Here is a 57,327-nt window from a genome sequence, read left to right on the forward strand (position 1 = left end):
CGAAGCCGCCTTCGACAAGATGCACCACGGCGAAGTCCTGCGCTCGGTGGTGATCCTGTGAAGTGGTCGGCACCCCGTAACAGGGCATGACCTGGGTGGGCGCCTGCGGCGATCGCGGCGCGGGGGACCTATCGATCTGCCCTGTGGAGGCAAGCCGTGCAGCTCGACAGCCTCGACCTGAACCTGCTCATGGCGCTGCACGCGCTGCTGGAGGAGCGCAACGTGACCCGCGCGGGTCGCCGCCTCGGCGTCACCCAGCCGGCCATGAGCGCGAACCTCGCCCGCCTGCGCCGGCACTTCGCCGACGATCTCCTCGTCAGGGTCGGGAACGGCTACGACCTGACGCCCCTGGCCGCCGCGCTCGTCGACTCCACGACGCTCGCCGTCAACGTGGTCGACCGGGTCTTCTCCGCCCGGCCCACGTTCGACCCGGAGACGAGCGACCGCGAGTTCACCCTCGTCACCTCCGACTACGTCATCAGCGTGCTCGGAGAGGCGTTCACCCGGGCCGTGCGGGAGCGGGCGCCGCACGTCAGGCTGCGGTTCCTCCAGATCAACCCGGCGCGCATCGACGACATCGAGACCACCCTCCGCTCGACGGACGGCGTCGTCATGCCGCACGGCTACATCTCGGCCCACCCCTCGGTGGACGTCTACGCCGACCGCTGGGTGGTCCTCGCCGCCGCGGGCAATCCCGCGCTGGCGGGCGGCCTCACGATGGACCACCTGTCGACGCTGCCCTGGGTGGCGACCTTCCGCACCCCGACGGCGGTCGCCTCGGCAGCCCGACAGCTCACGATGCTCGGGGTGACACCGCGGGTCGAGGTCGTGGTGGAGAACTTCCTGTCCCTGCCGTTCCTGGTCGCCGGCACCGAGCGGATCGCGCTCATCCAGGAGCGGCTGGCCCGGAGGATCGCGGCCTGGTCGGGCTGCGAGGCGCACCCGGTGCCCTACGAGGCGGTGCCGGTCCTCGAGGCGCTCTGGTACCACCCGATGCAGCAGCCCGAGCCCGCCCACCGGTGGCTGCGCGGGCTCCTGGTCGAGGTCGGCGCGATGATCGGGTGAGGCGTCAGCCGGGCGCGGGCCCGGTCGAGCGGCGGGGGACCAGCGACGGCGAGATGAAGAACCGCACGGGGGTGGTGCGCCCCTCGATGCGCTCCAGCAGGAGTCCGCCGACGGTCCTGCCCAGGGTGACGCCGTCCTGGTCGACGCTCGTCAGGGAGACGTGGGTGAGGGCCGCCATGCGCGTGTTGTCGTAGCCGGCGACGGAGACGTCGCCCGGGACGGAAAGGCCCGCCTCGTGGACCGCCGCGAGCGCGCCGAACGCCGCGAGGTCGGCGCCGGCGAAGATCGCGGTGGGCCGCGGGCCCCGCGCGAGCAGTTCGCGGGCGCCGTCGTACCCGCCGCTCTCGGTGTAGGACGTGGTGGCGATGGCGATCTCGTCGGCCAGGCCGTGCTCGCGCATGACGCGGCGGTAGGTCTCGGCCCGGATGGTCTGCAGCGAGGTGCTCGCGCGGGCCAGGCCGATGTCGCCGTGCGCGATGTGCGCGATGCGCCGGTGGCCGAGCCCGATGAGGTGCTCCATCACGAGCTCCACGCCCGCCGCGTCGTCGTCGGCGACGGAGTCGTAGACGGCCGACTTGTCGTGGGGGCCGAGGACGACCGTCGGAAGGATCCGGGCCACCTCTTCCAGGCGCTTCCTGGTGTTGAGCGGCGCGACCATCAGCAGGCCGTCGACCTGCCGGTCCACGAGCGCGTCGATCGCGGCGCTCTCCGACTTCGCCGACGCGCCGCCGCGCACGATCACGACCTGGTACTCGGTCCCGGCGATGTGGGCGTCGATCCCGTCGAGGATGTCGGGGAAGAACGGGTTGCGCAGGTCGGGGAAGAGCACGCCGATCGTGTACGTCCGGCCGCGCATCGCGCGCGCGGCGGCGTGCGGGCGGTAGCCCAGCGCCTTGATCGACGCGGTGACCTTCTCGCGCATGGCGGGGCTGACGCCGTAGGCGCTGCGCAGCACCTTGGAGACCGCGGTGGTGGAGACCCCCGCGTGCTGTGCGACGTCGGCGATCGTCGCGCGGCGCGGACGCCCTGGCTGGGCCATGGCCCCCCTCTCCCTCGACCGGCTCCTCACCGGCGAGGACCCCGCCGCAGTGTACGGGAAACGCGTTCGGCGGGGCGGGCGAGGCATGGGTAACGATACCCATCACTGGTCTTGATACCAGGAATATCCCAGGTAGATGGCGATCTATAGGCGGAGAGCGAGTGTGTAACGTTTTCCAAATCAACGCTTGACTGGCCTGAGTGTGACGCCTACGTTAACGAGCGGTCGGGGGCCACCCTCTGTCTCTCACACCCCACTGGAGTAACCCATGAAGATCACCCATCGCCGCCTCACGGGCGCGGTGGCGGCCTTCGGCGTCGCCCTCACGGCGCTGACGGCCTGCGGCTCGGGCGGAGACTCCGCCGACGGCACGGTCGAACTGTCGTTCCTCGTCGACAACAGCGAGTCGACCCTGTCCCAGGCGAACGCCGTGGCCGACGCCTTCAACTCCTCCCAGACCGGCATCAAGGTCGAGGTCGAGACCCGTCCCCAGGGCACCGAAGGCGACAACGTCGTCAAGACCCGCCTGTCCACCGGCGACATGTCGGACGTGTTCTGGTACCCGTCCGGCTCGCTGCTCCAGGCGCTCAACCCGGCCCAGTCCATCGCGGACCTGACCGGCGACCCCGTGCTCAAGGACGTCGAGGAGGGCTTCCTCCCGGTCGTGTCCCAGCAGGACAAGGTCTACGGCGTGCCGATCGGCTCCTCCACCGGCGGCGGCGTCCTGTACAACCGCAAGGTCTACGCCGAGCTCGGCCTCCAGGTCCCCAAGACCTGGGCGGAGTTCATGGCCAACAACGAGAAGATCAAGGCCGCGGGCAAGACCGCGGTCATCTCGACCTTCAAGGACACCTGGAGCTCCCAGCTCCTCGTCCTGGCCGACTACAACAACGTCGCGAACGCCGCGCCGACCTTCGCCGACGACTTCACCGCGAACAAGGCCAAGTTCGCGACGACCCCGGCGGCGCTCAAGGGCTTCGAGCACCTCGCCGAGGTCAACGCCAAGGGCTACCAGAACAAGGGCTTCGGCTCGGCGACCGTCGACCAGGGCATGAAGCTGCTCCTGTCGGGCGAGGGCGTGCAGTTCCCGCTGCTCACCTTCACCCTTCCGCCGCTCCTGGCCACAGCCCCCGAGGCCGGCACCGACATCGGCTTCTTCGGCGTCCCCGGCGACGACCCCGCCAAGGCCGGCGCCACCATCTGGGAGCCCGCCGCCGTCTACGCCGCCAAGGACACCGAGCACCTCGCCGAGGCGAAGAAGTTCATGGCCTTCGTCGCCTCGCCCGCCGGCATCGACGCCATCAAGGACGTCTCCGCCCCGACCGGCCCGTACCGCGTCAAGGGCGCCAAGCTCCCGGACGACGCGATGCAGGCCGTCAAGGACATCCAGGCCTACATCGACGCGGGGCTGTCCTCGCCCGCGCTGGAGTACCTGTCCCCGGTCAAGGGCCCGTCCCTGGAGCAGATCACCGTCGCCGTCGGCAGCGGCCTGACCTCGCCCGCCGAAGGCGCCGGCCAGTACGACAAGGACGTCGAGAAGCAGGCCAAGCAGCTGGGCCTCGCCGGATGGTAGTCGCCGACCGGCCCGCCGGGTCCCGCGCGAAGAGCGCGGGGCCCGGCCCCTCCCGGCCCGCCCCGCGGCGGCGCAAGGGAGCGGCCCAGCCCTACACGCTCTACCTGCCCGCGGGCGTCGTCTACGTCGTGGTCTTCCTGGTCCCGACGGTGATGGCGTTCTACTTCTCCCTGACCCGCTGGACCCTCTTCGACAGCGAGTTCGTCGGCCTGGAGAACTACAAGGACTTCTTCGCCGATCAGAGCCTGCGGATCGGCCTCCAGAACACGCTGATCTACGCGGTCGCCACCAGCGCGCTCAAGGTCGTGTTCGGGCTCCTGCTCGGCGTCCTGCTCACGAGCAAGCTGCGCAGCAGCGGCTTCCTGCGCTCGGTCGTGTTCTTCCCCGTCCTGGTCAGCACCGTCGCCGTCGGCATCACGTTCAGCGTGCTGCTGCGGCCCGACACCGGCCTCGTCGACAAGGCGCTCGCACTGGTCGGCGTCTCCGGCCACGACTGGCTGGGCAGCGCGAACACCGCACTGCTGTCGGTGGCGGTGGTGGACGTCTGGAAGGGCGTCGGACTGGCCACCGTCATCTACATCGCGGGCATCCTGTCGATCCCGCAGACCTACTACGAGGCGGTCTCCGTCGACGGCGGCGGCGCGTGGCAGCGGTTCCGGTACGTCACGTTCCCGCTGAGCTGGCCCGCGACCTACTCGGTCGTCCTGCTGTCGCTCATCGGCGGCCTCAGGTCGTTCGACCTGATCTGGACCATGACGCGCGGCGGACCCGGCTTCAGCAGCGACGTCATCGCCTCGATCATCTACAAGCAGTACCAGGCGGGCTTCTACGGCCTGTCCACCGCGGGCAACGTCGTCCTGTTCGTCGTGGTCACCGCGCTGATCCTCCCGCTGTCGTGGTACCTGGGCAAGAAGGAGGTCGCCGCGTGAGAGTCCTCCGCAAGCTGGCGGGGGAGACCGCCGCGCTCGTCCTGGCGGGCGTCGTCTTCCTCGTGCCGTTCTCGTTCATGCTGCTGACCGCCGTCAAGGACGGTCCGCAGGCCGCCGACCTCGACTTCTCCTGGCCGGCGAGCTGGCCCGTCGTGGAGAACCTCCGCGCGGTCGTCGAAGCGCGCGACTACATCCTGCTGCGCGCCTACGTGAACAGCATCCTCGTCACCGTCGTGTCGGTCGGGCTCATCGTGGTGTTCGCCGCGATGGCCGGGTACGTCATCCAGCGCCGCCCCGGCAGGGTCGCCTCGATCGCGAACACCCTCGTGCTGAGCGGCCTGATCATCCCGCCCGCCATCGTCCCGACGATCTGGCTGCTCCAGACGTTCGGCCTGTTCAAGACCCTTCCCGGCCTGGTCCTCGTGGAGATCGCCTTCAACCTCTCCTACGCGGTCCTGCTGTTCCGCGCGTTCGTCGCGGGCATCCCCAGGGAACTCGACGAGGCCGCCATGATGGACGGCTGCACGGGCTGGAAGCTGTTCTTCCGCGTCATCTTCCCGCTGCTGCGGCCCGTCGTGATCACGGTCGCGCTCACCACCTCGGTGGCGATCTTCAACGACTTCGTCAACCCGCTGTACTTCCTGCCCGGCGACGACCACGCCACCGTGCAGACCACGCTGTACAGCTTCCAGAGCCAGTACTCCACCCAGTGGAACCTGCTGTTCATGGACATCGTGCTCATCACGATCCCGCCGCTGCTGGCCTTCGTCTTCTTCAACCGCAAGATCGTCGCCGGGATGACCGCCGGCGCCGTCAAGGGCTGACCACCGCCCTCAGCTAGGAGCTCTTCCCCGTGTCCGATCCCATCGCCCCGTCCGTCACGCCCCCGGCGTTCGAGCACCACCGCGCGCCCCTCGGCATCGGCGAATCCGCGCCGCGCCTCTCCTGGACCGTCGCCGGGACTCCCCCCGGGTGGCGGCAGCGCGGCTACGAACTCCAGGCCGGGGACGGCGGCGTCTTCCACGCCACCGACCTGATCGAGTCCGCGGACTCGGTCCTGGTCGCCTGGCCGTTCGCCCCGCTGGCGTCGCGCGAACGCCGCAGGGTGCGGGTCCGCGTGCACGGACAGGACGGCACGACGACACCGTGGAGCGACTACTCCCACGTCGAGGCGGGTCTCCTGGAACCGGGGGAGTGGCGGGCGCGGGCGGCGGCGCCCCCGGCGGCGCTGCTCGGCCCGCCCGACGGGCCCGCCCTTCTCCTGCGCAGGGAGTTCCGGCTGTCGGGGAAGGTCGCCTCGGCGCGCCTGTACGTGACGGCCCACGGGACGTTCGACCTGGAGGTCAACGGCAGGCGCGTCGGCGACGAGGTCCTCGCCCCCGGCTGGACCAGCTACTCCCACCGGCTGCGCTACCGCACCCACGACGTCACCGCGCTCCTCACCGAAGGCGGCAACGCCATCGGTGCGATGCTCGCCGACGGCTGGTACCGCGGCCGCGTCGGCTTCGAAGGCGGCAAGACCGACCTGTACGGCGACCGGACGGCGCTGATCGCGCAACTGGAGGTCCGCTACGCCGACGGGACGACCGAACACGTCGTCACCGACGGCTCGTGGCGGTGCGCGTCCGGCCCCGTCCTCGCCGCCAGCCTGTACGAGGGCGAGAAGTACGACGCCCGCCTTCTGCCGGCGGGATGGTCCGAGCCAGGCTTCGACGACGCGGGCTGGGCGGCCACCGACGCGCTCGACCACGACCCGGCGCTGCTCGTCGCGCCCACCGGCCCGCCCGTGCGGCGCGTCGAGGCGCTCCGCCCGGAGGCCGTGCTGACCGGGCCGTCCGGCGAGACGATCCTGGACTTCGGGCAGAACATGTCGGGGCGGCTGCGCATCCGCGTCCAGGGCCCGGCCGGGCACACGGTGACGCTGCGGCACGCGGAGGTGCTGGAGAAGGACGGCTCGCTCTCTCTGCGTCCGCTGCGCAGCGCCTACTCGATCGACACCTACACGCTGCGCGGCGGCGGTGTGGAGGAGTGGGAGCCGCGGTTCACCCTGCACGGCTTCCGCTACGCGGAGGTCGCCGACTGGCCGGGCGAACTCGCCGAGGACTCGGTCGAGGCCCTCGTCTGCCACACCGACCTGCGCCGCACCGGCTGGTTCGCGTGCTCCGACCCGCTGCTGAACCGGCTGCACGAGAACGTCCTGTGGAGCATGCGCGGCAACTTCGTCGACCTGCCGACGGACTGCCCGCAGCGCGACGAGCGGCTCGGCTGGACCGGCGACATCCAGGTCTTCGCGCCCACCGCGGCGTTCCTCTACGACTGCACAGGACCGCTCGCCTCCTGGCTGGCCGACCTCGCCGCGGAACAGGCCGAACTCGGCACGGTCCCGCACTACGTGCCCTGGATCGACATCCTCTTCCCCACCTCGCCCGCCGCGGCGTGGGGCGACGCGGCCGTCCTGGTCCCGTGGACGCTCTACCAGCGCTCGGGCGACCTGGGCCTGCTCGCCGCGCAGTATCCGAGCATGAAGGCCTGGGTCGACCAGGTCGCCTCCCGCGCCGACGCCGACCGGCTGTGGCGCGAGGAGTTCCAGTTCGGCGACTGGCTCGACCCTGCCGCGCCGCCCGAGCAGCCCGCCAAGTCCCGCACCGACCAGGTGCTCGTCGCCTCGGCCTACCACGCCTGGACCACCCAGGTCCTCGCCGAGACCGCGGGACTGCTCGGCCGCACCGAGGACGCCGCGCGGTACACGACCCTCGCAGCGGAGATCCGCGCCGCGTTCCGGACCGAGTTCGTCACGCCGACCGGGAGGCTCGCCGCCGACACCCAGACCGGCTACGCGCTCGCCCTGCACGCGGGCCTGTTCGAGACGGAGGACCAGCGCGCGCGGGCCGGCCGCAGGCTCGCCGAACTCGTCGCCTACGAAGGCCACGTCATCTCGACCGGCTTCGTGGGCACCCCGCTCGTGTGCGACGCCCTGGCCTCCACCGGCTCCGCAGACACCGCCTACCGCCTGCTCCTCCAGCGGGACTGCCCGTCGTGGCTCTACCCGGTGACGATGGGCGCCACCACCATCTGGGAACGCTGGGACAGCATGCTCCCCGACGGCTCGGTCAACCCCGGCGACATGACGTCCTTCAACCACTACGCCCTGGGGGCCGTCGCCGACTTCCTCCACCGCACCGTCGCCGGCCTGGCTCCCGCCGCCCCCGGCTACCGCCGCCTGCGCGTGGCGCCCCGCCCAGGCGGCGGCCTCACCCACGCCTCCGCCACCCACGACACCCCCTATGGCCGGGCCGCCGTGAGCTGGCGGATCGAAGAAGGCGTCCTCTCGGTCACCGCGACGATCCCGCCCGGCACCACCGCCGAGATCGACCTCCCCGACGAGGCCCCTTTCGAGTCCCCTTCCGGCACTCACACGTTCACGGTGCCGTTCGACCTCTGATCGGGCCGGGCAGACCGCTGACGCACGCGGACCCCGACCGCTCCGGCGCGGATCTCCGCCACGTCGAAGAGCGGGCCGGGGTCCCGGTGGCCCGGATCTCCTGATGTGAGATCCGGGCCGTCGTGCGGGGCAGGTCGGGTCAGCAGCTGGTGGCGGTGTCGCCGCCGTCTGTCGCGCAGGTGTCGCTGCCCAGGCCGCCGTTGGCGGTGTCCCCGCCGGCGCCGTCATGGACGTCGATGTCGTCGTTGCCGAGGTTGCCGCTCATGGTGTCCGTGCCGCTGGCGTCGGCGAGGGCGTCGTTGCCGTTGGTGCCGGTGATCGTGCAACCGAGGCCGTTGACGATGTGGTGTTCTCGGCGTCGCCGTCGTTGGCCGGGGTGGGGTCGGCCTCGGTGACGTCGGCGGTGGAGGTGTCGATCACGGGAGACGTTCCCGGACGCCTGGTTGGCGGTGTACAGGCGGGTCCCCGCCGGGTTGAGCGCGATGTCGTAGGGGTCGGTGCCGATACCGGTGATCGTCGCGCTGACGGTGAGGGAGGAGGCGTCCATGACCGTCACGTTGTCGGAGTCGACGTTGGCGACGTAGGCGACCGACTGTGGGGCCGCGTGCGCGGCGGTCGGTGCGGTGACGGCGGTGAGCGCGGAGGCGGCCAGCAGCACCGCGGCCGCCAGGGCACGCCACCTGCCCTTGCTCATCCGCCTGACGAACAGCGCCGGGGTGGTCTGGGACGCAGGGGGGCTCCTCGCCGTCCGCGCCCGCCCGGCGGCCCACATCGGACCGGCACCATAGGCGGGACGCTCAACGGCACCTGAGATTCCCGCCCCCGGATGATCACCACTAGAGACCGGAAGCGTACATACTGCTATCTACCAGAAGGACGCAATTGTCGTTTCCGTGACTCTGGCGCCTCTGCTCGCCACGTGAACTCCCGCCACTGCGGTGCACGCCCGCCGCGACACCGACCGGCGGTCGGCTCAACCGCTCGCCGCACGGCGGCTGAGCCGGCCGATGGGGTCCGGCGACCTTGACCGAGATCTCGGTCGAGCCACGGGTCGAGGCCCGTGAGCACCGCGTGTACTGCGATCGCGGTACGCGGGGTGGACGCGCATGGGTGACGTGGACGGACGGGACGGGTGCTTAACCTGGGAAGAGCACATGGCGGACGGTGAGGTAGCGAGCGTGAAGAGTGGTCAGGCGTGGTGGTGGCGCCATCCGGTCGGAGTCGACGCGGCGGTGGCGGCCGCGTCGTTCCTCCTGCTCGTCGGGATGATGCGGTTCGGCTCCCATGAGGCGCCGCCCCGGGCCCTGAACGCCGTGGACTGGGTCTTCGCCGTGTCGTCCTGCTCGATCCTGCTGGCGAGGCGGCACCGGCCCGTGGCGGTCTTCGCGCTGGTCACGGTGCTGGGCGGCCTGCACGGGTGGCTGTCCTCGGTCGACGCCCAGCAGATCCTGCCCTCGCTGGTGGCGCTGTACGCGGTGACGGCGCTGCGGGGCAGCCGGTGGGGGCTCGGCGCGGGAGCCTGCCTGGTGCTGCTCGCCGGAACGCACGCGGTGGTCGGCGAGGCGCACGGGCCACCGCTGGGGGCGGTCGGGCTGGTCGCCACGACGGGCTTCGCGATCGCCGCGGGGGCCGCCGTGCGGGCCCAGCGCGCTTACGTCGCCGCGCTGGAGGAGCGGGCGGAGCGGGCCGAGCGGCAGCGGCGCGAGGAGGCGGGGCGCCTGCTCGCCGAGGAGCGGATGCGGATCGCCGGAGAGTTGCACGACGTCATCGCCCACCAGCTGACCCTGATCAACGCGCAGGCCGGGGTAGCGCTCTACCTGGACGGCACGGGGCCATCGGATCCCGGTCGGCTGGCCGAGACGCTGGCGCACGTCAAGGACGACTCCAAGCAGGCGCTCACCGAACTGCGGGCCATCGTGGGGCTGCTCGGCAGCGGCCCCGCGGCGCGCGAGCCCCTCCCGGGCCTCGCCCAGGTGGACGACCTGGCGGCCTCCTTCGCCCTCGCGGGCCTGGAGGTCGAGATCCGCCGGGAGGGGGACGCCGTGAGCCTGCCATCGGCGATCGACCTCTCGGCGTACCGGATCATCCAGGAGGCGCTGACGAACGTGAGCAAGCACGCGAACACCGACGTCGCGTGGGTCCGCCTCGGCTACGGACCGCACGCCCTGTCCATCAGGATCGAGGACGAGGGCACCGGCGTCGGAGCGGGCGGTGGCACCGGCCGCGGGCTGATCGGCATGCGCGAGCGCGCCTGCGCGGCGGGCGGCCGGGTGCGGACCGGACGCCGACCGGGCGGCGGGTTCGTGGTCGAGGCGAAACTCCCCCTGGGATCGCGGTGAACAAGGTGCCGATGCCCCCGCTCAAGGCCGCGCTCGCCGCGGGATGTTCAGGGGGTCTTCAGGGGCGGGTCAGCTCGATGAGCTTGGTGACGGTGTTCCAGTTGCGGGTGGTGGAGGTGAGGCCCTTGAGGAGGGCGGGACGGTACAGGCGGCCGGCGAGGTCGGAGCGGCCCAGGCCATCGGGGGCGTAGAGGTAGAGGGCGCGGTCGCCGAGCCGGAAGTCCTCGGGGAGGTAGGCGGCCCGGTCGATGTCGGCGAAGCGCTCGGGCTCCGGGTCGGTCGCGAAGAAGGTGACGTGCAGTTGGCGTCCTTCCAGCTCCGCCGCGGGGAACGGACAGGCCTCGGCGATGGCGCTCAGGTAGGCGTGGTCGCGGACGATCACGTCGAAGGTGCGCCCGAAGTGCTCCTCCAGTACCCGGGCGATCCCGAGCGCGAGCACGTCCTCGTCTCCGTCCTCAGCGGTGAACACCGCCTGCCCGCTCTGCAGGTAGGTTCGCACGTCGCCGTGCCCGAGCCCCTCCATGAGGGTCCGCAGCTCGGCCATCGGCACCTTCCTGCCGCCGCCCGCGCCCACATTGACCCCGCGCAACAGCGCCGCGTACCTCGTCATCCGCCAGACCCTATGGTGTCGCGTTCTGTGCGGTCCACTGGACAGGAATGGACGCGGGCGGAAGTTGGTTCCGTGCACATGAGACATCCACTGCTCGTGCCCGGCGCGCTCATCGCCTGCTCCCTCCTGACCGGCTGTGCGGCTGAGGGGCCGTCCGCGCCCTCGTCGCCGCCGGAGACCACCGTCGCGCCTACTCCCTCCGGCAGCGGAGCCGCTGTCCCGTCCGCTGCGCCCTCGGCGTCCGCGCCGCCCGGCAGCGGCGCGGCGCCGTCGGACTCCGCCGCGCCGACGAGGGCGGAACGCTGCCACACCTCCGAACTCAAGGCGTCGATCGGGCCCAACAGCCCGGGAGCCGGCCAGTCGAACTTCGCCCTCGTGCTGACCAACGCCTCCGCCCGGACGTGCACGGTCCTCGGCTATCCCGGACTCGCGTTCGTCGACGACGCCGGCGCGCAGATCACGCCGGATCCCGAACGGGCCCCGAGCGACGGGCGGCAGGCCGTGACGCTCCCGCCCGGGGCGAGCGCCTGGTCGGCGCTGACCTACGGCAGCCCTGCGATCACCGGCGTCACCACGGTGACACCGGCGGCCCTGCTCATCACGCCGCCCGATGAGACCACCTCGATCCGCGTCCCCTGGACGGGCGGTGAGGTCTCCAACACGGGCAAGGCCTCGGTCCCCCGAGTGAGCCCGCTGCGCCCCGGCGACGGCCCCTGACCCCGGCGGCACGGTCCGGGCCGTCCGCGAGGCGTCGTTCTGCCGCGTCCGACGACGATCGTGGGAGTGCCGGGATGACACGACGCGACCGGTCGGGGCCGGGGTCCCCTTGAACTCGCGGACGGCCGACCGGTGGCGGTCCGTCGAGACGGGCGCGGACGTGGCCTCCGTTGCCGGGCTACAGGATGACCTCCTCGACGTGGCGGCGGACCGAGGTGAAGGCGGTCATCGAAGCGCCGAAGCGCAGCAGGATCTGCGGCTCCGCGGCGGGGGCCAGGGTCCGGCGGATGAGGGCGCGCAGTTCGGGGATCTCCAGCGGCTGGGTGTGCAGCGCGGCGGAAAGCCCCTGCGCGCTCAGGTGGAGGAGGACGTGCTGGAGGGCCCGGCCCGCGGCGATCCAGTCGGCGGGGGTGTCGCCCTCCGTCCCGATCACGCAGGTGGTGCCGGGGGCGCGGGGCGCCGGCAGGTCCTGCGGGGCGGGCAGGCCCCGCAGGATGCCGCGGGCGAAGCCGCGTTCGGCGAAGGAGCCTTCGATCCTCTCCTCGGCGAGCGGGTAGGCGGTCGGTTGGACGCCTTCGCTGTCGGACGGCCGGGTCCACTTGCGGATCTCGGCGCCGTAGCGGGGGTCGAGCCGTTCGATCTGTTCGGCGGCCTCGCTGAGCAGCGCCAGCGCGCTCACCGCGTGGGCTTCCCGCGGGACGTGGAAGCGGGCTCCCTCGGCCGCGGCGTGATCGGCGAGCGCCTGGACGAGCCCGGGATCGGCGGGCGCGGTGTCGAACGGGCCGCGGTGGCTGCGCCTGCGGTGGATCTGCGCGGCGAGCGTCCGGATCTCCGGGGCGGGCTCGGCGCGGCCGATGACGTCGACCTCCGCGAGCAGCGCGAGGTGGTGCGGGTCGGGGATCACCGTGGTCTCGGTGGCGTACCCCGAGTCCTGCAGCGCCAGGACGAGCGTCGCCAAGGCCGCCCCGCAGCTGATCGTCCGCTCCCGCCCCCGGGGGTCGGCGATCGCCAGGGTCCGGGACAGGTCGGCGTAAACGGTGATCATGGGCGTGCCGTCGCGCTCGCCGATGGCGAACCGCCAGGGCTGCGTGTTGTGGATCGACGGCGCCCAGATCGCCGCGCCCACGGCCCTGTGCAGCGCCCTTTCGACGTCCGCGTTGATGATGGTGCCCATCGCGGTCTCCCCCCGTCGCTTCCAGGCAACCACCGTCCTGTCCCAGGTCGAAGGGCCGGAGGTCCGTATGACGAGTAAAGGTTGCTTTACCGGATGTGCGGTGGCGAGGCGAGGGCACGGCCGAACTCGCGGCTCATCGGCGATGGGCGGGCTTCGGCCGGGGGAGCGCGGCGGCATAGAGGAGGAGCCCGGCGGCGGTGAGGGCGAAGCCGGCCCAGACCGTGGACAGCGGCCCCAGGCCGGCGGCGAGGGTGATCGCCCCGCCGACGGCGCCGAGGGAGTTGGCGAGGTTGAGCGCGGCAAGGTTGAGCGCGCCCATCAGGGTCGGGGCGTCCGGCGCGAGCGCGGTCAGGCGGACCTGGATCGTGGGGATCGCGAGCATCATGGTGAAGCCGACGCCGAACAGGCAGGGCAGCAGGACGCGCAGGTCGCCCCCGGCCGTGCCGATCAGCGCGAGGAGCACCAGGACCCCGCCGTAGCCCCAGGTCAGTCCGCGATGCTCGAAACGGTCGGCGAGACGGCCGCCGACCTGGTTGCCGACCGCCATGCCGACGCCGAAGACGGCGAGGGCGATGGGGACGAATACGGCATCGTGGTGCGCGGCCTCGGTGACGAAGGGGCCGATGAAGGTGTAGACGGCGAAGATGCTGGAGATGCCGAGCGCCGCGACGCCGACCATGAGCCAGACGCCGCCCCGGCGCAGCGCGTCCAGTTCGTCGCTGACCGAGCCGCCGCGCAGGTCGTCGGTGCGGGGGAGCCAGGCCAGAAGGGCGGCGCCGGCGAGCACGCCGAGACCCGACACCGTCCAGTACATGGCGCGCCATCCGGCGTGCTGGCCGATGAACGTCGCGAGCGGCGACCCGACGACCGTGGCGACGGTGAGGCCCGCCATCACCGTGGCGAAGGCCCTTCCGCCTTTGCCCGGACCGTACATGTAGGCGGCGACGACGGCCCCGGCGCCGAAGAACGCGCCCTGCACGCTCCCGGCGACGAAGCGGCAGACGACGAGGACGGCGAGGTTCGGCGCGAGCGCGGACAGCCCGTTGCCGACGAGGAAGAGCACGATGAGCCCGAGGAGAAGGGCGCGCCTGTCGGCGCGCGCGGCGAGCAGCGTGATCGCCGGGGAGCCGATGACGACGCCCAGCGCGTAGGCGGTGATCGCGTGCGTGGCGACCGGGATCGACACGGCAAGGTCGGCGGCGAACAACTGGATGACGCCGTTGCTGCCGAACTCGCCGGTGCCGATCGCGAAGGTGCCCAGGGCGAGCGCGAACAGGACGGGTCTCGGGTTCCGTGTGAACCGCCCGGCGGGGACGTGCCGCTCGGTCCCGCGGCGGTCTTCGGAGGCCTGCTGGTGCATCTGTCTTCCTTCGGTGGTCGGTGCGGAGGAGGGGGCGTCGAGGTGCCGCGACGCCCCCTCGTCCGCGGAACGGGCTCAGCGCGCGGCGCGCCGGATCAGGTCGGCGGTGGCCGCGGGCTGCGAGACCATCGCGACGTGCGAGGCGGTGACCTCCTGTACGTGTGATCCGGCCCGTTCAGCCATGAACCGCTGCGCCTCGGCGGGCAGCACCTGGTCGCGGCGCGCGACGAGGTAGTAGGACGGGATGGTCGTCCAGGCGGGCGTGCCGGACGGTTCACCGAGCGTGCGCACGTCGGCGGGACGCTGCGAGGCCCACATCAGGGCTGCGGTCGCCCGCGGGACGTCTCCGGCGAAGACGTCGGGGAAGGAGTCCCGTTTGATGTACCCGTCGACGAGCCCGTCGCCGTACGGGCGGAAGTCCAGCGCAGCCTCGTCGAGGCGGCTTCCGGGGAACTTCGTCTGCAGGCCGAGCAGCGTCTCGCCCTGGTCGGGGGCGAACGCGGCGACGTACACGAGCGCCTTCACGTTCGGGTTGCCGGCCGCGGCGTTCGTGGCGACGATGCCGCCGTAGGAGTGCGCCGCCACGACGATCGGACCGGTGAGGGTCCGCAGGACGTCCGCCAGGTAGGCGGAGTCGGAGGCCACGCCGCGCAGCGGGTTCGCCGGGGCGAGGACGGGATAGGAGTCGCGGACGAGCCGGGAGGCGACCTCGTTCCAGCCGGACGCGTCGGCGAACGCCCCGTGCACCAGCACCACCGTGGGCCTTGCCTCCGGCCGGGAGCGGGCCGCCGCCGCGTCCGCCCCGAGGAGGGCCCCGGTCGCGACCGCGGTGGAGCCGGCCAGTACCGCTCGGCGAGTCGTCATGATGTGCACCTTTCTTCGTGGTGTTCGATTCCGGGTGCCATCGTGCGGAGGTCCGGTGGACGTCCACTGAACGGCCGATTCAGTGGACGTCCAGTGCCGCCTCCTAGCGTTCGGGCCATGAGATCCACGAAGAGCGAGAACGCCGTGAAATGGGGCCTGCGGGCCCACGCCATCGCCTACGCCATCGGAATCCCCGCCCAGATCGTCGTGTGGTGGACCGTCACCCCGGAGCACTTCTTCTGGCCGCTGTGGCCGGCTCTCGGCTGGGGCGTCGGGCTGGCCTGCCACGCCTGGGCGGTGTCGTCGACCTCCCGCGCGGGGAACTGAGCCGTGCCGTTCCTCCGGGAGTTCGCGCACGACCCGAGGGCGGTGGGCGCGGTCGCGCCGAGCGGGCCCGCGCTGGCCCGCGCCGCGACGGCCGTGGTGCCCGGGACCGGTTCCCCCGTCGTGGTGGAACTCGGTCCGGGCACCGGCGCCTTCACCGGCCCCATCCAGCGGCGTCTCGCCGGACGGGGCCGGCACGTCGCCGTCGAGGTCAATCCGCGGTTCGCGCGGCGCCTCGCGGTGTCCCTGCCCGAGGTCGACGTCGTGAACGCCGACGCGTCCGACCTCGCCGAGGTGCTCGCGCGGCGCGGAATCGGCCACGCCGACGTGGTGGTCAGCGGCCTGCCTTGGGCGGCGTTCACCGAGGACCGGCAGCGTGCCGTGCTGGCCGCCGTCGTCGCGTCCCTGCCGCCGCACGGCGTCTTCACCACGTTCGCCTACGTGCACGCCCGCTGGACGCCGCCCGCCCGCCGGCTGCACGCGGCGCTGCGGTCGCGGTTCGACGAGGTCGTGGTCGGCCGCACGGTGTGGGCCAACCTTCCGCCCGCGCTGGTCTACTACTGCCGACGTCCGGTCCCCGAGCCCGGAGGGCAGGTCCGGGGCCTCGCCTCGGCGGGCCGCGGGAGCGGCGCCGCCGGGCCGTTGACGGGCCGGGGTCGTGCTTGGGACCCTGCGCCATGGACTCCGAAATGATCGCGGCGAGCCTGCCCTACGCGCTCGGCGTCGTCATGCTGGGCCTGGGGCTCGGGCTGACCGTGGACGACTTCCGGCGGGTGGGCCGGCATCGGAGGGTCGTCGCGGTCGCGTTGCTGTGCCAGGTGGTGCTGCTGCCGGTGCTCTGCTTCGGCCTGGTGCTGGCGTTCGGGCTGCCGCCCGAACCGGCGGTGGGGCTGATGCTGGTCGCGGCGTCGCCGGGCGGCCCCACCGCGAACCTGTACAGCCATCTGTTCGGCGGGCACGTGGCGCTGAACGTCACGCTCACCGCGGTCACCTCGGTCCTCGTCGTCCTCACCCTGCCGATCGTGGTGAATCTGTCGACGGCGTACCTCCTGGCCGACGGGGCCGAGGTCGGACTGCAGGCCGGGAAGGTGCTCCAGGTCCTCGCGATCGTGCTCCTGCCGGTCGCGGTCGGGATGCTCGTGCGCGCGAGGGCGCCCCTGGCGGCGCGCCGACTCGACCGGCCGGTCCGGGTGCTGTCGGTCGTGGTCCTGGTCGTGACGATCAGCGCGGTCCTGTTCGGTCAGTGGGAGAACCTCGCCGGCTACTTCGTCTCGGTCGGGCTCGCCGCGCTGGCCTTCAACGTGGTGTCCCTGCTGGTCGGGTACACCGCGCCGCGCCTCGCCGGAGCCGACCATCGCGAGGCCACCGCGGCAGGGTTCGAGATCGGCATCCACAACACCGCGTTCGCCATGACGGTGGCGCTCGGCCCGACGCTGCTGAACAACGCGGAGATGGCGGTTCCGGCGGTGGTCTACGGCATCGTCATGTTCTTCACGGCGGCGGGGTTCGGGCGGCTGATCACCCGCCGCGGATGGCGCATCCCGGACGGGCACGTTCCGGTGGCGGAACCCGGGTGATCCCGCCCGGGCGCGGGGGCTGAGCCCTCGTGCCCGCCGGGGACTCCGTCGCGGACGCCCGGGGGCCGCGACGGAGTCCGCTGGACCCCGGCCGGAGCACCGGCTCATAATGGATGATCTGTCGTCCATCCGGGAGCCGAACGGCGTGGTCGTGTCCATCTCACCGGCTCCTTCCGGCGGCGAGGACCCGTCGGACCGGGCTGTACCCGCGGTGCCCGGCCCACGGGCTCTTGGAGAACCCGGGGAACCCGCGGACCGGGCGGGGGCCGTCCGGCTGAAGATCCTCGGCCCCCTGCGGGTGTGGCGTGACGGGGCCGAACGGGAGGCCGGGCCCCGCCAGCAGGCCTATCTGCTGGCCCTGCTCCTGGCGCACGCCGGCCGTCCGGTCACCACGGGCGAGCTGATCGACCTGATCTGGGGCGACGAGTCACCCGCGAGCGCGCTCAACGTCATCCACAAGTACGTCGGCGGGCTGCGCCGCCTGCTCGAACCCGCGATCGGCAGCCGGGGGGCCAGCTCCTACCTGCACCGCCGGGGCAACGCCTACCTGCTCAGCGCGGGTCCCGGCACCCTCGACCTGGTCGCCTTCCGCGACCTCCTGGAACGCGCGGCGGCGAGCCTCGCCGAACGGCGGCGGGAAGAGGCGCTCGACCACTACGTCGAGGCGCTCGGGCTGTGGCAGGGTCCCGCAGGGGACGGGCTCGTCCACGGCACCGCCGCGATGGCGATCTTCTCGGCCCTCGACGACGAGTTCTATGCCGCGTGCGAGGCCGCCGCGCGTCTTGCGGTGTCGCTGGGCCGGGCGGACCGGGTGCTTCCGGCGCTGCAGCTCGCCGCGAAGATGGGCCCGTTCCACGAGCCCGTGCAGGCTGCCCTGATCGCGGCGCTCGGCGCCGCCGGACGCCAGGCCGAGGCGCTGACGGCCTTCCGTACGCTCCGCGACCGCCTGGCCGACGAGCTCGGCATCGACCCGGGTCCGGCGCTGGAGGCCGCGCATCTGCGGGTGCTGACGCAGACCCCGCCGCCTTCCCCCGACGCGGGCGGCGAACCGGCGACCGGGAACCGAGGCTCAGGTCTGGTCGGCCGGGCCGAGGAACTCGCCGTGCTGCGCCAGGCACTGCGGGAGGCGTCGAACGGGCGCACCGGGCTCGGCATCGTCGAAGGCGAACCTGGCGTGGGCAAGACCCGTCTGCTGGAGGAGGTCGCGGCGGACGCCGGGCGGCGCGGCGCGCACGTCGTCTGGGCCTCGTGCCTGGAAGGGGACGGCACCCCCGCGATGTGGCCGTGGGAGCAGGCGCTGACGGCCGTGCTCGACGGGCTGCCCGCGCCGGCCCGGGAGAAGTGGCTCAGCAGCGACCTCGGCGTCCTCCTCGAAGCGCGCGACGACGCCGCGCCGACGCTCTCCGGCAGCCGCGCCCAGTTCCGCCTGTTCGAGCAGGTCGTCACCGTCATCGGCCAGGCCGCGAGCCGGCGGCCCGTGCTGCTCGTCCTCGACGACCTGCAGTGGGCCGACGCCACCTCGCTCCAGCTGTTCGGCCACCTGGCGACCCGCCTGCCGGTCCGTGCCGCGCTCATCGGCTCGCTGCGCGACCGGGCGCCGGAACCCGGCTCGGAACTCTCCCGGGCCCTGGCCGCCGTCGGCCGTCTGCCGGGCCACCGCAGGATCCGGCTCGGCCCGCTCGGCCCGGCCGACGTGGGCGAACTCATCCGCCGCGAGACCGGCCGCGATCCCGGTGCGGACGTCACCCGCACCATCCATTCGCGCACCGGCGGCAATCCGTTCTTCGTCCGCGAACTGTCCCGGCTCCTCAGCGACACGGGCGCGCTCGCCGACGGCGGAGCCCCGGAGCGGACGGGCGTCCCGGCCACGGTGCGCGACGTGGTCCGCGACCGGATGGCCGGCCTCGACCGCGGCGCGGGCGAACTGCTGCGGATCGCCGCGTTCATCGGCCGCGACGTCGAGGCCGGGCTGCTCGCCCGCGCGGCGGGCCTCGGGCTCACCGAATGCCTGGAACTGCTGGGGCCGCTGCGCGCGCTCGGCATGCTGGAGTCGGCGTCGGCGGATCCGTTCGCGCTGCGCTTCTCGCACGACCTGGTCCGCGAGGCGGTCACCGAGACCACCGCGCACCAGGTGGCGCTCAGGCTGCACCTGCGCATCGCGGACGCGATCGAGGAGGCCGACACCGACGACGAGTCCGGCACCGAGCGGCTCGCCTACCACCTGGAATCGGCGGGACCGCTGGCCGATCCGGTGCGCGCCGCGGAGGCGCTGAAGCGCGCGGGCCGCCGCGCGACGGCCAAGCTCGCGTTCGCCGCGGCCGACCGGCATCTGCAGGAGGCCGCCCGGATCGCTCGGGCGGCCGGGCTCCCGGAGCTGGAGCTGTCGGCCCTCTCGCTGCTCGCCATCGCCCCGCGGCGGCAGGCCGGCTACGGCGGCACGACCTTCGACCTGCTGGAGCGGGCGGAACGGCTGGCGCGCGATCTCGGTCGGGACGCGGAGGCCGCCGGGCTCCTCTTCGCCCGCCTGTTCGGGGCCTACACGTTCCTGGAGTGGGATCGCGAGCACCTGGTCCGCCGTCTGCACGACCAGGGAGAGGCGTCCGGCGATCCCGTCGTCCGGGTGTACGGCAGGCAGGCCTGGGGCCTGCACCGGTGGGACGTCGGCGATATCGGCGAGGCGTACCGGTACTTCAACGAGAATGACCGCGCCATCCGCCATGGGGTGGCCGCCGCGCGGGCCGACGCCCCGATCCGGCGGGACGTCTCGGGCGAATGGCCCGGCTGGCAGGCCGTCGTGACCGCGCTGCACGGCGACGTCGAGACCGCCGGGGTCATGATCGACCGATGGAACGGCCCTGCCGACGGGTACGCGGTGGCGACGTGGGCCTACTACATGACCATGATCGCCTCGATGGCCGGCGACGCCGCCTGGGTGCTGCGGGTGGTCGACCGGTGGACCGCCGTGGGCACCGGCCGCCTCGCCCTCCAGCAGGAGCACTACGTCCGGCTCGACTGGTATTGGGCCCGCGCCCTCACCGGAGACGATCCGGCCGGGAATTGCGCGGAGGCCGAACGGCTCCTGGCCTCGGCGCTGACCGACCCGCCGCGCTTCGGCCTGGCCTACCACCTCGGCCTGATCGCCGAGATGTGGCTGGCCGCCGGGCGCTCGGACCGGGCCGCGGACGCCCTGGACCGAGCGGACCGGGCCCTTGAGGCCCACGGCCAGCGCTACGCCGAAGGCCTGCTCCGCCTGCTGCGGGCACGTCTCCTGCACGCCCGCGGCGCCCCCGCCCACGCCGTCCGCGCCGCCGCAGAAGCCGCCTGCGACTGGTCCGCCGCCCACGAGACCCACCTCTTCGCCCGCCGAGCCCAGGAGTTCCTCACCACCCTCGAACCCCGCCCGGCCTCCCACACCGGCCCCTCACCCGAAGAGCACGACTGACGTCCCCGAGCGGCCCCGGCCGCGCAGACCCCGGCCGGTAGCACGCCCGCAGCCTCCGGAGACGGGCGCGTGTCAGTCGGCGACGGTGACGCCGAGGAGGGTTGCGAAGGAGGGGGCCAGGTCGAGGAGTTGGGGGGAGGTGATGGTGAGGCCCGCCAGGGCGTCGCGGCCCGCCTGGAAGGTGAGGGAGCGGGCCTTGCGGACGTCCACGCGCCGCATGGTCGTCCGGTCGAGCCTGATGTCGGTCAGCGTGGAGCCGGGGAAGGAGACCGAGGTGAGCTTCGCGCCGGTGAAGTCCACATCGTCGAGGGTGCAGTCGATGAAGGCGACGTCGCGCAGGGACGCCTCGCGCAGGTTCAGCGCGACGAGTTTGCACCCGAAGAAGGTCACCCGGGTCAGCTCCGAGCCGTAGAGGGCGGTGCCCGCCAGGGAGCCGACGGTGATCTCGGAGTCCAGCCAGCGGGTCTCGGCGAGGTTGGTGCCGACCAGGCGGCCGGACTGCATCCACACGTCGTTGAACAGGGCGTTGCGCAGCACGGCGTCGGCCAGGTCCACATGGGAGAACGCGCTCTCCAGGAACCGCGCGCCCTCGGCCCGGACACCGGTCAGGTCGAGGTCGGCGAAGTGGACGGTCTCGTAGTCCCCCGACCGGACGGGAGGTCCGTCCGCCGCGGTGAGGTACCGGGCGTAGGGGAGGTCGGTGAGCGTCCGCGGCTTGCGCATGGGTTCCTCTCCGGGGCACGGTGCGGCGGCTCCACGGCTCCGCGTGCGGCCCCGTGGCAGGATGACCACCGATCACCGCCATTAAGTGGAACAGAACAGTACCACTTATCCCCGACCGTTCCTGTGAGCCGCCATGACGCACCCGAACCAGCAGCTGCGCGCCGACGCCCGCCGCAACCGGGACGCCGTCCTCGCCGCCGCGATCGAGGTGCTCGGCCGACGCCCGGAGGCGAGCATGCAGGAGATCGCCGCCGCGTCCGGCGTCGGCCGCACCACCGTTTACCGGCACTTTCCGGCCCGGGAGGACCTGGTCCGAGCCCTCTTCGCGCAGGCCGTCGACGAGCAGCGGGCCCTCGCCGCGGCCGCCGTCGCGGCGGGAGGGGCCGCGGCCGACGTCCTGCGCAGGCTCGGCCCCGAGATCATCCGGGTGGGCGCGCGGTTCCGCTTCCTCGACGTGCACCGCGACCTCGCCGCAGGTGATCCGCTGAAGGAGCCCGAGGCGGACGAGCCCCTGCTGGCGTGGCTGCGCGCGGCGGGCGAGCGCGGCGAGCTCAGGCCGGGCCTCCCCGCCGACTGGACCTACGCGATGATCCGGGCCCTCGCCGTCTCGGCCAACGAGCAGGCCCTCACCGGCCGCCGTGATCCCGGCGAGGCGGGCCGCCTCCTCGGCGAGACCCTCGTGCGCGCCTTCGCGGCCGGGACCGCGGGGCGGGATCACGGGTGCGGCGAGGGCCGGTAGCGGAGTTTCCGGACGCCGCCGTCGCAGTTCAGGTGTGGTTGCGGCGGCGGCCCAGGAGAGTGGAGAGGGTGACGGCGCCGGCGAGGGCCAGGCCGTTGAAGAGCTGCTGGATCCAGGAGGCGGCGCCGATGAACTGGAAGCCGCTGACGGCGAAGGCGACGAAGTAGACGGCCAAGAGGGTGCCGGGGACGTTGAACTTGCCGGGGCTGAACGCGCTGCTGCCGAGGAACGCGGCGGCGAGGGCGGGCAGGAGGATTCCGCCGAGCGAGTTCTGCGGGTCGCCGGAGCCTGCCTGCCCCGTCTGGAGCACCCCGGCCAGGCCCGAGACGACACCCGCGGTGACGAAGGCGGCGACGGTGATCCACCGGACGCGCAGGCCCGCGAGCCGGGCGGCCCGCTCGTTGGAGCCGGTCGCGCCGAGGTGGCGGCCCCACGGGGTGTGGCCGAGCACGTACCAGAGCACGAGCGCCACGGGCAGCAGCCACAGCAGGCCCTTGGGCACGCCCAGCCAGTTGCCGGAACTGGAGGAGATCAGGCCCAGAGAGATGTCGCCGGAGATCGTGTCGCCGCCGGTGTACCAGAGGACGAGGCCCTGCAGCACGGTCGCCGTCGCGAGGGTCACGATGAACGAGCTGACCCCGAGGTAGGCGACGACGACGCCGTTGACCAGCCCGATGACCGCGCCGACCGCGAGCGCGGCGGCGATCGCGACGGCGAGGTGCTGGTGCCCGTGGGACATGACGGCGGCGGTGACGATCGAGCAGGTGCCCATGACGGCGCCGACGGAAAGGTCGAACTGCCCGGAGATGAGCGGGATGATCGAGGCGAGCGCGACGAGTCCGAGCACGGCCTGGGTGCCGAGGATGATGCGCAGGTTGTTGGGGCTGGCGAACGGTTCGGACACGAGCCCGAACACCGCCATGACGATGACGAAGAGGCCGAGCAGCCCGAACCGCTCGATCTGCCAGGCGAAGGACGAGCCGCGGGTGCCGCGTGCGGGCCGGGCCGTGTCGCCGGACTCCGTGGTTTCGGCGACCGCGGCGGGCGCCGGGGGAGAGGCCTGACTGCTCATCTGCGCGACTCCTTGGTGAAGAGGGGGTGGTACGGCGGGGGCGGAGGGACGGGTGGCGCGCCCCTCCGCCCGTGCGGGGGAGGTCAGTGCCGCCGGCGGCGGGTCAGGAGACGCCCCACACCTTCTTGTAGGCGGACGCGAAGTCGACGGGGCTCACCCACGGGCCGGAGGCCGGGAGGTTGTGGTCCTTGTCGACGAGCTGGAAGCCGACGCCCTGGTCGACGGGGGCGGATCCGGGCTCGGCGAACTGCCGGTTGAGGGCGTCGACGGCGGCCCAGCCTGCCCACTCGGAGTTGAGCACCACGCAGGCCTGCTGGGGGCCGCCGGACCGGATCTGCTCGATGTTGTCGGGCAGGCACTCGCCGCCGATGGCCGCGATGCCCTGGCGGCCCGTGGAATTGATGGAGCTGTTGAGGAACTGCTGGAAGACGCCGTCGGCGTAGGCGTGGATCGCGTTGGCGTCGGGGTGCCGCTGGAGCACGGTGCTGAACGCGGCTCCGGCGCGGTTCGCGGCGAGGTCGGCGAGGGAGATCTCGTGATGGTCGAGGATCTCGCAGTCCGCGCACTGGGCTTCGAGCGCCTGGGCGAAGCCCTGATCGGTGAGCTCGGTCATGAGGAAGCCCGGCACCCACAGGGTGATGGCCTTCGCCTTGCCCCCGGTCTTCTCGATGACCCACGGCGCGCGGGCCGCGCCCCAGCCCCGGATCGCGTCGCCCGCGGTCTCGTACCCGTGGTACTTCACGAACGTGGAGAAGACGCCGGGGCCGGTCTTGTCGGCGGGGTCGTCGCAGTCGAAGGCGTAGAGCCCGACGAGCTCGATGTCCGCGGCCTTGGCCTGGGTGTAGGGTCCGACGACGCCGGCGCAGTCGATGGCCTGGGTGAGGATGCCGTCGGCGCCCGCGGCGATGGCCTGGGTGATGCCCTGGCCGAACCGCGTCGGGTTGCGCTCCCCGTCGAAGACCGTGACGTCCCAGCCGATGGCCTCGCCCGCGGCCTCCATCGCGTTGACGGGTGTGGCGCAGGCCGTCGAGGCCTGGCCACAGGAGATGATCCAGACCTTCTTGCCCGCCTGGGCCTTCGGTCCGGACGCGGGCGGCGCGGTGAAGGTGCCCTTGTAGAGGGCTTCCAGCGCCTCGGCGCTGGTGCCCCACTCGCTGCCCGGCACGGGGCCGGACGCCGGGGCGGACGGCTCCTCGCCCTTCGCGGCGCAGCCGGAGACGAGCAGGGCGAGGGCCGCCGAGACGGCCAGTGCGCCGCGCCGGAGCGCGGTTCCTGCAGAGGGACGACTCATCATGACCTCCGTGGTGCTTGGACTGACGAAGAGAGCCCCCGCACTCTGTACTGATCGGTCGGTACCTGAGTACCGACTGATCGGTACGGTAAGTGGCCGACCGTCATCGGTCAATGGCCGATTGCAGGTGTGTTACGCGAATGATTTCTAGAGAATTCACGATCTCCACGGAGAATTTCCGTCCGGGCATGCCGAGGTCCCCGTCCTCCTCTTCGGGAGGAGAACGGGGACTCGCGGGTTTCTGCGGAGGCCGCAGCGGGCCTCACGCCGTCATCGGGCGGTCCAGCCTCCGTCGACGGCGAGGATCTGCCCGGTCATGAAGGAGCTCGCGTCGCTCGCCAGCAGGAGCATCGCCCCGTCCAGTTCGTCGGAGCGGCCGACCCGGCCCATCGGGGTGTTGCGGCGCACCCAGGAGCCGCCCCGCTCGTCGGCGAAGAAGTCCTCGGTGACCTCGCTCGGGAACCAGCCCGGCGCGATCGCGTTGACCCGGACGCCGGTGTTCGCCCACTGGCAGCCCAGCTCCCGCGTCAGGTTGACCACGCCGCCCTTGGCCGCGCAGTACGAGGCCTGCGACGACGGCGCGGCGGCGACCATGCCGAGGATCGAGGCGATGTTGACGATGCTGCCCTGCCCCGCCTCGATCATCGAGCGGCCGAACAGCGTCGCCAGCGCGAAGGTCGCGGTGAGGTTGAGCGTGAGGGTGCGCTCGAAGTCCTCGACGCTCTCTTCGAGGGCGGGCTTGCCCTCGCCGTGCCCGGCGTTGTTGACGAGCACGTCGACGGCGCCCTGGTAGGAGCGGGCCGCGTCGTGCAGCCCCTGGCGGGCCTCGGCGTCGGTGACGTCGCAGGTGATCGGGATGACGCCGGCGACGCGGTCGGCCAGGGCGTCCAGCCGCTCGCGGCGGCGGGCCGCGGCGAACACCGTCGCGCCGCAGCCGGCGAGCAGTTCGGCGAACCACATGCCGAGGCCGCTGGACGCGCCGGTGACGACCGCGACCCTTCCGGACAGGTTCGCGGTCAGGGTTCCGGGTGCGGTCATCGCGGGTCCTCCATCGTTCGGGTGTCCTTCTGCACGGTGTTCGCGGCGGCTCACGTCCACCGCTCGATCAACGTGGCGTTGGCCATGCCGCCGCCTTCGCACATGGTCTGGAGGCCGTACCGGCCGCCGCTGCGCTCCAGCTCGGCCACGAGCGTGGCCATCAGCTTGGTGCCGGACGCGCCCAGCGGGTGGCCGAGGGAGATGCCGCCGCCGTTGACGTTGACCCGGTCGAGGTCGGCGCCGAGCTCGCGCTGCCAGGCCAGGACGACGGGCGCGAACGCCTCGTTCACCTCGAACCTGTCGATGTCGCCGATGGCCAGGCCCGCGCGGGCGAGCACCTTGCGGGTGGCGGGGATCGGCGCCGTCAGCATCAGGACGGGGTCGTCGGCGGCCAGCACGCCGTGCGCGAAGACGGCCCGGGGGCGCAGCCCGAAGGACAGGCAGCGCTCCTCGCTCATCACCAGCACCGCCGAGGCCCCGTCGGTGATCTGGGAGCTGTTGCCCGCGGTCACCCGCCCCTCGGGAAGGAAGGCGGGCTTGAGCGCGGCGAGCCGCTCGTCCGAGGTCGCGCGGATGCCCTCGTCCGAGGTCGCCGCCGCGTCCTCGGCGATGACCGCACCGGTCTCGCGGTCGCGGCGCCGCACCTGGACCGGCACGATCTCGTCGGCGAAGCGTCCGGCGTCGCGGGCGGCGGCGGCCAGGGTCTGGCTGCGCAGCCCGAACGCGTCGAGTTCCGCGCGCGACAGGCCCCACTTCTCGGCGACGAGTTCCGCCGAGACGCCCTGGGGGACGAGCCCGGTCTCGCCGAAGGCCTCGCGGCCGGCGTAGCGGGCGTGCACGACGTCGCCGTACGGGTCGGCGCCCGCGGCGTTGGAGAACATCGGGACGGTGCTCATGCACTCCACGCCGGCCGCGACGACCACGTCGTACGCTCCGGCGATCACGCCCTGGGCGGCGAAGTGCAGGGCCTGCTGGGAGGACCCGCACTGGCGGTCCACGGTCGTCGCCGGCACCGACTCGGGCCAGCCGGCCGCGAGGACCGCCGCTCTGCCGATGTTGGTCGACTGGGCGCCCACCTGGGTGACGCACCCCATGATCACGTCGTCGACGAGTGCGGGGTCCAGGCCGGTGCGCGCGACGAGCGCCCGCAGCGTCTCGGCGGCGAGTTCGGCCGGGTGCCAGCCCGACAGTTGCCCGCCGCGCCGCCCTCCGGCGGTCCGCACGGCGTCGACGATCACAGCTCGGGTCAATGCAGCTCCTCGGGGGAAGGAGGCCCGGCCCTGATCGGTCCGGACCCGTTGACGCCTACCGAAGGATGGTTCTACTGTACTGATCAGTCGGTACGCAAAGTGACCTGGAACACTCGGCACCGATTCCACGTTCGGGAGAGGTGATGTCGATGCGCGGCCATGACCAGGCGGAATTCGCCCTGATCGCCGAAGACCTGTCGAAGACCTACGGCGGCCACAAGGCCCTGGACGGGGTCGGCCTGCGGGTTCGGCGCGGCACCGTCCACGCCCTCATCGGCGGCAACGGCTCGGGGAAGTCGACCACCGTCAAGATCCTCGCCGGGGTTCTGCACGCCGATCCCGGCGGCAGCGTCGTCATCGACGGTCGCCGCCAGGACGCGCACCGCCTCGGCCCGGCGGACGCCAAGGCCATGGGCCTGCACGTCGTCCACCAGGACGTGGGGATCTTCCCCGACCTGAGCATCGCCGAGAACCTGGCCATCGGCCGCGGGTTCGAGCTCGCGGCGGGAGGGCGCATCCGGTGGCGCAGGCTGCGTGAGCGGGCCCGCGCCGTTCTCGACCGGTTCGACCTCGACGTCGACCCCGCGCTGCCCATCGGCGAGTTGCGCCCGGCCGAGCAGATGGTCGTCGCGATCGCCCGCGCCCTGCAGGACCAGGAGGGCGCCCACTCCGGCGTCCTCATCCTCGACGAGCCGACCGCCGCCCTGTCGGCCTCGGAGGTCGACCTCCTGCTGAAGAGCCTGCGCAGGTACGCCGAGCGCGGCCAGTCGATCCTCTTCATCAGCCACCGCCTCGACGAGATCTGCGCGGTGAGCGACGAGGTGACCGTGCTGCGCGACGGGCGCCGCGTCGCCACCGTCGAGAACGAGGGCCTCACCCCCGCCGACCTGGCCCGGATGATCATGGGCGGCGAGATCCCCGAGGCCCCGCCCCGCCTCCCGTCCGCCGCCGGCCGGCCCCGTCTTGAGGTGCGCGGGCTGTCCAGCGGCGGGCTGCGCGACGTCTCCTTCGACGTCGCCGCCGGGGAGATCGTCGGCATCGCCGGGCTGCTCGGCTCGGGCCGGTCCCGCGTGCTGCGCTCCCTGTTCGGCCTGGAGCACGGCGCGGGCACGATCTCCCTCGACGGGGAGCCCGGCAGCTTCGCGGGCCCGGCCGAGGCCCTCGCTCGGGGCGTCGGCTACGTGCCGGAGAACCGAGTGGAGGACGCCCTCTTCGCCGAGCAGTCCGTGGCGCACAACCTGTCGATCACCGACGTCGGCCGCTACTGGGGCCGCGGGAGGCTGCGGCACCGGGCCGAGCGCGCCGACGCGGTGGCCTCCATCGCCGAGTTCGGCGTCGTCGCGCCGGGACCGGACGCGCCCGTCACCGCGCTGTCGGGCGGCAACCAGCAGAAGGTCGTCATCGCCCGCAGCCTGCGCCGCGACCCGCGGCTCCTGCTCCTCGACGAGCCCTCCCAGGGCGTCGACGTCGGCGCCCGCCTGGACCTGCACCGCATCATCCGCGCCGCCGCCGGGCGCGGCACGTCGGCCCTCGTCGTGAGCTCCGACTTCACCGAACTGGCCGACCTGTGCGACCGGGTGCTCGTCCTCGTGGACGGCCGGATCGAGACCGTCGTCCAGGGGCCGGGCATCGACCCCTCCGCACTCGCCCACCTGGTCTACGGACCGGCGGGAGTCTCAGCGTGACCCACCCCATGCGCCCGGCACGATTGGGAGAACCATCTATCATGAGGCCAGTCAACCCACGGAACGGCGGTTATGGTGCTGCGAGAGACATCGCAGAAAGAGCGAATTCTGCAGGCTGCGGCGGAACTGTTCGCCCGGCATGGCTACCACGGGGTGGGCATGTCGCAGCTGGAGCAGGCGGTCGGTCTGCAACGCGGCGCTCTCTACCACCACATCGGCAACAAAGAGGCGCTCCTCTACGAGATCAGCGTCTCGCAGTTGAAGGTGATGGTGGAAACCGCGCGGCGGATCTCGGCCGAGTGCGCCGACGAGGTGGAGCGCATCAGGGAACTGGCGCGGGCCGTTCTGCGGAACATCGCCGAGCACCGGCTGGAATGGACGGTGCACTACCGCGATTTCAACGCGCTGACCGGCGAGAGGCTGCGCGACGTCCTGGAACTGCGCGCGCAGTACGAGCGGGCCTGGCTGGACGCCTTCCGCACGGGCACCGCCAAGGGACTCTTCCAGCCGATGGCCGACGAAGTGGCCTTCAAGGGCATCCTCGGCATGTTCAACTACGCGTACGTCTGGATCGACCAGAGCGGCAGGGTCTCCCCGGACACGATCGCGGACATGTTCTGCGACATCATCCTCTCCGGCATCCGGCCCCCTCAGCCGGTGGGCGGCGCCACGGCCTGACCTGCGCGCCCTCCCGCGAGGGGAGGGCCGCCCGGTGAAGCGCGACCTCTTCGACGACGACCACGAGACCTTCCGCGAGACCGTCGCCGCCTATCTCGACCGCGAGATGGTCCCGCACGCCGAGCGGTGGGCGCGCGACGGCGTCATCGACCGCGCCGCCATGACGGCCGCGGGCCGCGCCGGTCTGCTCGGCATCGCCGCCCCGGCCGAGCACGGCGGCGGCGGGACCGCCGACTTCCGCCACAACCTCGTCATCACCGAGGAGATCCAGCGGCGCGGCCTGGCCGGCGCGGGCATGGCGATCACCCTGCACAACGACGTCGCCCTGCCCTACCTGCTGAAACTGGCCACCCCGGCCCAGCTCGGCCGATGGATGCCCGGCGTCTGCTCCGGCGAGCTCATCCTCGCGCTCGCGATGACCGAGCCGGGCGCGGGCAGCGACGTCGCCTCCCTCACCACCACCGCGACCCGCGACGGCGACCACTACGTCGTCAACGGCGCCAAGACCTTCATCACCAACGGGCTCAACGGCGACCTCGTCATCACCGCGGTGAAGACCGACCCGTCCCGCAGGCACGACGGCGTCAGCCTGCTGGTGCTGGAGCGCGGCATGCCGGGCTTCGAGCGGGGCCGCAAGCTCCACAAGATCGGCCAGCACGCCCAGGACACCGCCGAACTGCACTTCACCGACGTGCGCGTGCCGGTCGCCAACCTGCTGGGCGAGGAGGGCCGCGGGTTCGGCTACATGATGGGCGGCCTGGCCCAGGAGCGGCTGTCGATCGCGATGACGGCGACCGCGGCCTGTGCGGCGGCGTTCGGCTGGACGCTGGACTACGTGAAGGAGCGCACCGCCTTCGGCCGGCCCGTCGCCGACTTTCAGCACACCAGGTTCGTGCTGGCGGAACTGGCCACCGAACTGGAGATCGGGCAGACCTTCGTCGACCGCTGCGTCCTGGAACTCAATGCAGGAACGCTGACCGCCGAGCGCGCCGCCAAGGCGAAATGGTGGTGCACGGAACTGCAAAAGCGACTCGTGGACCAGTGCCTGCAATTGCACGGCGGATACGGCTACATGCTCGAATATCCGATCGCACGCGCCTATCAGGACGCCCGGATCACCACGATCTACGGCGGCACCACCGAGATCATGAAGGAGATCATCGGCAAATCCCTGGTCCGCGGCGGGGCCGGCGCGAACGCAGCGAAGTCCGCGCGATGACCCCGATCGCGCTTATCCACCCCCACCCCTGGAGTGCGCAATGAGCATGCCCGCAGCCGTGCGGTTCTGGGCCGTCTGGCGGCCCGACGGAATCGCGCTCCGATTCGGCGAGGAGAACTGGACGTGGCGGCGGCTCGACGCCGTCACCAATGAGATCGCGGCAGGCCTGGCCCGCGCCGGGGTCACCGCAGGAGACCGCGTCGGCATCTTCTCCGAGAACCGCCCGGAATGGTGCCAGACCGCGCTCGCCGCCGGGAAGATCCGCGCGGTGACCGTCCCGCTGAACGTGCGGATGACCGCCGCGGAACTGCGCTTCACGCTGGAGCACTCCGGGTGCCGTCTCGTCGTGGTCGACGACGCCCACGCCGAGCGCGCGGCGACCGCGGTCGAAGGCCTCCCGGACGTCACCGTCGTCACGCTGGGCGAGGCGCGGGACAGGTTCCGCCCGTTCGCCGACCTGGTGGCGGCCGGTGCGCCGGACCCCGGGCAGGTGCCCGACGAGGAGGAGCTCGCCTACCTCTGCTTCACCTCCGGCACCACCGGACGTCCCAAGGCCGCCATGATCACGCACGGGAACGTGTCGGCCCTGGCCATGAAGAACGGCCTCGCCGACGGGCTCACCTGGGACGACAGCTCCTACCTGCCCACCTCCCTGTCGTTCACCGGGAGCGTCCTCACCGTCTGGGCGCCGATCGCCCACGCCGGCGGCACGCTCGTCCTGGCCCCCGGATTCGACCCGGCCGAGACCGTCGCGCGGCTGAGCACGGACATCACGGTCTTCTACGGCCCGGTGCCGCTGTGGGCGGCGATGGCCGAGGTCCCCGGCATCGACGAGCGCGACTTCAGCGGGTTGCGCCTCGCCCGTGCCGGTGCCGGCCCCGTGCCGCCCGCCCAGCTCACGGCGTGGCAGGCGCGCGGGATCACCCTCGGCCAGGGCTACGGCTGCACCGAGTCCAGCGGCTCGGGCATCATGCTGCCGCCCGCCGACGCCATCGCCCGCAGCGGCTCCGTGGGCCGCCCCCTCATGGGCACCCAGGTCAGGGTCGTCGCCGAGGACGGCCGCGACTGCGACGTCGACGAGGTGGGCGAGCTGCTGATGCGCGGCCCCGAGGTGATGGCCGGGTACTGGCGCGACGAGGCCGAGACCCGCAGGGTCCTGGCCGACGGCTGGCTGCGCACCGGCGACCTCGCCGCCCGCGACGCCGACGGCTACCTGCGCATCGTCGACCGCAAGAAGGACATGTTCGTCTCCGGCGGACTCAACGTCTACCCCGCCGAGGTCGAACGCGTCATCGGCGGCATCCCCGGCGTCGCCGGGGTCGCGGTCGTGGCCCGCCCCGACGCGCGCTGGGGCGAGGTCGGCGTCGCGTTCGTCGACGCCGACCCCGGCCGGATCACCGCGGAGGCCGTGCTCGCCGCGGTCCGCGCCGAACTGTCGGACTACAAGGTGCCGCGCTCCGTCGTGGTGGAACGCGACGCGCTCCCGCGGACCATGTCCGGCAAGGTGATGAAACCCGCGCTGAAAGAACGCGCCTTGACCGACCCCGCCGCCCGTCCCTGAACGTCCTTCCACCCGCTTTCTGTAGGAGAACACGTGGAATCCTTCATCCAGTACCGCAAGGGGACCACCCCCCGCCACGTCCACCGGGACCTCGACGGGCTCAAGGACGACGAGCTCGGCCGGATGGGCTTCGTCGGCCGCCAGGCGCAGCTCTACCGGCGCAACGACCCCACCGCCTATCGGTACGAGGGCCCGATCCGGCCGACCGACGCCCTCGTCGGCGACCTGGAGCCCACCGACCTGGCGGACCCCGAAGGCGCCCCGGTCACGCTGCTGTCCAATGCCGACGTCCGCTTCCGCCTGAGCCGCCGCAGCGCCGCCATGCCGTTCTTCGCGCGCAACGTCTCGGGCGACGAGCTGTTCTTCGTGCACCGCGGCACCGGCGTGTTCCAGACCGAGTTCGGCGCCATCCCCTACGAGCCCGGGGACTGGGTGCTGCTGCCCAAGGCCGTCACCTACCGGCAGGTCCCCGACGCAGGCGGCGCCGCTGGCGCGTTCCTCATCGTCGAGACCAGGGACGAGCTGACCGTCCCCAAGCCCGGCATCCTCGGCAGGCACTTCCCGTTCGACCCGTCCACCGTCTTCGTGCCCGAGCCCGAGGTGCTCACCGACGGCGGCCCGGAGTGGCGGGTGCGGCTGACGTCCGGCGAGGAGACCGGCTGGCTGCTCTACGACCACAACCCGTGCGACGTCGAGGGCTGGAAGGGCGACTACTTCCCCTTCAAGCTCAACATCCGCGACTACAACCCGATCACGTCGGAGTCGATCCACCTGCCGCCGACCGTCCACCTGTTCCTGCAGGCCGAGGGCGTCGTCGTGCTCAACTTCCTGCCGCGCGGCGCCGAGATGAGGCCGGGCGCCGAGCGGATGCCCTGGTACCACCGCAACGTCGACTACGACGAGGTCGCGCTGTTCCACGGCGGCTCCCTCTTCGGCATCGACATGCCGCCCGGCCTGATCAGCCACGCCCCGCAGGGCATCCACCACGGGCCGCCGGAGCGGGCCCGCGAGCGCGCCCGCCGCAAGTTCCCCGACTACGACCGCATCGAGTGGGAGGTCATGTCGATCGACGTGCGCCGCCCGCTCACCGTCCACCCCGCCTTCTCCCATGCTGCCGGAGGCCCCGCGTGACCGCAGTTCCCTACCAGCGCATCCCCTTCATCGTCGTCTTCCCCGACTCCTCGGCGGCCCGCGACACCTACGGGGGCGGCGGCGCGAACGTCGTCCTAGAAGCCCAGCTGCTGAAGCCGGAGACCGAGTCGGACACCGTCGTGGTGTTCATGCACCCGATCGGCGGCGGCGCCTACCTCCCCATCACCCCGGCGCTCGCGCGGGCCGGGCACCACGTCATCTACTGCAACAGCCGCTACCGCGGCGTCGACTCGGCGCTCATCATGGAGAAGGTCGTCGAGGACCTCGGCGCCTGCGTCGCCCATGCGAAAAAGGAACTCGGCTACCGCAACGTGGTCCTCGCGGGCTGGAGCGGCGGCGGCTCCCTGTCGGTGTTCTACCAGCAGCAGGCCGAGAAGCCGACCCTCACCTCGACCCCCGCAGGCGACCTGCCCGACCTGACGGCCCTCGGCCTCACCCCGGCCGACGGGCTGATGCTGCTGGCCGCGCACGTCTCCCGGCACGGCACCCTCACCGAGTGGATCGACCCCTCCATCCTGGACGAGGCCGACCCGTCCAAGCGGGACAGGGAACTCGACCTCTACGACCCGGAGAACCCCAACCAGCCGCCCTACACCGAGGAATTCCTCCAGCGGTACCGGGAGGCGCAGATCGCCCGCAACCGGCGGATCACCGCCTGGGTCAAGGCCAAGCTCGCCGAACTCCGCGAGGCGGGCCGGCCCCTGGACGAGCACGCGTTCGTCGTCCACGGCACCATGGCCGACCCGCGCTGGCTCGACCCCGCCGTCGACCCCAACGACCGGGTGCCCGGCACCTGCTACCTCGGCGACCCGCAGGTGGTGAACAACAGCACGGTCGGGCTCGCCCGCTACACCAGCCTGCGCAGCTGGCTGTCCCAGTGGAGCTACGACGACGCCCGCGGCGACGCGCCGAAGGCCGCCGCCGACGTGACGGTGCCCGTCCTCGTCATCGGCAACTCCGCCGACGACGCCTGCACCCCCAGCCATACCCGCCGCCTGTTCGACGGGTTCACCCAGGCCGACAAGACCTTCCACGAGGTCCCCGGCGCCACCCACTACTACCTCGGCCCGGATCAGCGCCCGCAGCTCAGGGAAGCCGTCTCGGTGATCGGCCGCTGGCTGTCCGAGCGCGGCTGGGCGCCCAAGAGCGAGGCCTGATCCGTCCCGTCCCGTCCCGGGCGGGCGCGGGCGCGGCGCCCGCCCAGGGACGGAACCCCCTCTCGAGAAAGGCGTGACCACCATGAGCAGAGCCACCGTCGCCGCGTTCTTCGCGGCCATCGAGTCCGGCGACATCGAGGCAGTGCGGGCGCTCTACGCCCCGGACGCCGTCATCTGGCACAACGACGACCTCGTCGAGCAGACCGTCGAGGAGAACCTGAAGGTGCTCGGCGGGCTCCAGCGGATCGCCCGGCACCTGCGCTACGAGATCCTCCGCCAGGCCGACACCGGCGACGGCGTCCTCCAGCAGCACGTCCTGCACGTGGGCCTGCCCAACGGCCAGGACTTCGGCCTGAACGTCGCCATCTACGTGCAGGTCAAGGACGGACGCGTCACCCGGATCGAGGAGTACCTGGACTCCGCCCAGCGCTCCCGCATCAGCCGCTTCCGCGAGGCCCTCACCGACTGAACGCGCGCCGACTGCCCTCCCACCCCTAGCGCAGAAAGGCATCCCCAGTGCTGCTGGCCGACATCGTCGAGCGGAACGCCCGCTCCTTCCCCGACCGCCAGGCCCTCTGGTTCGCCGACGACCGGATCCGGACCTGGTCCGCGCTCGCCCGGCGGACCCGCCGCCTCGCGAACGCGATCGGCGGCCTCACCGCGCCCGGCGAGCGGGTCGCGATCCTCGCCGAGAACTGCCCCGAGTACTACGAGTGCTACTACGGCGTCCCGGACTCCGGGCGCGTCCTGACCCTGCTGAACTACCGGCTGCACCCGCAAGAGCTCGTCTGGATCCTGAACGACGCCCAGGCGACGGTGCTCATCGCGCAGGCGTCCTATGCGGCGGTCCTCCAGGACCTGCGCGCCGAGCTGCCGTTCCTGCGCGAGATCGTGACCGTGGGACCGGAGGTGGCCGGGACCTCCTCCTACGAGGCCCTGCTCGGCGCGGCGAGCGACCGGCGGGCGCCCGGGGCGGGCGGCGACGACCCCGCGTGGATCGTCTACACCAGCGGCACCACGGGGCGGCCGAAGGGGGCGATGCTCAGCCACCGCAACCTCCTCACCGCCGTCGTCCAGACGGTGGTCCACTACGCGCCCGGCCCGCGCGCCCGGTTCCTCAACGCCTTCCCGCTGTGCCACGTGTCCGGGTACATGGCGATCGCCCAGCAGTTCCGCGGCGGGACCGTCCTGCAGCAGGGGCCGTGGCGGCCGGACGCGTGGCTGCGGACCGTCGAGGAGCAGGGCGTGACGAGCGCGGGCATGGCCCCGTCGATGATGGCCGACGTCCTGGACGACCCCGGGATCGGGCGGCATGACACGTCGTCGCTCACCGCCCTCGGGTACGGGTCCGCCGGGATGCCCGTCGGCACGCTGCAACGCGCGGTCGACAGGTTCGGGCCGATCATCTTCACCGGGTTCGGCATGACCGAGACCGCAGGGAACATCCTCGCCCTCGACACCGAGACGCACGCGCGCGCCGCCCGGGGCGACGACCACCTCCTGGCGTCGGCGGGCGCGGCGATGTGCATGTCCGAGGCGATGATCGTCGGCGACGACGGCGCGGAGGCTCCGAACGGCACGGTCGGCGAACTCGTCGTGCGCGGCGACCAGACCACCCTCGGCTACCTGGGCCGCCCCGAGGCCACCGCCGAGTCCTACGCCGACGGCTGGTTCCACACCGGCGACCTCGCCCGCAGGGACGACGAGGGCTTCTTCTACATCGTCGACCGCAAGAAGGACATGATCATCACCGGCGGCGAGAACGTCTACTCCACCGAGGTCGAGCACACCCTGGTGCGCCACCCGGCCGTCGCCGAGGCCGCGGTCTTCGGCGTGCCCGACGCGCACTGGGGCGAAGCCGTCGCCGCTGCCGTGGTCCTGCGCCCCGGCCACCGTCCCGCACCGGACGACCTCATCGCCTTCTGCCGCGAGCACATCGCCGGCTACAAGCGCCCCCGGCACGTCCACTACACCGACGCCCTCCCGAAGACCGTCACCGGCAAGGCCATGAAGCACGAACTGCGGAAGTCGTTCCTCGCGGACGGCTCCCCCTGACCGGCCGCGGGCGGCGGGCCGCCCCCGTGAGGAGGCCCGCCTCCCGGTCCGTCAGACGCGGCGGCGTCCACTGGAGGTACTCGCGGGGGCGGGCGGTCAGCCCTCCGCACTGCAGGGACACGCGCTCGCGGAGGACGGTGCCCCTTCCCGGCCTGCCCGCCTCGGTGCCCTCCTCCGCCACGCGGTAGTACCGGCGGGCCCGGCCGTGGGTTCGCCATGACACACGCTATATATCGGCTTACGAACTATGCAACCATCGTGATGCGTGTGCTTCTGGTCCGCGCCCCGTCGGTCGGCGGAGGTGGCGGCGGCGTCAGCGGGAGACCTGGTCGGGGGCGCCGTTCGAGATGGCGTCGAGGAGGCGCTCCCACTCCGGGTAGCGGGCGAGCTTGGCGCGGTGCAGGGCGGTGATGCGGTCGTCGAGGGCGGGGTCGGCGTCGTCGGAGAAGCGGACGTGGGTGAGACGGGACAGGTGGGGGAGGATCTCGGGGTCGCCGGCCAGGTGGACGGGGTCGTGGATGTACCGTTCGAGGGCGGCGAGGTCGGGCAGGGCCACGCAGTAGCCGTGGGTGAAGCCGTCGTCGGCGCCGCCGAGCTCGGGGCCGACGAACGAGAAGGACGTCGACTCCACGGCGGAGGTCCGCCGCATCGCGGTGAGGACCGCCTCCTGCCGCTCGGGCGTGGTGCCGGCCTTGAAGCTGAAACGCTGGGTGATCAGGATCATCGGTCTCTCCTTGACGAGTGGTCCGCCCCTGACGCTAGGGCCCGTGGGGGAGACGGCCAATGCCGCCGGATCTTGATTCACTACGCGATCGTCTCGCCCGGTAGTTTCGTCAGGTGGACGTGCTGAGCGATGTGATCGCCGTGATGCGCACCGGAGCCCCCTCCTCGGCACGCGTGGAGAGGCATGCGCCGTGGAGCGAGCGGTTCGCCCACGCGCCGGGCACGGCGGGGTTCGAGGTCGTGCTGTCCGGGTCGTACTGGCTGCTCCCGGCGAAGGGCGCGCCGATCGAGCTGCGCACCGGCGATGTGGTGTTCTTCCCGCACGGCGGCGAGTACGGCCTGGCCGACAGCCCCGAGCCGCCGCCGGACGGTCGGCGGGACGGGCCCGCGCCCGTCGGCCCGCCGAGCGCCGTGGTGCTCTGCGGCGCCTACCGGCTCGACGCCGACCGCGGCCATCCGCTCCTGGCCGAGCTGCCCGCCGTCGTGCACCTGCCGGCCGGAGCGGGCAGCCCGTCCTGCCTCCGCGCGGCCGTCGACCTTCTCAGTGCGGAGCTGCGCGCGCCCGGTCCCGGCGCGGACGCGGTCGTACCGTCGCTGCTCGACACTCTTCTCGTCTACGTCCTGCGCACCTGGCTGCAGGAGCAGCCCGCCTGCCGTGAGTCCGCGGGATGGGCCGCAGCCCTGGCCGACCCCGTGGTGAGCGCCGCGCTCCACGCCCTCCACGACGACCCGGCCCACCCCTGGACGGTCGCGGAGCTGGCGCGGCGTACCGGCCTGTCGCGCGCGGCGTTCGCCCGCCGCTTCACCGCCCTCGTCGGCCGCCCCCCGCTCACCTACCTGACCTGGTGGCGCCTCACCACCGCCGCAAAACTCCTCCGCACCTCCGACGCCCCCCTCTCCACCATCGCCGCCCAGGTCGGCTACATCTCCCCCTACGCCTTCGCCACCGCCTTCAAACGCGCCTTCGCCCAACCCCCCGGCCACTACCGCCGCACCCCCTGACCCTTGCTCGATCCCGGCCATCGCACTGGAGCCGGCGGGGACGGGCGGGTAAAGGTCTGGTTCGGGTCGGTTCGCGGCGGGGGCGGGTGGTGACGATGTAGGTATGTCGCGAGATGACGGGGTGGTGGCGGGGCAGCCCTGCTGGGTGGAGCTGGCCGCGGGGGATCCGGGAGAGGCGGCAGGCTTCTACGGGGAGCTTTTCGGGTGGCGGCTGGAGTTCGAGGAGCACATGGGCTACGGGCGCTTCCTGCATGAGGGCAGGAGGGCGGCGGGGCTGTGGCCGGAGGCGACGTCGGGCGCCGCGGCGAACTGGACCGTCTACTTCATCGTCGAGGACGTCGAGGCGAGCGCGGATCTGGTGCGAGAGGCGGGCGGGCAGGTGGTGGTGGAGCCGCGGTCGCTGAACGGGCACGGCATGCTCGCGGGCTGCCTTGATCCCGAGGACGTGTTCTTCATGCTGTGGAAGCCGGAGGACTGGGGCTGCACGGAGGTGTCCGGGCGTGCCGGGTACTGGTCGTGGACCGAGCTGTTCACCCGTGATCCCGCTCGGGCGGAGGAGTTCTATCCGCGGGTCTTCGGCTGGGGCAGGTCCCGGGAGGGCGACCGGGTGCGCTGGACGCTCGGCGGGCGCGTCATCGCGGGCATGGTGCCGATTCCGCCGGACGTCCCCGCCGAGACGCTGTCTGCCTGGCTCGTGCACATCGCGGTCACCGACGTGCGGGAGGCGGCGGACCGCGCCGAGGCGCTGGGCGCGGTCCGCATCAAGGAGTCCCGTGACCCGGCCTACGGCCTCGCGATCACCCTCGCCGATCCGCAGGACGCCCAGTTCGTCCTCATCCCCGAACCCCCGCCGGAACTCACCGGCCGTTTCCCCCTCGCTGTCCGCTGACGGGCGGGGCGGCGCCCGCACGGGCAGGCCGACGAACCTCCACGTGGCGGCCCGCCCGGCCTCCCGGGCCCGCACCGCGCCGACGATGTCCGTTGACGGGGCGCGGTCGTGTTGATCGGTTTCGGGCGTGCGCGATGGGCCCAAATTTGCCGGATCTGGGTGGGTTCGGATGAAGCGCGCTGCGGTTCTGCCGACCGCCGTGCCGATCGGGGTGCCGACGCTGCGGTGGGCCGACGTGCAGCACGGGCGGAATCCGCATCCTCGCCGACGTGCTGATGCTTCGCGAACTGCGGATCGTGGCCGACGCGGCACGGGAACTGCCCGCACTGGCGGACGGGCTTCCCCTGGTCTTCCGCGCCGCGCTGCCCGGAGCCGTCGGCGGCTGGGGTGAACTCGAGCAAGCCCCGCCCCGGGACCTCCACCCGTGGGCGCGCCGCCACCTGAGCCGTCTCGTCGAGCTCGAAACCGGCTGGCTCGACCACGCGTCCGGTCACACGCTCCTGCCGCCTGCCCGCCCCGCCGGACGTCCCGAACCTTCGCCCTTACCAGGCCCGCGCCGCCGACGCCGCCCTGGCCTGGACCCGCCACCGCACCGGCTGGTGATCCGAAGTCCGCTGGGCCGGCGGGTGAGGGGAAAAGCGGTTGCCAGGGGGCGGGTGGGCTCGCCAGGATCGCCGGGCATGGGGAGCGCACTGGTCGCGGGGATGCTCGCGGGGTACGGGGTGGCGGTTCCGGTCGGGGCCATCGGGGCGTTGATCGTCGGGCTCACGGCTCGGACGTCGCTGCGGATCGGGGCCGCGGCGGCGCTGGGGGTGGCGACGGCCGACGGGGTTTACGCGGTCGCGGCGCTGCTGGGCGGGGCGGCGCTGGCGGGCCTGCTCGCGCCCGTCGCGGTTCCGCTGAAGTGGGCTGCGGCGGTGGTCCTGCTGGTGATCGCCTTTCGGACCGCGCGGTCGGCGTTCGCGGAGTCGGCAGGGCGGTCCGCGCCGCTGTTCACCAGGGCGTCACGGGCCTACCTGGCGCTGCTGGGGCTGACGATCCTGAACCCGGCGACGATCGTGTACTTCGCGGCCCTCGTGCTCGGCCGGCAGGGCGCGGACGTGTTGAGCGGGGCCGAGCAGGCGGTGTTCGCGGCCGCGGCGTTCGGCGCGTCGCTGAGCTGGCAGCTCCTGCTCGCCGGTGGGGGAGCGCTCGTCGGTCGGGCCCTCACCGGGCCGCGCGGACGGCTGGTCACGGCGCTGGCCGCGTCCGCGATCATCGCGGTGCTCGCCGTCGTCCTCGTCGTCTGAGGACTGCCCGTTTCGACCCCGGTGCGGCCGGGGTGAGCGGTCGCACGGGGTCGAAACGGGCCGGTGACCGGGCGATGCCTCAGTCCTCGTACGCCTCTTCCGCTTCTTCGTAGGCCTCCTCGTACGCGTTGGCGTAGGCGGCGTCGACGGCGGCGTCGAACCTGGCCTGCTCCGCGGCGTCCTCGATCGCCTCCTCCAGCTCCTCTTCTTCGTCCTCGTCGTCCAAGAGGGCGTCGACGGCCAGCGCGGCGGCGGCACCGCCCGCGAGGCCGACGGCTCCGGCCGCCGCGACGGAGCCCCATCCGGGACCGTTGTGGTGCTCGTGCCCGCCGTGGTGCCCGTGTTCGTGGTCGTCGCCGTGCGCGTGCGCCGCGACGGCTTCGAGCCAGCGGGTGACCTCCGCCTCCCACGGGACGTGGAGGGCTTGCTCGTGCTCGGTGCGGAACCTGCCGAACGCGTCCGCACCCTCGCCGAAGATCCCGGCGGCCCTGTCGGCTTCGAGGATGACGTCGAGGTGATGCGGACCGGCGACGAAGGTGAGCTCCACCTCGTTGATCCGGCCCTGGTACCGCGGCGGGGGGTAGAACTCGATCTCCTGGTAGAACGGCAACTCCTGGTGGACGCCGGAGATGTGCCCGGCCTCCAGGTCGGCGCTCTTGAACTGGAAGCCGAGCGCGCCGAACGCGTCCAGGATCCGCTGCTGGGAGGGCAGGGCGTGGACGGCGAGCGGGTCGAGGTCGCCCTTGTCGCGGGCTCCGGCGACTTCGAGTTCGGTCCGGACGCCGACGGCCATGCCGGGCAGGTGCCGCCCGTGGACCTCGGTGACGGGAAGTTCCCACGGCACGGGGAGCCGGAACGGGAACCTGTGGTGCTGCCCGGCCGGCAGAGGGAAGGGGCCGGCGATGGCGCCCCGGTTGAACTCGTGGACGACGGTGCCCTCCTCGTCGCCGTCCTCGGTCTCGACGCGGGTCACCAGGCCGACGTAGACGCCCTGGATGTCGACGTCGTGGTCGCCGCCGACGACCCGCACCTCACCGGTCACGAACTCGCCCGGACGGGTGATGGACGAGGCAAGGACGGTCTCGACGGAAGGACCGCCCACACCGAAGACGCCCGCCAGCCGTTTGAAGATCACGCAGCCCCCTTGGCCGTTGCAGTTATTACTACAAGTGTAGTAGTTCGCGGGTCGGTCAGCGGCGCGATCATCGGTAGCGCGGAAGATCATCGCGAATTCGACGGGAACGCAAGGCGAAGGAAGGCGGAGCGCACGAGTCTTTCGCCGACGGTGTGGCATGGCGGCTGCCCGCGGCTCCGGCAGGGCATGGGAGGCGATCGTCCCGGCTCAAGAGGCGCCGTCGCGGAGGTGGACCGATCGCGAGGAGACCTGCGCGTCCGGCTTCGCACCAACGCGGATACGGGCCGGCGGCGCACTAGGATGACGCCTGTAGGAGCCGGAACGCGGGGTGGAGGTGCCTTGACGAGACGTCAGCTCGGGCAGCTCGAAGCCGAGGTGCTGGCCGCGGTGGCGATGGCGGGGCCGATCAGCGCGGCCGAGGCGGCCGAACGGGTTCCGGGCGATCTCGCCTACACCACGATCAACACGATCCTGTTCCGGCTGTACGACAAGGGTCTGCTGACGCGGGAGCGGGAAGGCCGCCAGTTCCGCTACCGGATCGCCGTCGACGAGGCCCGCCTGGTGGCCGACCGGATGCACCACCAGCTCCGGCACGCCAGTGACGCGACGAGCGTGCTGAGCAGGTTCGTCCAGGCGCTCAGCCCGGACGAGGAGCGGGAACTGCGCAGGATCCTCGACCGAGGCGGGCAGGCCCCGTGACCTGGCTGACGCTTCTGCCCGCGGGCATCACGTTGCTGCTCGGCCTCGCACTCGGACGTCTACCGCTGCCGCTCCACCCGGTCTGGGAGGCGAAGGTGCTGGCCACCGTCGCGGCGACGACGACGCTCGCCGCGGTGGGCACGGCGGGCTTCGTGGCGGTGAACTACTGGGCGACGCTGTGGCCGCACGCGGCGGACCGGCTGCCGGAGTGGGTGCTGTTCGGGGACGACGTGCCCGTCCCCGCGCCGCTGGGCGTCGCCGCCTTCGTCCTGTTCGCCGCGGCCCTGCTGGTGGCGGTGCGACTTGCCGTCCGCTGGTCGGGGGAAGTGAGGTCGGCGCGGGAGATGGCACGCGGCGTCGTCGAGACCGAGGTGCCCATGGCGCTCGCGGTGCCCGGCCGCAACGGCGGCGTCCTGGTGTCCCGGGGGCTCATGGACTCCCTGGAGGCCACCGAACTCGGCGTCGTGTTCCACCACGAGAGCTCTCACCTGCGGCACGACCACCACCGCTACCTTGCCTTGGGCGCGCTCGCGGCCGGGATGCTGCCGCCGCTCCGGCGCCTCGACGAGCGGATGCGCTTCGCCTTGGAGCGCTGGGCCGACGAGGAGGCGGCCGAGGCCGTCGGCGACCGGGAACTCGTCGCGCGCACGATCGCCCGCGTCGCCCTGCTGCAGCCGCGGCGCGATCCCGGATTCCTGGGCGCGTTCGCCGACTCAGGCGTCGTCCGCCGCGTCGAGGCCCTCCTCGGCCGGGCCCCCGGGCGCAACCCCGTCGTCGGTCCGATGAGCCTCCTCGGCACCGGCCTGGTGACGGGCCTTGCCGCGTCGATGGCCCTGCACCTGGACCACGCCCTCAACCTCAGCTTCCTCTGAAGGCCCGGCGGCCCGCCCGGCGCGTCGTGCCGGAAGGGCCGCGCGGGGGCCTCACTGCACGGCGAAGCGGATCAGCGCGGGGCGGTCGCCCTGCTTGATCTTGCCGACGCGGTTGAGGACCTCCAGCTGCCAGGAGCCGCCGTTGCGGAAGGCGCGGCAGATCGCGTTCGCGTTGTCGGTGCCGAGGAGGGACGGCCAGATGTCGGCGACCTGGGTGCTGGAGCCGCCGGTCGCGTCGTAGATCTTGAACGAGACGTTGTTGGCCTTGTCGAACGAGCTGCCCCGCTTGAACGCCGCGGCGATGAAGACGATCGACGTGATCGCCGCGGGGACGTCGGCGAAGGTCACGTGCACGGTCTCGTCGTCGCCTTCGGCCGCGCCCGTCTGCTCGTCGCCGGAGTGCCGGACCGAGCCGTTGCCGAGCGGGTCGAGCGAGTCCAGGCCCGCGAACCGCACGGGCTCCGCGCCCTGCAGGAGCACCGCGACGAGGTCGAGGTCCACGCCCTTCTTGCGGCGTGCCAGGCCGAGGATCCCGCCGCTGGCACCCGCCGAGGGATCCCAGGAGACGCCGACGGACATGTGCGTGATGCCCGCGAGGTCCGCGGCGCCGTCTTCTTTGGTGAGGGTGATGGCCATGGTCGCTTCCCGTCTCCGTGCCGGCCGCGCTTCATCGCGCGGCCGTCGAGGTCCGCTCGGCCGCGACGGCGGCTGAGCGCCGCGATCGTCACGCCGACGACTCCCCATGAACTACTACAACAGTAATAGCAACGTATCCGCCCACCCCGGGGTTCCCACCCGGGATGCTCCCCACGAACATGAGACGCCCGCCACGCCGGCGTGCGGCTCGACTTCAGCCGAGCGGGGTCGCACACTGCGGTGGTGGCCCCCGCAGCCCTCGCCGATGACCCGCGGACGGGCAACCGCCTGGACGCCTTCCTTCCCGCCGGTGGACCTCCGCGGCGCCCGGACGTCCCGACGCCCGCGGCGCTCGTCGCGGTCTGGCACGGATCCCGCCTGCTGCCGGTCCACGACCGGCACCGCGCGGCGTGGGAGCTGCCCGGAGGCGGCATCGAGCCGGGCGAGACCCCGCACGACGCCGCTTCGCTCGGCTGACCGTCCGGCGCATCGGGAGCGGCGCGCTGTGGACGTGCGCCGCCGATGCCGAAAGCTCGATGAAGGCTGAGCCGTGGTGCTGCCGGGTTGCGTGGGCCGGACGGAGGATCGCCTACTCGGCCGGGGTTCCGATGTCGAGGGTGCCGACCTTGAGGTGGGCGATCTCGACGGTGCCGGCGGCCAGGTGGTTCACCAGGGCGCGCTTGACCGAGAGTCTGCCGATGGCCAGGGCGCCGATGGCCAGGGCGCCGACCGCGGCGGACCCGAGCAGGAGCGCGCCCAGCGCGAGCGTGCCGGTGGCGCGGGCGCCCACGGCCTCGGCGCCGACGGCGGTCGTCGCTTTTCCGTTGCAGGCGGCGCATCCGCAGCCAGTCGTCTCGTCCATGAGGCATTCCTACCGCATGCCCGGAATCGGGAATCCGGGCCTCGTCGGGGTGCGGCGACCGGAGACGGTCAGCGCGTCACGCGGTAGCGCAGGTGGACCGCTTTCGAGGCGAAGGTGCGGGTTTCGAGCAGTTCGAGGTCCACCCTGTGCTCGTCGCGCGGGAAGAACGGGACGCCACCGCCGACCAGTACCGGGTAGACCCTGGCCCGGTACTCGTCGATCAGGCCCAGCGCCGCGGCCTCGGCCGCGAGGGTCGCGCCGCCGATCGCGATGTCGCCGTCTCCGGGCTCGGCGCGCAGCCGCTCGATCTCCTCGGCCAGGCCGGCGGAGGCCAGCCTGGTGGCCTCGCCCCGCACAGCCGACAGCGTCTTGGAGAACACCACCTTGGGCAGTGGCTTCCAGAGCTCGGTGAAAGCGGATTCGAGCGGTGAGATCGACGGATCCTGGTCCGCGGTCTCCCAGTACAGCATCGTCTCGTACAGCCGTCGCCCCAGCAGATGGACGCCCATCTCCCGCACCTCGTCGGTGGCGAAGCGGAAGACCTCCTCGTCGGGCGCCGACCAGCCGAAGCCACCGTCCGGCCCGACGATGTAGCCGTCGAGCGAGACGCTCATCGAGTAGATCACGCTGCGCATCAGCAGTTCTCCTGAGTGACGGGGCCGACCCCGGGACGGCCGAATCCCCGGGCCCAGCCTGCTCAAGAGATCGGTGCCCGAGATCACCGTGCGGCGGACGGCCACGATCGCAGACGTCCGAGCACAGCGTCAAGGACCGGATTCGGCGGGGCCGGTGGGGTGTTCGGGCGGCCAGGGCGGTCATGGCAGCCGCACCGAGACGTTGCCGCGGTACTCGCCGCGCAGCAGGGCCAGGAACGCGGCGGGGACGCCGTCGATGGTGGTCTCGACGACGGTTCGCGGGTAGACGAAGCGGCCTTGGTCGAGGGCGGTGCGGAAGTGGCGGCCCCAGGCGGCGACCTGGTCGGGCGTCTGGTGGCAGGAGAACGGGAGGAGTTCGACGCCCCGGGCGTGGGCGGCGGCGCGGTCGGGCGCGGGGAAGCGGTCGGCGGCGGCTCCGAGCTGGGTGGACAGCGAGCCGCACAGGGCGAACCTGGCGCCCGGTGCGGCGGCCTCCAGCGCTGCGTCGTACAGTGCGCCGCCCACGGTGTCGAAGAAGACGGTGACGCCCTCCGGGGCCAGTTCCTTCAGTGCGGCGACCGGGTCGCGATGGTGGTCGAAGGCCGCGTCGAAGCCGAGTTCGCGCACGAGGTAGTCGGCCTTGGCCTGGCTGCCCGCGCTGCCGATCACCTTCGCGGCGCCCAGGTTGCGGGCGATCTGCCCGGCCAGCGAGCCGACCCCGCCCGCCGCGCCGGAGACGAACACGACGTCGCCCTCGCCGACCTTGGCCACGTCCGCGACGCCGTGGTAGGCGGTCGGGCCCTGCGCCAGGTGGTAGCTCGGGTCGGGATAGGCGTCGGGGTCCAACCTGGTGTAGGAGGCCGCGGGTCCCGCCGAGTGCGTGCTCCAGCCGCTCATCGACTGGACCAGGTCGCCCTCCCGCAGGGCGGGGCTCGCCGAGCTCACCACGGTGCCGAGCGCCATGACGCCCACCCGCCGCCCCGGCTGCCAGGCCGGGATCGGAAGACGGCAGTCGGCCCGCATGAGTTCGAGGTAGGTGGCGGCGAGACCCAGGTGCGAGGTGCGGACCACGACCTCGCCCTCGATCCGCTGCTGGACGACGGTGAAGTGCTCGGGTCCGGGGACACCGGTGATCTGGGCGGCCAGCTGAATCTCGTGAGTCATCATGGCGGCCACGCTAGAGAGGCTTCCGGCCAGTTTCTGTCCGGAAATGTCGCCATGATGGCGTCATGGCCAACACGAGTTCCCGCACGCTCGCACTGCTGTCGCTGCTGCAGACGCACCGCCACTGGCCGGGTGCGGATCTGGCCGATCGCCTCGGCGTGTCGGAACGCACGCTGCGCCGGGACGTCGACCGGCTGCGCGAGCTGGGGTATCCGGTCCGCGCGTCCCGCGGCACCGACGGCGGCTACCAACTGGAGCCGGGGGCCGTGCTGCCGCCGCTGGTGCTCGACGACGAGGAAGGGGTCGCGCTGGCGGTCGGCATGGGCGACGCGGCGCAGAGCGGCGTCTCGGGCCTGGACGAGGCGGCGGTGCGCGCGTTGACCAAGGTGGTGCAGGTCCTTCCGCCCCGGCTGCGGGCCAGGGTGAACGCGCTGCGCGCGATGACCGTCTCGGCGGCCCCGGCCGGACCCGTCGTCCCCGCGGAGGTGCTGACGACGATCGCCCAGTCCTGCCGGGATCAGGAACGCCTCGGTTTTCACTACACCGCGCGCGGCGGCGCGCGCACCGAACGCGAAGTGGAACCGCATCGCCTCGTCGCGCTCGGCGGCCGCTGGTACCTGCTGGCCTACGACCTGACCAGGCATGACTGGCGCAGCTTCCGCCTGGACCGGCTGGAGCAGCCGCGCAACACCGGCGTCCCTTTCCTGCCGCGGACGCTCCCGGGTGGGGACGCCGTCGCGTTCGTCCGCACCGCTGCCCGGGTTCCGAACCCGCGCACCGTCGTCGTCCTGGTCCACGCGTCCGCCGAGCACGTGCGTCAGGGCGTCGGCCGGTGGGGTGAGGTCGAACCGGTCGCGCCTGACCGGTGCAGGCTCACGATGGTCTCCACCGGCCTTGACTGGCCCACGCAGGCGCTGGGCAATCTCGGCGCCGGGTTCGAAGTGCTCGAACCGCGAGAGTTCGTCGATCACCTGCGCGACTGGGGCACGCGGTTCCTCAATGCCGTCGACAGGTCGGCGTCCCCTGAGCGCGAAGGCTCCCGTCGCAACGCGATGCCGGAGCAGCCGCCCGCCACCGAGCCGACCCACTGAGCGGCGGCCCGCCCGCGCCGGTCACGAGGTCGTCGGGCGGCTGCGGGGCGCGGGGCTGCGCCAGGCGAGGGCGCCGGGGAGGACGGGGAGCCAGAAGGAGAGGGCGCGGTGGGCGAGGACGGCGACGACGGACTCGGTGACGCCGCCACCGAGCATGGTGAGGGCCAGGACGAGGACGGGTTCGACGAGGCCGATGCCGGCGGGGAGCGGGCCGAGGAGGCGCAGCGGCGCGGTCGCGAGGAACGCGGCGGCGAGGGCTCCCGGGCCTACTTCGACGCCGAGGGCCTGGGCGGTGGCGAGGAACGACAGGACCGCGGTGCCGGTGACGGCGGCGCTGCCCGCGAGCAGCGTCGCCATGGCCGCGGGGCCTTCGAGCGCCAGCCCGGCGAAGGCGTCGCGCAGCGCGCGGGGGAGGCCGCGCTGAGCCCGCAGCTGGACCAGCAGGCCGACGCCCGCCAGCACGGCGGCGATCGCCACGAGGACGGGCCAGCGGGGCAGCGTCAGCGGCCCCGACCGTTCGGCGAACGCGGCGGCGACCGCCGATACGAGCCCGGTGACGTGCACGAGCATCCCGGCCAGGCGGGTGCGGCCGACGGCGCCCTCGGCCTCCCGCACGGAAGCGCCGGAGACGTGCAGGTACTCCGAGAGCACGGCGGCGGAGCCGAGTCCCGGTAGGTGCTGCCGGGAGGAGTAGGAGGCGGCGAGCTGCCTGCGCGCGGTCAGGAAGAACGGAAGCCGTCGCCCGTACGCGCCCATCAGGGCGAGCGCTCCGGCGGCGTAGGAGACGCAGATGAGCACCACGGCGGTGGCGAGCCAGCGGAGGTCGGCCCCGGCGAGCACCTCGGCAGGGTCGTGGACGTCGGGCAGCCCCGTCAGGGCGACGGTGGTGGCGGCCATGCCGAGCAGCGCCAGGAGCAGCATCCACGAGCGCGAGGGCAGGCGCGAAAGGCGGGCCTCCTCCTCGGCTTCGAGCCCGGTGGCCCGTCCGATGGCGCTCTTGATCTCCTCCAGCAGTCCGGGCTTCTCGCGCAGCGCCTTGCGCGTCGCGCTGCCGAACGCCAGCGGCTGGAGCAGCGGCACCGCCGCGGCGAGCTCGGCGGGCTCCAGCACCGCGGCGGCGGCCCGCACGGCGCGCTCGGGGCCGGTGCGCAGCGTCGTGGAGCACAGCAGTTCGGCGACGTCCTGGGCGAGCCGCCGGTCGCTCGCGCCGTCCTCGGCGAACCCGAAGTCCACCAGGACCGGCCTGTCCTCGGCGTCCACGAGGACGTTCGCGGCGCGCAGGTCGCGGTGCGCGACCCGGGTCCTGTGCAGCGCCCGCACCTCCTCCCACAGGGCGCGCAGGAAGTCGTCGGACGGCTCGGGCAGGTCGGCGAGCTCCCGCGCGTCCTCCACCGCCTCTTCGGCGAGCAGGTAGGTGCCGCCGCCGCACGGCGCGAGCCCGGCGAACGGCGGCACCCGCACGCCCGCGGCCTCGGCCCGCATCACCAGGCACGCCTCGTGCTGGAGCTGGCGGCGCGGGGTGGAGAACGGGCTCTCGTCCTCCAACCCCCGCAGGGTCGCCAGCCGGGCCAGCTTGAACAGCAGGTCGGCGTCCCTGTGGTCGCGGCTGACGGCCTTGACGAACAGGCCCGCGCCGTCGTCCTCGCGCCGGGCGAGGAACGGGACGGAGCCGCGCGCGTCGGCGTCCAGCGGCCGGACGTCCGAGACGTCCCCGACGGCCAGGCGCAGCCCGCGCACGATGTCGTCGCGGGTCGGCAGGATCGACGGGGTGCCCCACAGAAGGTGGAACGTCCCGCCGATCACCAGGCCGAGCCCGAGGCCGGCGACGACGTCGAACGGGAAGTGCGCCCCGACGTAGACCCGGCTGACCGCGACGACGGCGGCCCAGGCCCAGAAGACGCGGCGGAGCCTGCGCGGCACATGGGCGGAGGCGATGGTGGCGAGGGTCGCGGCGACGGCCGCGTGCCCGGAGATGAAGCCGAGCCCGCTGTCGTGGGCGCCGCGCAGCACGACCTCCTCCAGCAGCGCGCCGGGCCTGCCGCGGTCGGCGAGTTCCTTCAGGCCCTTGGCGAGGAACCACGCGAGCGTGCCTCCCGCCGCGAGTTCCGCGCCCAGCCGCACGCGCCCGAAGGCCAGCGCGACGGCCGCCGCCGCGCCGACCGCGCCGAGCGCCCCCGCCTGCATGAGGACCTCCAGCGGCCGGTACGCCGCGTCGGGCATGCCGTTCACGAGGCGGAAGAGATCGGCCTCGACGGGCAGCAGGAACCCGTCGGCCGCGTAGAGCGTCAGGAACGCCACGAGGAAGACGCCGACGGCGACACGGACGACGTCGCCGGGGTGCCGCGCGGTGTGCGGACCGGTGCGGTTCCAGCGGCGCGGGGCCCGCAGCGCCGGGAACTCCGGTTCGCCCGCGCGCGCACGGGCCGCCGCCGCCCTCTGCGCTCCGACGATCTTCGCGGTGATCTCCTCAAGCCGGTCCCGGTCCCGGCGCAGCGCCTTCACGGGAGCGCCGGAGCGGGCCTTCCCGAAGGACGTCAGCCAGGGCTGCCCCTCGGCGTCGACGACGAACGCGTCCGGCTCGATGGCCCGGTGCGCGATCCGGGCCGCGCCGAGCACGGCGAGCTGGCGCCACAGCTCGTCGAGGAGCGCGTCGGGGACCTCCGGCAGCGCGGAGAGCGGCGTGCCGTCGACCAGGTTCATCGCCAGCACGCAATCGCCCGACGGGTGCGCGGCGAACCGCTCCACGGTCGGCACCCGCGCGCCCCGGTGCCGGGCGAGCTGCAGGACGAACTCCTCGTGCTCCAGCTGCCGCCGCGTCGTGGCGAACGGCGCGCCCGGGAACGTCCCCGGTGAGCGGAGCCGGTCGAAGAAGTCGGCGTCGCGCTGGTCGCGGCCGATCGCCTTGAGGAACAGGCTCCGGTCCGGCGCCCGGTAGACGACCGCGCGGCGGATGTCGGCGCGCAGCGCCTGGAGCGGCACCGAGTCGGGCAGCAGGTCGGGGAAGACCGCGCGGATCCGCGCCCCGGACGGCAGGTGCGGGGGCGTCCCGAGCAGGAACAGCACCGCCGCGCCGACGCCCCAGCCGAGCGCGGTCCCGCCCAGCACGTCCAGCGGCAGGTGCGCGCCCAGGTAGACGCGGGCGAAGGCCACCGCGGCGACCAGCCCCCACAGCAGCCGCCGGTAGGCGCGCGGCAGGTACGCCGAGGCAACGGTGGCCAGCGCGGCGGCGACGGCGGTGTGCCCGGCAACGAACCCGACGCCGCCCGCCACGGCGTCCCCGCGCAGGTGCACCTCCTCCAGCAGGGCCCCGGGCCGGTCGCGTCCGGCCACGGCCTTGACGGCCTTGGCCAGCCCCCAAGCCGCCGCGCCGGCCGCCGCGAGGGAGGCGGCGAGCGTCCAGCGGCGGGCGAGCAGCGCGAGTGCCGCGGTGACGGCGACGGCGCCGACCCAGCCCGTCTGCATGACCGCCCACAGCGGCGCGTACAGCAGGTCGGGAAGCCCGTTGACCAGGCGGAACACGCTGGTCTCCCACCCGCCCGGCACCGGCGTGAGCAGGAGCACCGTCCCGCCCAGAAGGGCGGCGGCCGCGAGCGCGCGCAGGGCGTCGCCCGGATGGTGGAACGTGCGGGGCCGCTCGTCGCGGGAGCGGGTCACCGACCACTGCCACCACAGCCAGGCCAGCCCGCCCGCGGGCAGGTACAGCAGGAACGTGAAGAACCGGAAGAGCAGCACGCCCGCGGCGACCTTCGGCAGGTCTCCGCCGGTCAGGCCGAGCCCGCCGATGAGCGCGAGTTCGATGACGCCCGCGCTGCCCGGCGTCAGCGGGATCGCGGTGACCTGCCGGGCGATCGCGTACACCGCGAACGTCTCGATGACGCCCGCCTCGGTCACCCCGACCGCCAGCAGCGACACGTACAACACGCCGAAGGTCGCCAGGTGGTAGGCCAGGGTCGTCACCGACAGCGGCGCCCACCGGTCATGGACGAGGTCGCGCACCTCGCCGCGGAACAGTTCGAGCTTGTCGGCCCCGATCCGGGGCTTGCCGGGCAGCAGCCGTCCTGCCCGCGACAGCAGCCGGGCGATCTTCTCGGCGGGGAACGTCCCCCAGAAGAGCCATCCCGTCGCGCCGAGCACGCCGACGGCGAGGGCGAGCCCGAGCAGACCCGCGCCGCGCACCCCGTCGGGGACCGCCGAGGTGAAGGCCGCGGCGCCGAGCGCCGCCAGCGGCAGGACGAGCCGGGCGACGAGGTTCCACACGCCCGTCGCCAGAGCCTGCGTGGCGATCTCCTGGAAGCCGAAGCCGACCTTGCGCAGCATGGTCACGTTCAGCGCCGCTCCCGCCGCGCCGCCCGCGGGCAGCCCGTAGGAGACGGCGGTCGTCACCACGTTCACCGCCGCCGCGTCGCGGAACCTTAGCCCGGGAAGACCCGCGATGAGGATCCCGGCCGACGCCGCGACCGACGCCAGCGTCAGCGCGACGAGCCCGCCGAACTCGCCGGCGTCGACCTTGGTCGCGAGGAGGTCCCCCACCTCGCGCACGTCCACGAGCCGCGGCAGCACCGCGCCGAACAACACCGCGGCCAGCACGAATCCGACCACCGACCCGACGACCCGTCGACTCGGCCTCCTGACACGAACACCGCGAAACCGCGCGCCCTTCCGGCACAACATGGGGGGCTCTTCTCTTAGGCGTCTCCAACGCCAACACCCTTTCCGCCCACAACCCCCCAAAACCCCAACCCCGTAGGGCTCCGCTCACTCTCCGCCAGCCCGGAGGGCGACGGTGAAGCCGAGCCGCGGGCCATCGGCAGGTCGACCGGCGGAGCGGCCGGTCGTCGAGCCCCGCAAGTTCCAGCCTTCCGTGCACGGTGGCGCGGTGCCGGTAGAGGCGGCCGAAGCGGTGTCTTAGACGGCGTGGCACAACCGGCTTTCCCCGGAGGCGCACGGCGCTGAGGTGAATTGTTCTTGCCGGGGATCCTCGTTGTTTCGGCATGGGCGAACTGAGGATGCGGTGTGATTGGTGGCGGGGGTCGGTGAAGTTCGGTGGATTCGGTGCGGGGATGGGACTGAAATGTGTCGGGGACTCGTCGGGTGTGTTCGTCGGAGGTTGTGGGATCGGACTAGTTCTGGGGGGAGGTTGGTGGTGGGGGACGATGTTCGTGGGGTGGTGGGGGGCGATTCTTGCCTGACCCCCCAAAGAGAGGTGCGATGGAATGCGCACTTTCAGTAGAGGATTGATGGCGGTCGTGTTCGCGGGCGTCACCCTTTTGCTGGGCAGCCCGCCTGCCGCGGCGGAAGGGAATGCGGCCGATATCGCGGCGGCGATGCAGCAATGGCAGGCGAACAATCCTGAGACGGCCGGGAACCGCGGCAGAACGCCGGGCCTGATCGCCCGCTGGGACGCGGGCGGAACCCAGGTGACGGTCGACGTCGGCGTGAAGAAGCCGAACGGCAACCCCGTGACCGAGAAGCGTGACGTGAACGACCGCTTCCGGGCCGGCAGCAACACGAAGATGCTGATGAGCGTCGTCATGCTGCGGCTCATCGACGCGGGCACGTACACGATCGACGGTCAGCCGCTGACGCTCGACTCGCCGATCCCGCTGTCGATCCAGAGCCAGATCACCGGCTGCAACATCATGTACCAGGCGTGGTACGGCGGGAACACCTCCGAGCTGTGCTTCGACGCCTCGAAGATCACGATCCGCAGCCTGCTCCAGCACACGAGCGGTCTGGAGTCCTACGACAAGATCTACGACTGGCAGGCCAGCGTCGGCGCGGACTTCCTCCTCGGCCCGAACGGCCCGCTGCGCGACGGCCAGTACTACCTGGCACAACTGCTGGCCGACGGGGTGAGCCAGGGCCCGCTGTTCCCCGCCGACTGCGGCCGGAGCACCACGGACGCGATCCTGTGCCCGAGCAAGATCGACAAGGGCTTCTACTACTCCAACACCAACTACGTCGTACTCGCGATGATCATGCGCCAGCTGACGAACAAGAGCTACGGCCAGCTCATCACCGAGCAGATCCTGCAGCCCGTCGGCATGACGCAGAGCAAGATGCCCGCGAGCTGGAACGCCGACGAGAAGACCGGCGTCGTCCGCGACCTCGACAACCCGCACTCCGAGCACTGGACGGGTCTGCGCCTGACCGGCACCGACCCGAAGGACCCGACCCCGCTCGGCCCGTACGACGCCACCCGCTTCAACCCGACCCTCACCGCGGGCGCCGGTGACCTCATGTCCACCACGGCGGACCTGATCAAGTTCGACAAGGCGCTGCTGGGCGGCCAGCTCCTGTCTTCGGCCCGCCTCGCCGACATGATGAGCTGGTACACGCAGTTCGACGAGACCGACGAGTCCCTCGCCTACAACGAGGCCGCCGACGGCGTCGACAACGACCTCGACGGGCTGGTCGACGAGACCACCGCGGGCACCGTCCCCGGTGACCTCGCCGAGGCGAACCACCCTTCGGTCACCGGTGACGCCCACATGACCTATGGCCTCGGCCTGTCCATGCGCACCTTCGACTGCCCGTCGGTGCCCGGCAAGTCGGTGACGGTCTACGGCCACAACGGCTTCGTCCCCGGCTCGCTCACCTACAACTACATCACCCCGGACGGCGGGAAGGCGATGGCGTTCAACCTCAACGCCGACTGGCCCGCCAAGCTCCGCCCGTACAAGGGCAAGAACTCCGGCACCGGCGCGTTCGACGTCGACCTGTACTGGAACTACGAGCTCGTCATGATGTACGACATCCTGCGCGCCGGCTTCTGCTAGCGCCCGCGCGTCGAGGCCGCTCCCGCAACGGCGCGGGGGCGGCCCTTCCTGGTCGAAGGGCCTGGTCGGAGCCCGTCGTGAGGCGCCGGTCAGCGGATGCCGGTGAGGGACTTGATCAGGGTGGTGAGTTCGTCGAGGAAGGCGTCGCGGGGGATGGCGGGGCGGTCCAGGACGTAGCGGATGGTGAGCTGCTGGAGCGCCTGGAGCGCCATCCAGAGCGCGGCAGGGCTGCGCGGGGCCGCGCCGCTCGTCAGGGCCGCCAGGTAGCCCGACGCCAGGTCGGAGGCGCGGCGTTCGATCGTCCTGATCTCCTCGGAGCCGCCGAGGCGGGGCATCTGCTCGACCAGGACGCGGACGAGTTCGCGGTTGTCCTCGGTCGCGTCCAGGACGGCGGCCACGACAGGCCGGACGGCGTCGGGGCCGGGTGCGGCGCCCAGGGCCTCGAACGTCTCGACCAGGCGGGCGCCGATCCGCTCGATCATCCGCTCGACGGTGGCCGCGACGACCGCGTCCTTGTGCGCGAAGTACTGGTACAGGCTTCCGGGGCTGATCCCCGCTTCGGCGGCGATCCGGTGCGTGGAGGCCCCGTCGTAGCCGGACGCGGCGAGAATGCGAGCAGTGGCGTCCAGGATGCTCTCGACCATGCGCCGGGACCGTTCCTGACGTGGGATCTTGCGGGGGATCTGCTTGGCCACACCGTGCTCCGAGCCCTGGAAAAACGCGAATGGTATGCGACTAGATGGTCGCATTATCGTCCTCTTCATGGCGACCACAGCGAACGTCGACCGTCCGAGCCTGCCCGAGCGGCTGATGGACCGGGTCTTCCAGCCGGTCCGCGAGGAGTTCTTCAAGAACGTGCAGTTCACCGAACCGGCGGGCGACGCGGGCTGGTTCGGTCCCGGCAGCGCCGTCTGGCACGTCCACGCGCATCTGCCCGCCGTCCAGATCGGGCTGGCCGCGGCGGCGATGATGGAGACGCTGCATCCGACGATGGCCTGGATGGGCTACGAGCACACGCGGGCGATCGAGCGCGTCGACGGGGTGCCGACCGGCAGGTTCGACGCGAGGGGGATGGCCTCGCGCACCGGCAGGTCGCTGGCGTTCTTCCTCGGCGTGACGCTGGGCCCGACGGAGGTGGCCGACCAGGTCTGCCGGACGGTGCGCGCCATGCACGACAGGATCGAGGGGGTCCGGCCTGACGGCCACGCCTACCGGGCCTCCGATCCGGAGCTGCTGACGTGGAACTACGCCACCCAGGCGTGGGGGCTGGCGGCCGCGCACACCGCCTTCCACCCGCGGCCGCTGCGCGGGGAGGGGCTGGAACGGTTCTTCGCGGAGTACGCCCGGGTGGGTGAGGCGCTCGGCGCGGTCGATCCGCCGCGGACCCGGGCCGGGGTGATGCGGCTCCTGGAGGACTCCGTGCCGCACCTCGGCGTGACCCTGCCGACGGTCCGGTACCTGAATCCGCTGGCGCCGTGGCGGTATCCGGCGTACCAGCGGCCGGTCTACGCGCTGGTGCAGTGGGCCGTGCAGGACCTGCACCCGGCGTGGGCGCAGGAGCTCATGGGCGCGCCGCGGCACACCCCGCCGGGCCGCCTGGCCCGCCGCACGGCGATGAAGGCGCTGGTGAACGCCCTGGGCGGCGCAGGCATCCGCGAGGTCCGTCAGTCGCGGGCACGGGCCGCGTCCCTTCCAACCGAGGCATGACCGGAGCGCCCTGACCCCCGCGCCGACGCGCCCGAACCGCGAGAACGCCGGGGAGGCCGCGTCGGGGCGTCCGGCTCCGGCCCCCGCGTGACCTTTCGGTGGCTGGTTCGTTATGTCCGTGGGGTCCTAGGTGCGGATGCGGCTCGGGGCTTCGGTGGCCGGTGGCGCGGCCTCGGCCGGCATCCGAAGTGGGGGCGTTATGGGACGGTTCGCACAGGTCTTGGCGCGGGTTCTCGACGGGCCGGCGGGGTCGTCCCGGGCGGAGATCGAGCTCCGGACCCGGCGGCTGGTGCTGCCGAGCGTCCTGGTGGCGAACATCGGCGGGGCGCTGGTGGTGCTCGCGCTCGCGATCGTCGTGCTGCCCGACCCGGACGACCTCGCCGACCCCGCGATGCTGCGCCGCTTCAACACCGCGCTGCTGCTGGCCTACCTGACCGTCGCGATCGTGGTCGGCGCGGTCTGGGGGCTGCGCCTGTTCCGTCCCGTGCGGCGGCTGTTCCTCACCGGCCGTCGGCTGGAGGACGACGAACGGCGGCTGATGCTGCGCGCGCCTTTGCGGATGATGCGGGTGCACGTCGCGCTGTGGGGGCTGGCCAGCGTCGGCTGGGCGCTGATCGACCTGTGGTTCTCGCCGCTGATGGCGCTCAAGGTCGGCCTCACCTGCCTGCTGGGCGGCGTCACGACCTGCGCGATCATCTACCTGCTGACCGAGCGGCTCCTGCGCCGTCTCGTCACCGACGCCCTCAGCACGCGCGTGCCCGAAAGGTCCGGCGCGCCCGGCGTCGTGGCCCGGCTGGTGCTCGCCTGGACGCTGGGGACCGCCATCCCCGTCCTCGGCCTCCTCATCTTCGGCGCGGTCGCGCTGCTCGGCGCCGACGTCACCGCGGCGGAGATGGCGTGGGTGTCGCTGACGCTCGGCGGGACCGCGCTCATCGTCGGCGTCGCGGTCACGTACCTCGCGGCCCAGGCCGTCGCCGGCCCGATCGACTCGGTGCGGCGCGCCATCGGCCGGGTGGAGCGGGGCGACCTGGACGTCGAGGTGCCCGTGTACGACGGCAGCCAGATCGGCCGGCTCCAGGCGGGCTTCAACCACATGGTCGCCGGGCTGCGCGAGCGCGAGCGCATCCAGGACCTGTTCGGCCGCCAGGTCGGCGAGGACGTCGCCCGCCTCACCCTGGAGCAGGGCGTGGAGTTCGGCGGGGAGGTCCGGGACGTCTGCGTCATCTTCGTCGACCTCGTCGGCTCCACCCGGATGGCGGCGACCCGGCCGCCGATCGAGGTGGTCACCCTGCTGAACCGGTTCTTCGCCGTGGTCGTCGAGGTCGTCGAGGAGCACGGCGGCTGGATCAACAAGTTCGAGGGCGACGCGGCCCTCGCCGTCTTCGGCGCGCCTTCACCGCTCGACGACGCCGCCACCCGCACCCTCGCCGCCGCCCGCACGATGGCGGCCCGGCTGGCCGCCGAGGTCCCCGAGGTCACCGCCGCGGCCGGCGTCTCCGGCGGCGAGGTCGTCGCCGGGCACATCGGGGCGGTGAACCGCTTCGAGTACACCGTCATCGGCGATCCCGTGAACGAGGCGGCCCGCCTCACCGACCTGGCGAAGAAGACCCCGGCCCTGCTGATGGCCGCCGGACCCGTCCTGGACGCCGCGTCTCCCGCCGAGGCCGCGCACTGGCACGTCACCGGAGAGGTCACGGTCCGCGGCCGCACCCTCCCCACCCGCACCGCGACCCTCCGCCCTCCGGCCGAGTGAGGACCGGGCCGGGAAA

Annotated in this window: 49 protein-coding genes; 30 read left to right on the forward strand and 19 right to left on the reverse strand. The window is 72.7% G+C overall.

All coding sequences use genetic code 11. The annotated features are described in order from the left end of the window. The first annotated feature begins 156 nt into the window (after positions 1–156). Positions 157–1,065, forward strand: coding sequence for a LysR family transcriptional regulator (locus ACYVOM_RS12465; RefSeq protein ID WP_460303467.1), 909 nt, complete (start codon positions 157–159; stop codon positions 1,063–1,065). Between the two features lie 4 nt (positions 1,066–1,069). Here ACYVOM_RS12465 and ACYVOM_RS12470 read toward each other — a convergent pair whose 3' ends face one another. Further along, positions 1,070–2,104 (reverse strand): LacI family DNA-binding transcriptional regulator, encoded by a 1,035-nt coding sequence (locus ACYVOM_RS12470; protein WP_460303468.1) that lies wholly within the window; start codon positions 2,102–2,104, stop codon positions 1,070–1,072. A gap of 268 nt (positions 2,105–2,372) precedes the next feature. Here ACYVOM_RS12470 and ACYVOM_RS12475 point away from each other — a divergent pair, with 268 nt between their 5' ends. The 4 genes from ACYVOM_RS12475 to ACYVOM_RS12490 are packed head-to-tail and all read left to right on the forward strand — an operon-like array spanning position 2,373 to position 8,048. Continuing rightward, complete coding sequence (locus ACYVOM_RS12475; RefSeq protein WP_460303469.1) at positions 2,373–3,677, forward strand: ABC transporter substrate-binding protein; 1,305 nt, start codon at positions 2,373–2,375, stop codon at positions 3,675–3,677. Continuing rightward, a complete protein-coding gene (locus tag ACYVOM_RS12480; protein ID WP_460303470.1) occupies positions 3,671–4,606 on the forward strand; it encodes a carbohydrate ABC transporter permease in 936 nt (311 codons plus the stop codon). The genes ACYVOM_RS12475 and ACYVOM_RS12480 overlap by 7 nt, the downstream gene beginning before the upstream one ends. Next, positions 4,603–5,430, forward strand: coding sequence for a carbohydrate ABC transporter permease (locus ACYVOM_RS12485; protein ID WP_460303471.1), 828 nt, complete (start codon positions 4,603–4,605; stop codon positions 5,428–5,430). The genes ACYVOM_RS12480 and ACYVOM_RS12485 overlap by 4 nt, the downstream gene beginning before the upstream one ends. A gap of 29 nt (positions 5,431–5,459) precedes the next feature. Further along, the gene (locus ACYVOM_RS12490; protein ID WP_460303472.1) at positions 5,460–8,048 is read left to right on the forward strand and encodes a family 78 glycoside hydrolase catalytic domain; all 2,589 of its coding nucleotides are present in this window, start codon (positions 5,460–5,462) and stop codon (positions 8,046–8,048) included. Positions 8,049–8,187: 139 nt separating this feature from the next. Here ACYVOM_RS12490 and ACYVOM_RS12495 read toward each other — a convergent pair whose 3' ends face one another. Then, on the reverse strand, positions 8,188–8,742 hold the full coding sequence (locus ACYVOM_RS12495) for a YncE family protein (protein WP_460303473.1): 555 nt from the start codon (positions 8,740–8,742) through the stop codon (positions 8,188–8,190). A gap of 484 nt (positions 8,743–9,226) precedes the next feature. Here ACYVOM_RS12495 and ACYVOM_RS12500 point away from each other — a divergent pair, with 484 nt between their 5' ends. Next, complete coding sequence (locus ACYVOM_RS12500) at positions 9,227–10,387, forward strand: sensor histidine kinase (RefSeq protein WP_460303474.1); 1,161 nt, start codon at positions 9,227–9,229, stop codon at positions 10,385–10,387. Between the two features lie 58 nt (positions 10,388–10,445). Here ACYVOM_RS12500 and ACYVOM_RS12505 read toward each other — a convergent pair whose 3' ends face one another. Beyond that, the gene (locus tag ACYVOM_RS12505; RefSeq protein WP_460303475.1) at positions 10,446–10,997 is read right to left on the reverse strand and encodes a DUF1697 domain-containing protein; all 552 of its coding nucleotides are present in this window, start codon (positions 10,995–10,997) and stop codon (positions 10,446–10,448) included. A 78-nt stretch (positions 10,998–11,075) separates the two neighbouring features. Here ACYVOM_RS12505 and ACYVOM_RS12510 point away from each other — a divergent pair, with 78 nt between their 5' ends. Then, positions 11,076–11,714: a DUF4232 domain-containing protein gene (locus ACYVOM_RS12510; RefSeq protein ID WP_460303476.1), complete on the forward strand. Its 639-nt coding sequence runs from the start codon at positions 11,076–11,078 to the stop codon at positions 11,712–11,714. Between the two features lie 178 nt (positions 11,715–11,892). Here the strand turns inward: ACYVOM_RS12510 and ACYVOM_RS12515 are convergent, their stop codons facing one another. The 3 genes from ACYVOM_RS12515 to ACYVOM_RS12525 form a co-directional block, all read right to left on the reverse strand. Then, positions 11,893–12,888: an Acg family FMN-binding oxidoreductase gene (locus tag ACYVOM_RS12515; RefSeq protein ID WP_460303477.1), complete on the reverse strand. Its 996-nt coding sequence runs from the start codon at positions 12,886–12,888 to the stop codon at positions 11,893–11,895. A 133-nt stretch (positions 12,889–13,021) separates the two neighbouring features. After that, positions 13,022–14,248 carry an MFS transporter gene (locus tag ACYVOM_RS12520; protein WP_460303478.1) on the reverse strand — a complete coding sequence of 409 codons (1,227 nt, stop codon included), beginning with the start codon at positions 14,246–14,248 and terminating at the stop codon, positions 13,022–13,024. A gap of 75 nt (positions 14,249–14,323) precedes the next feature. Further along, positions 14,324–15,112: an alpha/beta fold hydrolase gene (locus ACYVOM_RS12525; protein ID WP_460303479.1), complete on the reverse strand. Its 789-nt coding sequence runs from the start codon at positions 15,110–15,112 to the stop codon at positions 14,324–14,326. Between the two features lie 117 nt (positions 15,113–15,229). Between ACYVOM_RS12525 and ACYVOM_RS12530 the strand changes: the two genes are divergently transcribed. The 4 genes from ACYVOM_RS12530 (at position 15,230) to ACYVOM_RS12545 (ending at position 20,455) form a co-directional block, all read left to right on the forward strand. Continuing rightward, entirely contained in the window at positions 15,230–15,439 is a 210-nt protein-coding gene (locus ACYVOM_RS12530; RefSeq protein ID WP_460303480.1) for a 2TM domain-containing protein, read from the forward strand. A 3-nt stretch (positions 15,440–15,442) separates the two neighbouring features. Then, entirely contained in the window at positions 15,443–16,129 is a 687-nt protein-coding gene (locus ACYVOM_RS12535) for a class I SAM-dependent methyltransferase (protein ID WP_460303481.1), read from the forward strand. Then, a complete protein-coding gene (locus ACYVOM_RS12540) occupies positions 16,114–17,013 on the forward strand; it encodes a bile acid:sodium symporter family protein (RefSeq protein ID WP_460303482.1) in 900 nt (299 codons plus the stop codon). Before ACYVOM_RS12535 ends, ACYVOM_RS12540 begins: the two co-directional genes overlap by 16 nt. Before the next feature lie 109 nt (positions 17,014–17,122). Next, positions 17,123–20,455 carry an ATP-binding protein gene (locus ACYVOM_RS12545; protein WP_460303483.1) on the forward strand — a complete coding sequence of 1,111 codons (3,333 nt, stop codon included), beginning with the start codon at positions 17,123–17,125 and terminating at the stop codon, positions 20,453–20,455. Positions 20,456–20,527: 72 nt separating this feature from the next. On the opposite strand, the gene ACYVOM_RS12550 is transcribed toward ACYVOM_RS12545, so the two are convergent. Next, complete coding sequence (locus ACYVOM_RS12550) at positions 20,528–21,178, reverse strand: pentapeptide repeat-containing protein (protein ID WP_460303484.1); 651 nt, start codon at positions 21,176–21,178, stop codon at positions 20,528–20,530. Between the two features lie 133 nt (positions 21,179–21,311). Here ACYVOM_RS12550 and ACYVOM_RS12555 point away from each other — a divergent pair, with 133 nt between their 5' ends. Next, entirely contained in the window at positions 21,312–21,917 is a 606-nt protein-coding gene (locus ACYVOM_RS12555; RefSeq protein ID WP_460303485.1) for a TetR/AcrR family transcriptional regulator, read from the forward strand. A gap of 28 nt (positions 21,918–21,945) precedes the next feature. On the opposite strand, the gene ACYVOM_RS12560 is transcribed toward ACYVOM_RS12555, so the two are convergent. The 4 genes from ACYVOM_RS12560 to ACYVOM_RS12575 all read right to left on the reverse strand — a co-directional run bounded on the left by ACYVOM_RS12560 (position 21,946) and on the right by ACYVOM_RS12575 (position 26,568). Continuing rightward, positions 21,946–22,989: an ABC transporter permease gene (locus ACYVOM_RS12560; protein ID WP_460303486.1), complete on the reverse strand. Its 1,044-nt coding sequence runs from the start codon at positions 22,987–22,989 to the stop codon at positions 21,946–21,948. A 103-nt stretch (positions 22,990–23,092) separates the two neighbouring features. Further along, entirely contained in the window at positions 23,093–24,280 is a 1,188-nt protein-coding gene (locus tag ACYVOM_RS12565) for a sugar ABC transporter substrate-binding protein (RefSeq protein WP_460303487.1), read from the reverse strand. 270 nt (positions 24,281–24,550) lie between these two features. Continuing rightward, positions 24,551–25,318, reverse strand: a complete 768-nt coding sequence (locus ACYVOM_RS12570; RefSeq protein WP_460303488.1) for an SDR family NAD(P)-dependent oxidoreductase — start codon at positions 25,316–25,318, stop codon at positions 24,551–24,553. Between the two features lie 50 nt (positions 25,319–25,368). Continuing rightward, positions 25,369–26,568, reverse strand: a complete 1,200-nt coding sequence (locus tag ACYVOM_RS12575) for a thiolase family protein (protein WP_460303489.1) — start codon at positions 26,566–26,568, stop codon at positions 25,369–25,371. A 149-nt stretch (positions 26,569–26,717) separates the two neighbouring features. Here ACYVOM_RS12575 and ACYVOM_RS12580 point away from each other — a divergent pair, with 149 nt between their 5' ends. The 8 genes from ACYVOM_RS12580 (at position 26,718) to ACYVOM_RS12615 (ending at position 36,075) form a co-directional block, all read left to right on the forward strand. Further along, complete coding sequence (locus ACYVOM_RS12580) at positions 26,718–28,253, forward strand: sugar ABC transporter ATP-binding protein (protein WP_460303490.1); 1,536 nt, start codon at positions 26,718–26,720, stop codon at positions 28,251–28,253. Between the two features lie 72 nt (positions 28,254–28,325). Beyond that, positions 28,326–28,931, forward strand: a complete 606-nt coding sequence (locus ACYVOM_RS12585; protein WP_460303491.1) for a TetR/AcrR family transcriptional regulator — start codon at positions 28,326–28,328, stop codon at positions 28,929–28,931. A 34-nt stretch (positions 28,932–28,965) separates the two neighbouring features. Then, positions 28,966–30,150: an acyl-CoA dehydrogenase family protein gene (locus tag ACYVOM_RS12590; RefSeq protein WP_460303492.1), complete on the forward strand. Its 1,185-nt coding sequence runs from the start codon at positions 28,966–28,968 to the stop codon at positions 30,148–30,150. A 40-nt stretch (positions 30,151–30,190) separates the two neighbouring features. Next, a complete protein-coding gene (locus tag ACYVOM_RS12595) occupies positions 30,191–31,711 on the forward strand; it encodes a class I adenylate-forming enzyme family protein (protein WP_460303493.1) in 1,521 nt (506 codons plus the stop codon). Positions 31,712–31,744: 33 nt separating this feature from the next. After that, positions 31,745–32,842, forward strand: a complete 1,098-nt coding sequence (locus ACYVOM_RS12600) for a homogentisate 1,2-dioxygenase (protein WP_460303494.1) — start codon at positions 31,745–31,747, stop codon at positions 32,840–32,842. After that, entirely contained in the window at positions 32,839–34,020 is a 1,182-nt protein-coding gene (locus ACYVOM_RS12605) for an alpha/beta hydrolase family protein (RefSeq protein ID WP_460303495.1), read from the forward strand. The genes ACYVOM_RS12600 and ACYVOM_RS12605 overlap by 4 nt, the downstream gene beginning before the upstream one ends. Positions 34,021–34,102: 82 nt before the next feature. Further along, on the forward strand, positions 34,103–34,489 hold the full coding sequence (locus ACYVOM_RS12610; RefSeq protein ID WP_460303496.1) for a nuclear transport factor 2 family protein: 387 nt from the start codon (positions 34,103–34,105) through the stop codon (positions 34,487–34,489). 47 nt (positions 34,490–34,536) lie between these two features. Next, positions 34,537–36,075 carry an AMP-binding protein gene (locus ACYVOM_RS12615; RefSeq protein WP_460303497.1) on the forward strand — a complete coding sequence of 513 codons (1,539 nt, stop codon included), beginning with the start codon at positions 34,537–34,539 and terminating at the stop codon, positions 36,073–36,075. A gap of 313 nt (positions 36,076–36,388) precedes the next feature. On the opposite strand, the gene ACYVOM_RS12620 is transcribed toward ACYVOM_RS12615, so the two are convergent. After that, positions 36,389–36,799, reverse strand: a complete 411-nt coding sequence (locus tag ACYVOM_RS12620; RefSeq protein WP_460303498.1) for a Dabb family protein — start codon at positions 36,797–36,799, stop codon at positions 36,389–36,391. 113 nt (positions 36,800–36,912) lie between these two features. Here ACYVOM_RS12620 and ACYVOM_RS12625 point away from each other — a divergent pair, with 113 nt between their 5' ends. From ACYVOM_RS12625 to ACYVOM_RS12635, 3 genes are all read left to right on the forward strand, one after another. After that, positions 36,913–37,800, forward strand: coding sequence for an AraC family transcriptional regulator (locus tag ACYVOM_RS12625; RefSeq protein WP_460303499.1), 888 nt, complete (start codon positions 36,913–36,915; stop codon positions 37,798–37,800). 103 nt (positions 37,801–37,903) lie between these two features. Next, the gene (locus tag ACYVOM_RS12630; protein WP_460303500.1) at positions 37,904–38,689 is read left to right on the forward strand and encodes a VOC family protein; all 786 of its coding nucleotides are present in this window, start codon (positions 37,904–37,906) and stop codon (positions 38,687–38,689) included. A 680-nt stretch (positions 38,690–39,369) separates the two neighbouring features. After that, on the forward strand, positions 39,370–39,978 hold the full coding sequence (locus ACYVOM_RS12635) for a LysE family transporter (RefSeq protein ID WP_460303501.1): 609 nt from the start codon (positions 39,370–39,372) through the stop codon (positions 39,976–39,978). A gap of 79 nt (positions 39,979–40,057) precedes the next feature. On the opposite strand, the gene ACYVOM_RS12640 is transcribed toward ACYVOM_RS12635, so the two are convergent. Then, on the reverse strand, positions 40,058–41,113 hold the full coding sequence (locus ACYVOM_RS12640) for a sporulation protein (RefSeq protein ID WP_460303502.1): 1,056 nt from the start codon (positions 41,111–41,113) through the stop codon (positions 40,058–40,060). Positions 41,114–41,452: 339 nt separating this feature from the next. Here ACYVOM_RS12640 and ACYVOM_RS12645 point away from each other — a divergent pair, with 339 nt between their 5' ends. Continuing rightward, on the forward strand, positions 41,453–41,812 hold the full coding sequence (locus tag ACYVOM_RS12645; protein ID WP_460303503.1) for a BlaI/MecI/CopY family transcriptional regulator: 360 nt from the start codon (positions 41,453–41,455) through the stop codon (positions 41,810–41,812). Next, the gene (locus ACYVOM_RS12650) at positions 41,809–42,684 is read left to right on the forward strand and encodes a M56 family metallopeptidase (protein ID WP_460303504.1); all 876 of its coding nucleotides are present in this window, start codon (positions 41,809–41,811) and stop codon (positions 42,682–42,684) included. The genes ACYVOM_RS12645 and ACYVOM_RS12650 overlap by 4 nt, the downstream gene beginning before the upstream one ends. A gap of 51 nt (positions 42,685–42,735) precedes the next feature. Here the strand turns inward: ACYVOM_RS12650 and ACYVOM_RS12655 are convergent, their stop codons facing one another. Beyond that, on the reverse strand, positions 42,736–43,320 hold the full coding sequence (locus ACYVOM_RS12655) for a TerD family protein (RefSeq protein WP_460303505.1): 585 nt from the start codon (positions 43,318–43,320) through the stop codon (positions 42,736–42,738). Between the two features lie 243 nt (positions 43,321–43,563). Between ACYVOM_RS12655 and ACYVOM_RS12660 the strand changes: the two genes are divergently transcribed. Further along, on the forward strand, positions 43,564–43,797 hold the full coding sequence (locus ACYVOM_RS12660; RefSeq protein WP_460303506.1) for an NUDIX domain-containing protein: 234 nt from the start codon (positions 43,564–43,566) through the stop codon (positions 43,795–43,797). Positions 43,798–43,909: 112 nt separating this feature from the next. On the opposite strand, the gene ACYVOM_RS12665 is transcribed toward ACYVOM_RS12660, so the two are convergent. From ACYVOM_RS12665 to ACYVOM_RS12675, 3 genes are all read right to left on the reverse strand, one after another. After that, positions 43,910–44,182 (reverse strand): hypothetical protein, encoded by a 273-nt coding sequence (locus tag ACYVOM_RS12665; RefSeq protein WP_460303507.1) that lies wholly within the window; start codon positions 44,180–44,182, stop codon positions 43,910–43,912. A gap of 68 nt (positions 44,183–44,250) precedes the next feature. After that, entirely contained in the window at positions 44,251–44,817 is a 567-nt protein-coding gene (locus ACYVOM_RS12670; RefSeq protein WP_460303508.1) for a dihydrofolate reductase family protein, read from the reverse strand. A 180-nt stretch (positions 44,818–44,997) separates the two neighbouring features. Continuing rightward, complete coding sequence (locus ACYVOM_RS12675; protein ID WP_460303509.1) at positions 44,998–45,984, reverse strand: zinc-binding dehydrogenase; 987 nt, start codon at positions 45,982–45,984, stop codon at positions 44,998–45,000. Between the two features lie 62 nt (positions 45,985–46,046). Between ACYVOM_RS12675 and ACYVOM_RS12680 the strand changes: the two genes are divergently transcribed. Continuing rightward, a complete protein-coding gene (locus tag ACYVOM_RS12680) occupies positions 46,047–47,072 on the forward strand; it encodes a helix-turn-helix transcriptional regulator (protein WP_460303510.1) in 1,026 nt (341 codons plus the stop codon). Between the two features lie 21 nt (positions 47,073–47,093). On the opposite strand, the gene ACYVOM_RS12685 is transcribed toward ACYVOM_RS12680, so the two are convergent. Beyond that, a complete protein-coding gene (locus ACYVOM_RS12685) occupies positions 47,094–51,671 on the reverse strand; it encodes a phosphatase PAP2 family protein (RefSeq protein WP_460303511.1) in 4,578 nt (1,525 codons plus the stop codon). Between the two features lie 638 nt (positions 51,672–52,309). Here ACYVOM_RS12685 and ACYVOM_RS12690 point away from each other — a divergent pair. Continuing rightward, the gene (locus ACYVOM_RS12690; protein WP_460303512.1) at positions 52,310–53,851 is read left to right on the forward strand and encodes a serine hydrolase domain-containing protein; all 1,542 of its coding nucleotides are present in this window, start codon (positions 52,310–52,312) and stop codon (positions 53,849–53,851) included. An 89-nt stretch (positions 53,852–53,940) separates the two neighbouring features. On the opposite strand, the gene ACYVOM_RS12695 is transcribed toward ACYVOM_RS12690, so the two are convergent. Continuing rightward, positions 53,941–54,546 carry a TetR/AcrR family transcriptional regulator gene (locus ACYVOM_RS12695; RefSeq protein WP_460303513.1) on the reverse strand — a complete coding sequence of 202 codons (606 nt, stop codon included), beginning with the start codon at positions 54,544–54,546 and terminating at the stop codon, positions 53,941–53,943. Between the two features lie 67 nt (positions 54,547–54,613). Between ACYVOM_RS12695 and ACYVOM_RS12700 the strand changes: the two genes are divergently transcribed. Both ACYVOM_RS12700 and ACYVOM_RS12705 read left to right on the forward strand, forming a co-directional pair. Then, entirely contained in the window at positions 54,614–55,558 is a 945-nt protein-coding gene (locus tag ACYVOM_RS12700) for an oxygenase MpaB family protein (RefSeq protein WP_460303514.1), read from the forward strand. Between the two features lie 199 nt (positions 55,559–55,757). Next, complete coding sequence (locus tag ACYVOM_RS12705) at positions 55,758–57,311, forward strand: adenylate/guanylate cyclase domain-containing protein (RefSeq protein ID WP_460303515.1); 1,554 nt, start codon at positions 55,758–55,760, stop codon at positions 57,309–57,311. The last annotated feature ends 16 nt before the right edge of the window (positions 57,312–57,327 follow it).

Source organism: Actinocorallia aurea, assembly GCF_054783995.1.

Coding starts and splice junctions, on each gene's coding strand:
- ACYVOM_RS12470 (WP_460303468.1), bottom strand. CDS start 2,104: ATGGCCCAGCCAGGGCGTCCGCGCCGCGCGACGATCGCCGACGTCGCA.
- ACYVOM_RS12475 (WP_460303469.1), top strand. CDS start 2,373: ATGAAGATCACCCATCGCCGCCTCACGGGCGCGGTGGCGGCCTTCGGC.
- ACYVOM_RS12480 (WP_460303470.1), top strand. CDS start 3,671: ATGGTAGTCGCCGACCGGCCCGCCGGGTCCCGCGCGAAGAGCGCGGGG.
- ACYVOM_RS12495 (WP_460303473.1), bottom strand. CDS start 8,742: ATGAGCAAGGGCAGGTGGCGTGCCCTGGCGGCCGCGGTGCTGCTGGCC.
- ACYVOM_RS12505 (WP_460303475.1), bottom strand. CDS start 10,997: ATGACGAGGTACGCGGCGCTGTTGCGCGGGGTCAATGTGGGCGCGGGC.
- ACYVOM_RS12510 (WP_460303476.1), top strand. CDS start 11,076: ATGAGACATCCACTGCTCGTGCCCGGCGCGCTCATCGCCTGCTCCCTC.
- ACYVOM_RS12515 (WP_460303477.1), bottom strand. CDS start 12,888: ATGGGCACCATCATCAACGCGGACGTCGAAAGGGCGCTGCACAGGGCC.
- ACYVOM_RS12520 (WP_460303478.1), bottom strand. CDS start 14,248: ATGCACCAGCAGGCCTCCGAAGACCGCCGCGGGACCGAGCGGCACGTC.
- ACYVOM_RS12525 (WP_460303479.1), bottom strand. CDS start 15,112: ATGACGACTCGCCGAGCGGTACTGGCCGGCTCCACCGCGGTCGCGACC.
- ACYVOM_RS12530 (WP_460303480.1), top strand. CDS start 15,230: ATGAGATCCACGAAGAGCGAGAACGCCGTGAAATGGGGCCTGCGGGCC.
- ACYVOM_RS12540 (WP_460303482.1), top strand. CDS start 16,114: ATGGACTCCGAAATGATCGCGGCGAGCCTGCCCTACGCGCTCGGCGTC.
- ACYVOM_RS12545 (WP_460303483.1), top strand. CDS start 17,123: ATGGATGATCTGTCGTCCATCCGGGAGCCGAACGGCGTGGTCGTGTCC.
- ACYVOM_RS12550 (WP_460303484.1), bottom strand. CDS start 21,178: ATGCGCAAGCCGCGGACGCTCACCGACCTCCCCTACGCCCGGTACCTC.
- ACYVOM_RS12555 (WP_460303485.1), top strand. CDS start 21,312: ATGACGCACCCGAACCAGCAGCTGCGCGCCGACGCCCGCCGCAACCGG.
- ACYVOM_RS12560 (WP_460303486.1), bottom strand. CDS start 22,989: ATGAGCAGTCAGGCCTCTCCCCCGGCGCCCGCCGCGGTCGCCGAAACC.
- ACYVOM_RS12565 (WP_460303487.1), bottom strand. CDS start 24,280: ATGAGTCGTCCCTCTGCAGGAACCGCGCTCCGGCGCGGCGCACTGGCC.
- ACYVOM_RS12570 (WP_460303488.1), bottom strand. CDS start 25,318: ATGACCGCACCCGGAACCCTGACCGCGAACCTGTCCGGAAGGGTCGCG.
- ACYVOM_RS12580 (WP_460303490.1), top strand. CDS start 26,718: ATGCGCGGCCATGACCAGGCGGAATTCGCCCTGATCGCCGAAGACCTG.
- ACYVOM_RS12585 (WP_460303491.1), top strand. CDS start 28,326: ATGGTGCTGCGAGAGACATCGCAGAAAGAGCGAATTCTGCAGGCTGCG.
- ACYVOM_RS12595 (WP_460303493.1), top strand. CDS start 30,191: ATGAGCATGCCCGCAGCCGTGCGGTTCTGGGCCGTCTGGCGGCCCGAC.
- ACYVOM_RS12610 (WP_460303496.1), top strand. CDS start 34,103: ATGAGCAGAGCCACCGTCGCCGCGTTCTTCGCGGCCATCGAGTCCGGC.
- ACYVOM_RS12620 (WP_460303498.1), bottom strand. CDS start 36,799: ATGATCCTGATCACCCAGCGTTTCAGCTTCAAGGCCGGCACCACGCCC.
- ACYVOM_RS12630 (WP_460303500.1), top strand. CDS start 37,904: ATGTCGCGAGATGACGGGGTGGTGGCGGGGCAGCCCTGCTGGGTGGAG.
- ACYVOM_RS12635 (WP_460303501.1), top strand. CDS start 39,370: ATGGGGAGCGCACTGGTCGCGGGGATGCTCGCGGGGTACGGGGTGGCG.
- ACYVOM_RS12655 (WP_460303505.1), bottom strand. CDS start 43,320: ATGGCCATCACCCTCACCAAAGAAGACGGCGCCGCGGACCTCGCGGGC.
- ACYVOM_RS12665 (WP_460303507.1), bottom strand. CDS start 44,182: ATGGACGAGACGACTGGCTGCGGATGCGCCGCCTGCAACGGAAAAGCG.
- ACYVOM_RS12670 (WP_460303508.1), bottom strand. CDS start 44,817: ATGCGCAGCGTGATCTACTCGATGAGCGTCTCGCTCGACGGCTACATC.
- ACYVOM_RS12675 (WP_460303509.1), bottom strand. CDS start 45,984: ATGATGACTCACGAGATTCAGCTGGCCGCCCAGATCACCGGTGTCCCC.
- ACYVOM_RS12680 (WP_460303510.1), top strand. CDS start 46,047: ATGGCCAACACGAGTTCCCGCACGCTCGCACTGCTGTCGCTGCTGCAG.
- ACYVOM_RS12690 (WP_460303512.1), top strand. CDS start 52,310: ATGGCGGTCGTGTTCGCGGGCGTCACCCTTTTGCTGGGCAGCCCGCCT.
- ACYVOM_RS12700 (WP_460303514.1), top strand. CDS start 54,614: ATGGCGACCACAGCGAACGTCGACCGTCCGAGCCTGCCCGAGCGGCTG.
- ACYVOM_RS12705 (WP_460303515.1), top strand. CDS start 55,758: ATGGGACGGTTCGCACAGGTCTTGGCGCGGGTTCTCGACGGGCCGGCG.